At 61.1% G+C, this 54,642-nt stretch carries 69 protein-coding genes (2 of these 69 only partly in view); 53 read left to right on the top strand and 16 right to left on the bottom strand.

Going from position 1 to position 54,642, the window contains the following annotated elements; all coding sequences use genetic code 11:
• Positions 1-73: the 5' portion of an NUDIX domain-containing protein gene (locus F0M17_RS16950; RefSeq protein WP_149597672.1), read on the bottom strand. The gene continues 467 nt to the left of window position 1, outside the view; 73 of the gene's 540 nt are visible here — the first part of the coding sequence; the start codon lies at positions 71-73; its stop codon lies beyond the left edge, outside the window.
• A gap of 124 nt (positions 74-197) precedes the next feature.
• Between F0M17_RS16950 and F0M17_RS16945 the strand changes: the two genes are divergently transcribed.
• Complete coding sequence (locus F0M17_RS16945) at positions 198-1,649, top strand: CCA tRNA nucleotidyltransferase (protein ID WP_149597671.1); 1,452 nt, start codon at positions 198-200, stop codon at positions 1,647-1,649.
• 583 nt (positions 1,650-2,232) lie between these two features.
• Positions 2,233-2,355 (top strand): hypothetical protein, encoded by a 123-nt coding sequence (locus tag F0M17_RS17785; protein WP_255209577.1) that lies wholly within the window; start codon positions 2,233-2,235, stop codon positions 2,353-2,355.
• Positions 2,356-2,541: 186 nt separating this feature from the next.
• On the opposite strand, the gene F0M17_RS16940 is transcribed toward F0M17_RS17785, so the two are convergent.
• The 7 genes from F0M17_RS16940 to F0M17_RS16910 form a co-directional block, all read right to left on the bottom strand.
• Positions 2,542-3,627, bottom strand: a complete 1,086-nt coding sequence (locus F0M17_RS16940) for an inositol-3-phosphate synthase (protein ID WP_073707176.1) — start codon at positions 3,625-3,627, stop codon at positions 2,542-2,544.
• Positions 3,628-3,923: 296 nt separating this feature from the next.
• The gene (locus F0M17_RS16935) at positions 3,924-5,156 is read right to left on the bottom strand and encodes a DUF6716 putative glycosyltransferase (RefSeq protein WP_073707277.1); all 1,233 of its coding nucleotides are present in this window, start codon (positions 5,154-5,156) and stop codon (positions 3,924-3,926) included.
• Between the two features lie 8 nt (positions 5,157-5,164).
• The gene (locus F0M17_RS16930; protein WP_223308842.1) at positions 5,165-6,178 is read right to left on the bottom strand and encodes a hypothetical protein; all 1,014 of its coding nucleotides are present in this window, start codon (positions 6,176-6,178) and stop codon (positions 5,165-5,167) included.
• An 8-nt stretch (positions 6,179-6,186) separates the two neighbouring features.
• On the bottom strand, positions 6,187-7,530 hold the full coding sequence (locus F0M17_RS16925; protein ID WP_149597670.1) for a polysialyltransferase family glycosyltransferase: 1,344 nt from the start codon (positions 7,528-7,530) through the stop codon (positions 6,187-6,189).
• Complete coding sequence (locus F0M17_RS16920; RefSeq protein ID WP_083586748.1) at positions 7,527-8,522, bottom strand: glycosyltransferase family 2 protein; 996 nt, start codon at positions 8,520-8,522, stop codon at positions 7,527-7,529. The genes F0M17_RS16925 and F0M17_RS16920 overlap by 4 nt, the downstream gene beginning before the upstream one ends.
• Positions 8,523-8,609: 87 nt before the next feature.
• The gene (locus F0M17_RS16915; RefSeq protein ID WP_149597669.1) at positions 8,610-9,503 is read right to left on the bottom strand and encodes an N-acetylneuraminate synthase family protein; all 894 of its coding nucleotides are present in this window, start codon (positions 9,501-9,503) and stop codon (positions 8,610-8,612) included.
• A 12-nt stretch (positions 9,504-9,515) separates the two neighbouring features.
• Positions 9,516-10,700 carry an acylneuraminate cytidylyltransferase gene (locus F0M17_RS16910; protein WP_073707173.1) on the bottom strand — a complete coding sequence of 395 codons (1,185 nt, stop codon included), beginning with the start codon at positions 10,698-10,700 and terminating at the stop codon, positions 9,516-9,518.
• A 241-nt stretch (positions 10,701-10,941) separates the two neighbouring features.
• On the opposite strand from F0M17_RS16910, the gene F0M17_RS16905 reads away from it, so the two are divergent.
• From F0M17_RS16905 to F0M17_RS16875, 7 genes are all read left to right on the top strand, one after another.
• On the top strand, positions 10,942-12,405 hold the full coding sequence (locus F0M17_RS16905; RefSeq protein WP_149597668.1) for a glycosyltransferase family 87 protein: 1,464 nt from the start codon (positions 10,942-10,944) through the stop codon (positions 12,403-12,405).
• On the top strand, positions 12,402-13,835 hold the full coding sequence (locus tag F0M17_RS16900; RefSeq protein ID WP_149597667.1) for an NAD(P)/FAD-dependent oxidoreductase: 1,434 nt from the start codon (positions 12,402-12,404) through the stop codon (positions 13,833-13,835). The genes F0M17_RS16905 and F0M17_RS16900 overlap by 4 nt, the downstream gene beginning before the upstream one ends.
• Before the next feature lie 3 nt (positions 13,836-13,838).
• Entirely contained in the window at positions 13,839-14,870 is a 1,032-nt protein-coding gene (locus F0M17_RS16895; RefSeq protein WP_121867711.1) for a YdcF family protein, read from the top strand.
• Positions 14,871-15,019: 149 nt separating this feature from the next.
• Positions 15,020-15,946 (top strand): ABC transporter ATP-binding protein, encoded by a 927-nt coding sequence (locus F0M17_RS16890; RefSeq protein WP_141357867.1) that lies wholly within the window; start codon positions 15,020-15,022, stop codon positions 15,944-15,946.
• 4 nt (positions 15,947-15,950) lie between these two features.
• Complete coding sequence (locus F0M17_RS16885; protein WP_052253942.1) at positions 15,951-16,793, top strand: ABC transporter permease; 843 nt, start codon at positions 15,951-15,953, stop codon at positions 16,791-16,793.
• Between the two features lie 34 nt (positions 16,794-16,827).
• Positions 16,828-18,123, top strand: coding sequence for a sensor histidine kinase (locus F0M17_RS16880; RefSeq protein ID WP_073707169.1), 1,296 nt, complete (start codon positions 16,828-16,830; stop codon positions 18,121-18,123).
• Complete coding sequence (locus F0M17_RS16875; RefSeq protein WP_149597666.1) at positions 18,081-18,824, top strand: response regulator transcription factor; 744 nt, start codon at positions 18,081-18,083, stop codon at positions 18,822-18,824. Before F0M17_RS16880 ends, F0M17_RS16875 begins: the two co-directional genes overlap by 43 nt.
• Positions 18,825-18,893: 69 nt before the next feature.
• Here the strand turns inward: F0M17_RS16875 and F0M17_RS16870 are convergent, their stop codons facing one another.
• Complete coding sequence (locus F0M17_RS16870; protein WP_149597665.1) at positions 18,894-19,280, bottom strand: lipopolysaccharide assembly LapA domain-containing protein; 387 nt, start codon at positions 19,278-19,280, stop codon at positions 18,894-18,896.
• 241 nt (positions 19,281-19,521) lie between these two features.
• Here F0M17_RS16870 and F0M17_RS16865 point away from each other — a divergent pair, with 241 nt between their 5' ends.
• From F0M17_RS16865 to rplI, 8 genes are all read left to right on the top strand, one after another.
• Positions 19,522-20,802, top strand: a complete 1,281-nt coding sequence (locus F0M17_RS16865) for a M18 family aminopeptidase (protein WP_149597664.1) — start codon at positions 19,522-19,524, stop codon at positions 20,800-20,802.
• A gap of 95 nt (positions 20,803-20,897) precedes the next feature.
• Complete coding sequence (locus F0M17_RS16860; protein WP_038992773.1) at positions 20,898-21,449, top strand: LURP-one-related/scramblase family protein; 552 nt, start codon at positions 20,898-20,900, stop codon at positions 21,447-21,449.
• A gap of 140 nt (positions 21,450-21,589) precedes the next feature.
• On the top strand, positions 21,590-22,081 hold the full coding sequence (locus F0M17_RS16855) for a helix-turn-helix domain-containing protein (protein ID WP_038992774.1): 492 nt from the start codon (positions 21,590-21,592) through the stop codon (positions 22,079-22,081).
• Positions 22,082-22,190: 109 nt separating this feature from the next.
• A complete protein-coding gene (locus F0M17_RS16850) occupies positions 22,191-24,287 on the top strand; it encodes an acyltransferase family protein (RefSeq protein WP_246857097.1) in 2,097 nt (698 codons plus the stop codon).
• Between the two features lie 170 nt (positions 24,288-24,457).
• Entirely contained in the window at positions 24,458-24,754 is a 297-nt protein-coding gene (rpsF, locus tag F0M17_RS16845) for a 30S ribosomal protein S6 (RefSeq protein ID WP_038992775.1), read from the top strand.
• Between the two features lie 55 nt (positions 24,755-24,809).
• Complete coding sequence (locus F0M17_RS16840) at positions 24,810-25,379, top strand: single-stranded DNA-binding protein (protein WP_013350684.1); 570 nt, start codon at positions 24,810-24,812, stop codon at positions 25,377-25,379.
• Between the two features lie 62 nt (positions 25,380-25,441).
• A complete protein-coding gene (rpsR, locus tag F0M17_RS16835; protein ID WP_013350683.1) occupies positions 25,442-25,681 on the top strand; it encodes a 30S ribosomal protein S18 in 240 nt (79 codons plus the stop codon).
• 17 nt (positions 25,682-25,698) lie between these two features.
• The gene (gene rplI, locus F0M17_RS16830; protein WP_038992777.1) at positions 25,699-26,157 is read left to right on the top strand and encodes a 50S ribosomal protein L9; all 459 of its coding nucleotides are present in this window, start codon (positions 25,699-25,701) and stop codon (positions 26,155-26,157) included.
• A gap of 180 nt (positions 26,158-26,337) precedes the next feature.
• Here rplI and F0M17_RS16825 read toward each other — a convergent pair whose 3' ends face one another.
• On the bottom strand, positions 26,338-26,703 hold the full coding sequence (locus F0M17_RS16825; RefSeq protein ID WP_038992779.1) for an SPW repeat protein: 366 nt from the start codon (positions 26,701-26,703) through the stop codon (positions 26,338-26,340).
• 307 nt (positions 26,704-27,010) lie between these two features.
• Between F0M17_RS16825 and F0M17_RS16820 the strand changes: the two genes are divergently transcribed.
• Positions 27,011-27,316, top strand: a complete 306-nt coding sequence (locus tag F0M17_RS16820) for a helix-turn-helix transcriptional regulator (RefSeq protein WP_066142843.1) — start codon at positions 27,011-27,013, stop codon at positions 27,314-27,316.
• Positions 27,317-27,583: 267 nt separating this feature from the next.
• On the opposite strand, the gene F0M17_RS16815 is transcribed toward F0M17_RS16820, so the two are convergent.
• Positions 27,584-28,942, bottom strand: a complete 1,359-nt coding sequence (locus F0M17_RS16815; RefSeq protein WP_256370215.1) for a recombinase family protein — start codon at positions 28,940-28,942, stop codon at positions 27,584-27,586.
• 147 nt (positions 28,943-29,089) lie between these two features.
• Here F0M17_RS16815 and F0M17_RS17535 point away from each other — a divergent pair, with 147 nt between their 5' ends.
• The gene (locus F0M17_RS17535; RefSeq protein WP_168202060.1) at positions 29,090-29,530 is read left to right on the top strand and encodes a hypothetical protein; all 441 of its coding nucleotides are present in this window, start codon (positions 29,090-29,092) and stop codon (positions 29,528-29,530) included.
• Between the two features lie 63 nt (positions 29,531-29,593).
• Here the strand turns inward: F0M17_RS17535 and F0M17_RS16805 are convergent, their stop codons facing one another.
• The 5 genes from F0M17_RS16805 to F0M17_RS16785 all read right to left on the bottom strand — a co-directional run bounded on the left by F0M17_RS16805 (position 29,594) and on the right by F0M17_RS16785 (position 33,543).
• Entirely contained in the window at positions 29,594-30,133 is a 540-nt protein-coding gene (locus tag F0M17_RS16805; protein WP_149597660.1) for a hypothetical protein, read from the bottom strand.
• A gap of 23 nt (positions 30,134-30,156) precedes the next feature.
• The gene (locus tag F0M17_RS16800; protein ID WP_149597659.1) at positions 30,157-31,119 is read right to left on the bottom strand and encodes a hypothetical protein; all 963 of its coding nucleotides are present in this window, start codon (positions 31,117-31,119) and stop codon (positions 30,157-30,159) included.
• A gap of 65 nt (positions 31,120-31,184) precedes the next feature.
• Positions 31,185-31,373 carry a hypothetical protein gene (locus F0M17_RS16795; RefSeq protein WP_149597658.1) on the bottom strand — a complete coding sequence of 63 codons (189 nt, stop codon included), beginning with the start codon at positions 31,371-31,373 and terminating at the stop codon, positions 31,185-31,187.
• Positions 31,374-31,398: 25 nt separating this feature from the next.
• Positions 31,399-32,880: an exonuclease domain-containing protein gene (locus F0M17_RS16790; protein WP_168202059.1), complete on the bottom strand. Its 1,482-nt coding sequence runs from the start codon at positions 32,878-32,880 to the stop codon at positions 31,399-31,401.
• A 30-nt stretch (positions 32,881-32,910) separates the two neighbouring features.
• Complete coding sequence (locus tag F0M17_RS16785) at positions 32,911-33,543, bottom strand: hypothetical protein (RefSeq protein WP_149597656.1); 633 nt, start codon at positions 33,541-33,543, stop codon at positions 32,911-32,913.
• Between the two features lie 248 nt (positions 33,544-33,791).
• On the opposite strand from F0M17_RS16785, the gene F0M17_RS16780 reads away from it, so the two are divergent.
• The 34 genes from F0M17_RS16780 to F0M17_RS16620 all read left to right on the top strand — a co-directional run.
• Positions 33,792-34,055, top strand: a complete 264-nt coding sequence (locus F0M17_RS16780) for a helix-turn-helix transcriptional regulator (protein WP_210416672.1) — start codon at positions 33,792-33,794, stop codon at positions 34,053-34,055.
• The gene (locus tag F0M17_RS16775) at positions 34,052-34,588 is read left to right on the top strand and encodes a hypothetical protein (RefSeq protein ID WP_149597654.1); all 537 of its coding nucleotides are present in this window, start codon (positions 34,052-34,054) and stop codon (positions 34,586-34,588) included. Before F0M17_RS16780 ends, F0M17_RS16775 begins: the two co-directional genes overlap by 4 nt.
• Positions 34,581-35,294 (top strand): hypothetical protein, encoded by a 714-nt coding sequence (locus F0M17_RS16770; RefSeq protein WP_149597653.1) that lies wholly within the window; start codon positions 34,581-34,583, stop codon positions 35,292-35,294. Before F0M17_RS16775 ends, F0M17_RS16770 begins: the two co-directional genes overlap by 8 nt.
• A gap of 20 nt (positions 35,295-35,314) precedes the next feature.
• Positions 35,315-35,464 carry a hypothetical protein gene (locus F0M17_RS17530; protein WP_168202058.1) on the top strand — a complete coding sequence of 50 codons (150 nt, stop codon included), beginning with the start codon at positions 35,315-35,317 and terminating at the stop codon, positions 35,462-35,464.
• Positions 35,461-35,766, top strand: a complete 306-nt coding sequence (locus F0M17_RS16765) for a hypothetical protein (protein ID WP_149597652.1) — start codon at positions 35,461-35,463, stop codon at positions 35,764-35,766. Before F0M17_RS17530 ends, F0M17_RS16765 begins: the two co-directional genes overlap by 4 nt.
• 5 nt (positions 35,767-35,771) lie before the next feature.
• Complete coding sequence (locus F0M17_RS16760) at positions 35,772-35,999, top strand: hypothetical protein (RefSeq protein ID WP_149597651.1); 228 nt, start codon at positions 35,772-35,774, stop codon at positions 35,997-35,999.
• Positions 36,000-36,056: 57 nt separating this feature from the next.
• Positions 36,057-37,559, top strand: coding sequence for a ParB N-terminal domain-containing protein (locus F0M17_RS16755; protein ID WP_149597650.1), 1,503 nt, complete (start codon positions 36,057-36,059; stop codon positions 37,557-37,559).
• A 43-nt stretch (positions 37,560-37,602) separates the two neighbouring features.
• Positions 37,603-37,962: a WhiB family transcriptional regulator gene (locus tag F0M17_RS16750; protein ID WP_210416671.1), complete on the top strand. Its 360-nt coding sequence runs from the start codon at positions 37,603-37,605 to the stop codon at positions 37,960-37,962.
• Positions 37,959-38,690 carry a hypothetical protein gene (locus tag F0M17_RS16745; RefSeq protein WP_149597648.1) on the top strand — a complete coding sequence of 244 codons (732 nt, stop codon included), beginning with the start codon at positions 37,959-37,961 and terminating at the stop codon, positions 38,688-38,690. The genes F0M17_RS16750 and F0M17_RS16745 overlap by 4 nt, the downstream gene beginning before the upstream one ends.
• Before the next feature lie 48 nt (positions 38,691-38,738).
• Positions 38,739-39,590: a phage antirepressor KilAC domain-containing protein gene (locus F0M17_RS16740; RefSeq protein WP_149597647.1), complete on the top strand. Its 852-nt coding sequence runs from the start codon at positions 38,739-38,741 to the stop codon at positions 39,588-39,590.
• Entirely contained in the window at positions 39,587-39,925 is a 339-nt protein-coding gene (locus F0M17_RS16735; protein ID WP_149597646.1) for a hypothetical protein, read from the top strand. Before F0M17_RS16740 ends, F0M17_RS16735 begins: the two co-directional genes overlap by 4 nt.
• Positions 39,922-40,248, top strand: a complete 327-nt coding sequence (locus tag F0M17_RS16730) for a hypothetical protein (protein WP_149597645.1) — start codon at positions 39,922-39,924, stop codon at positions 40,246-40,248. Before F0M17_RS16735 ends, F0M17_RS16730 begins: the two co-directional genes overlap by 4 nt.
• Positions 40,245-40,490, top strand: a complete 246-nt coding sequence (locus tag F0M17_RS16725; RefSeq protein ID WP_149597644.1) for a hypothetical protein — start codon at positions 40,245-40,247, stop codon at positions 40,488-40,490. The genes F0M17_RS16730 and F0M17_RS16725 overlap by 4 nt, the downstream gene beginning before the upstream one ends.
• A gap of 117 nt (positions 40,491-40,607) precedes the next feature.
• Positions 40,608-40,919 carry a hypothetical protein gene (locus F0M17_RS16720; RefSeq protein ID WP_149597643.1) on the top strand — a complete coding sequence of 104 codons (312 nt, stop codon included), beginning with the start codon at positions 40,608-40,610 and terminating at the stop codon, positions 40,917-40,919.
• 6 nt (positions 40,920-40,925) lie between these two features.
• The gene (locus tag F0M17_RS16715) at positions 40,926-41,558 is read left to right on the top strand and encodes an HAD domain-containing protein (protein WP_149597642.1); all 633 of its coding nucleotides are present in this window, start codon (positions 40,926-40,928) and stop codon (positions 41,556-41,558) included.
• Between the two features lie 12 nt (positions 41,559-41,570).
• The gene (locus F0M17_RS16710) at positions 41,571-41,792 is read left to right on the top strand and encodes a hypothetical protein (protein ID WP_149597641.1); all 222 of its coding nucleotides are present in this window, start codon (positions 41,571-41,573) and stop codon (positions 41,790-41,792) included.
• The gene (locus F0M17_RS16705; RefSeq protein ID WP_149597640.1) at positions 41,789-42,073 is read left to right on the top strand and encodes a hypothetical protein; all 285 of its coding nucleotides are present in this window, start codon (positions 41,789-41,791) and stop codon (positions 42,071-42,073) included. The genes F0M17_RS16710 and F0M17_RS16705 overlap by 4 nt, the downstream gene beginning before the upstream one ends.
• Before the next feature lie 198 nt (positions 42,074-42,271).
• On the top strand, positions 42,272-43,564 hold the full coding sequence (locus F0M17_RS16700; protein ID WP_149597639.1) for an HNH endonuclease: 1,293 nt from the start codon (positions 42,272-42,274) through the stop codon (positions 43,562-43,564).
• Positions 43,564-43,920, top strand: a complete 357-nt coding sequence (locus F0M17_RS16695) for a VRR-NUC domain-containing protein (RefSeq protein WP_149597638.1) — start codon at positions 43,564-43,566, stop codon at positions 43,918-43,920. The genes F0M17_RS16700 and F0M17_RS16695 overlap by 1 nt, the downstream gene beginning before the upstream one ends.
• 55 nt (positions 43,921-43,975) lie before the next feature.
• The gene (locus F0M17_RS16690; RefSeq protein WP_149597637.1) at positions 43,976-44,641 is read left to right on the top strand and encodes a hypothetical protein; all 666 of its coding nucleotides are present in this window, start codon (positions 43,976-43,978) and stop codon (positions 44,639-44,641) included.
• A 181-nt stretch (positions 44,642-44,822) separates the two neighbouring features.
• The gene (locus F0M17_RS16685) at positions 44,823-45,122 is read left to right on the top strand and encodes an HNH endonuclease (RefSeq protein WP_149597636.1); all 300 of its coding nucleotides are present in this window, start codon (positions 44,823-44,825) and stop codon (positions 45,120-45,122) included.
• 428 nt (positions 45,123-45,550) lie between these two features.
• On the top strand, positions 45,551-46,102 hold the full coding sequence (locus F0M17_RS17875; protein WP_371737270.1) for an HNH endonuclease: 552 nt from the start codon (positions 45,551-45,553) through the stop codon (positions 46,100-46,102).
• 8 nt (positions 46,103-46,110) lie between these two features.
• Complete coding sequence (locus F0M17_RS17525; protein WP_168202056.1) at positions 46,111-46,578, top strand: hypothetical protein; 468 nt, start codon at positions 46,111-46,113, stop codon at positions 46,576-46,578.
• Entirely contained in the window at positions 46,545-47,198 is a 654-nt protein-coding gene (locus tag F0M17_RS17520) for a P27 family phage terminase small subunit (RefSeq protein WP_168202055.1), read from the top strand. Before F0M17_RS17525 ends, F0M17_RS17520 begins: the two co-directional genes overlap by 34 nt.
• Entirely contained in the window at positions 47,140-48,975 is a 1,836-nt protein-coding gene (locus F0M17_RS16670) for a hypothetical protein (RefSeq protein ID WP_149597633.1), read from the top strand. The genes F0M17_RS17520 and F0M17_RS16670 overlap by 59 nt, the downstream gene beginning before the upstream one ends.
• Positions 48,976-48,986: 11 nt before the next feature.
• The gene (locus F0M17_RS16660) at positions 48,987-50,297 is read left to right on the top strand and encodes a hypothetical protein (RefSeq protein ID WP_168202054.1); all 1,311 of its coding nucleotides are present in this window, start codon (positions 48,987-48,989) and stop codon (positions 50,295-50,297) included.
• Positions 50,254-51,552, top strand: coding sequence for a head maturation protease, ClpP-related (locus F0M17_RS16655; protein ID WP_149597630.1), 1,299 nt, complete (start codon positions 50,254-50,256; stop codon positions 51,550-51,552). Before F0M17_RS16660 ends, F0M17_RS16655 begins: the two co-directional genes overlap by 44 nt.
• Positions 51,553-51,554: 2 nt before the next feature.
• Complete coding sequence (locus tag F0M17_RS16650; protein WP_149597629.1) at positions 51,555-51,914, top strand: capsid cement protein; 360 nt, start codon at positions 51,555-51,557, stop codon at positions 51,912-51,914.
• 20 nt (positions 51,915-51,934) lie between these two features.
• The gene (locus F0M17_RS16645) at positions 51,935-52,843 is read left to right on the top strand and encodes a hypothetical protein (protein ID WP_149597628.1); all 909 of its coding nucleotides are present in this window, start codon (positions 51,935-51,937) and stop codon (positions 52,841-52,843) included.
• A gap of 3 nt (positions 52,844-52,846) precedes the next feature.
• Positions 52,847-53,224 carry a hypothetical protein gene (locus tag F0M17_RS16640; protein WP_149597627.1) on the top strand — a complete coding sequence of 126 codons (378 nt, stop codon included), beginning with the start codon at positions 52,847-52,849 and terminating at the stop codon, positions 53,222-53,224.
• 14 nt (positions 53,225-53,238) lie between these two features.
• Positions 53,239-53,673, top strand: coding sequence for a Gp19/Gp15/Gp42 family protein (locus tag F0M17_RS16635; RefSeq protein ID WP_149597626.1), 435 nt, complete (start codon positions 53,239-53,241; stop codon positions 53,671-53,673).
• Complete coding sequence (locus F0M17_RS16630) at positions 53,670-53,999, top strand: hypothetical protein (RefSeq protein WP_149597625.1); 330 nt, start codon at positions 53,670-53,672, stop codon at positions 53,997-53,999. The genes F0M17_RS16635 and F0M17_RS16630 overlap by 4 nt, the downstream gene beginning before the upstream one ends.
• Positions 54,000-54,119: 120 nt before the next feature.
• A complete protein-coding gene (locus F0M17_RS16625; protein WP_149597624.1) occupies positions 54,120-54,440 on the top strand; it encodes a hypothetical protein in 321 nt (106 codons plus the stop codon).
• Positions 54,433-54,642, top strand: the 5' portion of a protein-coding gene (locus F0M17_RS16620) for a hypothetical protein (RefSeq protein ID WP_149597623.1). Its footprint extends 174 nt past the window's final position; the window shows 210 of its 384 coding nt (coding positions 1-210); it begins with the start codon at positions 54,433-54,435; the stop codon falls past the right edge of the window. Before F0M17_RS16625 ends, F0M17_RS16620 begins: the two co-directional genes overlap by 8 nt.

Here is a 54,642-nt window from a genome sequence, read left to right as displayed (position 1 = left end):
CAGTTGCCTGCGCGCGAGCCATTGACGCAGTCAATGGAGTGCGCTTCGGGGCAGACGGGATCGGTCGGTTCATAGAACCACTCTATCGAGAAAGTGCCGCTAGCCGCCTGATCGACGTGGACAAGTAAGTTATCTCGCAGGCAAATTCGCCGAAATCTCAAGCATTCTTCCCGGATTTCTGGCACGCTTAAGTAACTATGCATGCACTTCCCTCGCCTGACGCGCTGCGTCAGATCCTGCCCTCGGTCATTTTCGATTTGGCCGACCGTTTCGTTCGGGCCGGCCATGAATTGTCGTTGGTAGGTGGGCCGGTTCGCGATCTGTACCTGGGACGCGTCTCCCCGGACCTGGACTTCACCACGAGCGCACGACCGGAAGAAACCATCAAGGCAATTTCCGGTTGGGCCGATAACATCTGGGATGTAGGACGCGAGTTCGGAACGATCGCCTTCAAGAAGGGCGAATACACGCTGGAGGTCACGACCTACCGCGCTGACGCCTATGACAAGGAGTCGCGCAAGCCGATCGTCGCCTTTGGCGATAATTTGCACGATGACCTCTTCCGCCGCGACTTCACCATGAACTCGATGGCGCTGCGATTGCCCCATCTCGAGCTGGTGGATCCGTTCGACGGCGTGAGCTCCCTGGAAGACGGTTCCATTCGCACCCCCGGTGCGCCTGATATCTCGTTCTCAGATGATCCGCTGCGCATGATGCGTGCTGCCCGATTCGCTTCGCAACTGGAGATTGAAGTCAGCCCCGAGGTTCGCCGCGCCATGAGCGAAATGACCGATCGAATCGAGATCATTTCCGCTGAACGGGTCCGCGATGAGCTGGTCAAGCTAATCAACGGCGCCGACCCAAGCGCGGGCATCGACCTGCTGGTGGAAACCGGCCTGGCCGACAAGGTGCTGCCCGAAGTGTCTGCCCTGCGTCTGGAGATCGACGAGCACCACCGGCACAAGGACGTCTACCAGCACTCGCTGACCGTACTGAAGCAGGCGATGGCGTTGGAAACCGATGAAGCGGGACCGGTGCCCGGACCGAACTTCGTGCTGCGCTTCGCGGCGCTGATGCACGATATCGGCAAGCCTGCGACCCGCAAGTTCGAACCCAGCGGTGCCGTCTCCTTCCGCCACCACGACATGGTGGGTTCAAAGCTCGTGAAGGCGCGGATGCGCGCCTTGCGTTTCGACAAGGACACCACCAAGGCCGTGGCCCGCCTGGTCGAGCTGCATATGCGCTTCTATGGGTACGGCGAAGCGGGCTGGACCGACTCGGCGGTACGCCGCTATGTCACCGATGCCGGCGACTTGCTGGAGCATCTGCATCGCCTGACCCGTTCGGACGTCACCACGCGCAATCGCAAGAAGGCTGACCGCCTGGCGTTTGCCTACGATGACCTCGAGGCGCGTATCGCGAAGATTGCCGAGCAGGAAGAGCTGCAGGCGATCCGTCCTGATCTGGATGGCGAACAGATCATGCGGTTGCTGGGGATCAAGCCGGGCAAGGTGGTTGGCCGGGCCTACAAGTTCCTCCTGGAACTGCGCATGGACGAAGGTCCGTTGGGTGAAGAGGTCGCCACGGAGCGCTTGCGTGCGTGGTGGAAAGAGCAGCCCGAAGCCCAGGAAACGCCTACTGAGGGGTAACTTCTGGCCTGGTTGCTGTTGGAGGAGCACCTGGAATCCGCATGGATCCAGGTGCTTTCGCCATTCCCGGGAAAGTGCTTAAAGTTTTTGCTCTGGCTTGTAGCGCATTGGGCATAATCCATGTATGCTGAATACTGTGATTGGGAAGTCTCAATGAGACTTGCGGATCGAGACAAATTTTCAGACAGGCCGCATGGCATCCATGGCCGGCCGAGAGCAGATTTTAGGAGGTGGCGAAATGATTAATACGACTTGGTACACAGAGACTCATCGCGGAGCGCGATTTAATGGCGGCTCTCCAATGACTCGTCTGCGCAAGCGCATTTCCCCAACCTCCGGACAAGCGGATTCCTAGCTCACGGTAAATCCCGCTCAAGTTCCTGAGGTTGCAGGTCAGTAATCGACTCTCACCCTTAGGAACTTTTTTCATGTCCAGTCCACTGTTCTCCTCATCCGCTCAACGGGCAGTTCGCACCTCGGAATTAATCTTCGCAGGACCAGAAAGCCTGAAAGCTCGCGCAATTTCAACCACGCGACAAGATCTTCCCTCCCCTTCGACTTTGACCGAAGGGAGGGACAGCAAATGAAAAAGCGTCAAGACAAGCGCAAGTTCACCAACCTTGACAGCACCGAGTTCAATCGCCGCATGCGTCAGCGCGAGCTGAAGAACCATGTGCCACCAGAAATGTACCTGCGAATTCGCTAGGCCCGGCAACGCCATTACCGTTGCCAGCTAACTAGAATCCGAGGTACCAGTGATGAACTCGCAATGCATCGCCCAGAGGCCCGCCGGCCTGCAAGCCGGCGGGCTTCTCCGCATCCAAAGCAATTTTGAATACAGCAATGGCCAGGACATCAGTCCTGGCCATTGCTTTCCCGCCGCAGCGGAAGATTAGCGTTCGATGTCGCCGCTGATGAAGGCTTCCACCTTGTTGCGTGCGGTCTCATCGTCGTACTGCTCTGGTGGCGACTTCATGAAGTAGCTCGAGGCGGACAGGATCGGGCCGCCGATGCCGCGGTCCAGGGCGATTTTCGCTGCGCGAACGGCGTCGATGATCACGCCGGCCGAGTTTGGCGAGTCCCAAACTTCCAGCTTGTACTCCAGATTTACCGGAGCGTCGCCGAAGTTGCGGCCCTCGAGGCGGACGAACGCCCACTTGCGGTCGTCAAGCCATGAAACATAATCGCTCGGGCCGATGTGGACATCGTCGTCACCCAGGGCGGCGGAGGTGTTCGAGGTGACTGCCTGGGTCTTGGAGATCTTCTTGGATTCCAGGCGATCGCGCTCGAGCATGTTCTTGAAGTCCATGTTGCCGCCAACGTTCAGCTGGTAGGTGCGGTCCAGGACCACGCCGCGGTCTTCGAACAGCTTGGCCATCACGCGGTGGGTGATGGTTGCGCCGATCTGGCTCTTGATGTCGTCGCCAACGATTGGCACGCCGGCGTCGGTGAACTTCTGCGCCCACTCCGGGGTGCCGGCGATGAATACTGGCAGGGCGTTGACGAACGCAACGCCTGCATCGATGGCGCACTGCGCGTAGAACTTGGCGGCTTGCTCGGAACCCACTGGCAGGTAGCAAACCAGGACGTCGACCTGGTTGTCCTTCAAGGACTGCACCACGTCGACTGGCTCTGCTGCGGACTCTTCAATGGTCTCGCGGTAGTACTTGCCGAGGCCGTCAAGGGTGTGGCCGCGCTGGACGGTTACGCCGGTGGCTGGAACGTCGGCAATCTTGATGGTGTTGTTCTCGCTGGCCAGGATGGCTTCCGAGAGGTCGAGGCCGACCTTCTTGGCATCGACATCGTAGGCTGCAACGAACTGGACGTCGCCAACGTGGTACTGGCCGAACTGCACGTGCATGAGACCAGGAATGGTGGAATCCGCATCGGCGTTTCGGTAGTACTCAACACCTTGGATAAGGGAAGTGGCGCAGTTGCCTACGCCTACGATGGCAACGCGAATCGGGTTCGCCGACACATGAACTCCTTATAGAAATGTATAAAACCTTTGGGCAATTGGGCGCGCAGAAGCGCATCGCGCAAATTAGCCCATAATGATCTTAAGTCTTAATGGCTCGCAAACATTCCCAATCGTGCCCCGTATCACCGATTAACTCTTGTGCAGTGGCTCCCGGGCCAGTGCCGCCGAGGGCCAGAGATGCGATTGCCGTGCAGGATTGCCAAGAATCGGTACATGAGCAAAATGCAGAATGATACTGAGGTAACCTATGTTTGCAGGCATAAAATGGTAGTCATGAGCAAACTGCTATTAGCTCATGACAAAGAGTTAGCCCCATTCTTGCGGGAATGCCGGTAATGATGGCGTAACTTGACCAAAACCCTGACCAGCGGGGCAGGCAACGTGGTGCGGAGCCGATGGCGCAAAGGCTGGCGTCGAATATGCGCCAGTACTTCCGGATCGGTGAACAGCTTGCCGGCTCGAGCCCGATGCGCGAGGATCTCGAGGGATTGGGCGAAGCTGTGGTCGACCCGGTGGAAGTAGTTTTCCCGCAACCAGGCTTTGGTCGGCTCCCCGAAGCTCAAGCCGATGACATCATCCAAGGTGCCAATCACACCGGAGGCCACGAAGACCGTATTGATCATCTGGGCGCTGACACCGAAGTCGGAGAGGATCAGCGTGGGCAATCCGCGATCAAGGGATTCCAAGGCAGCTGTCGATGAGACCGTCACCAGGGCGCTGCCATCGGTCAACGCCTCGCTCATCGATCCGGTATCGAAGCGCAACCGAGAATCCGCGCCGATCCGCTGTTCAGCCTGCAGCTTCTGGAACAGCGAGTCATAAGGGAACGCCTCGAGATGCGTCTGCGGCTCCCCAGCCTTGGCACGGAGCTTGATGAGCACCTCAAGTTCGGGATTCATCCTGCTGGCCTGCTCGAGCGCCAGCAGGATCGACTCGCGTTCGTGCTCTTGGGCCGGAACCTTCGCCTGCGGTGCGAACACCAGCCGTTCGACGACCTGCTTTTGCTCCGGCGGGAAACCCGCCGAGCGCAAGAAGGGCAGTTTGCTGACCATGATGGTCGGTTGATGCCCCTCTTGTCCTTCGATCATGAACGAGAAATCACGCGCTTCGGCATGCGAATGGCAGATGAACGCATCGCCGGCCCGGCGATAGTTCCATCCCTTCTGCGTTGCGGGGAAGGCAACGCCGGGCAAGGCTGAAATCAGTGCGGTGCAGCGGCCGCCAACCGGCTCGGTGCGCAGGATCCGGGAGTAGATTTCGGCAACGACCGGACCGGTCGCCGACGCGAAGACAATGTCTTCGTCCACGGTGTCGGCTTCCAGCTGGGATACCGAGATCACCTGCAGGGCATCGGGATCCAGATCCGTGCCTTCGAAGGCGGCGGCGATCTGCTCGGCCGTCGGCATCACCGGGGTTCGCGCCAAATACACCTTGCGATCCCATGCGGGACCCAGGCGGGTCAGGAAACTTGTCGCGAGCTTCAGGTAGGAATCGGAATCTGCAATGGCAAGAATTGATGGCTTCATCAGCTGCTTCACACCTTCAACGAACTGGATAGGTGCTCACGCAACTCGAGGGGAGTACCAGGGGTCCACCAGCTGTCAAGCACGGCTTGCGGATACAGGAAGCGGGCATCGGGACCCAGCAGCAAGCGCAGGGATGGAATCACCGTGGACGGCAGGGCCCGGATTTCCTGGCCCGGCCGCAGGGCGCGCAAACGCATTTCGATGGGAACAGTGTGCTCCTTGAGCACTACCTGGTCAATCTTGGAAATCTTCGCCAGCAATTCCGGCGTCTCACGGCGATGCGGGAAGTAGGCGACCGGACCTTCGGATGCGATCTCTTCGATCCAGCGCAAGTACGGCTGCTCATGGATCAGCTCATCGGCGACCATGGCCGAACCGATCAGCAGGGTAGGCTCGATGAACCGCTCGGCCACCGGCTGGGTAGCAAGCCACTCGAACTTGTGCTGCGCGAACTTGATCCCCAGATCAGCCATCTTCTGGCGGGATTCCGGGTCGACAAACAGCGCCGAGACAATCAGCAGGCGATCCTCGCGGGCCAGCTGGCGCAAGCGATGCCAGGTCGCCAGCCCCATGGCGACACGGGCCGCCGAATTCTTCGTCCGGGCGCGCACCAAGGGGGTGGGCTCGTCGGAGATCAGCTGCTTGATCAGGGCCAGCGTTGCCATGCCGTCGTCGATGATGACGATTTCCTTGGCCCGCACGCCGGCAAGGAGCGTGCGCTGGATCTTGCCCGAATAGGCATCCCCGGTGACGTATCGGTCGGCAGCGCCTTTGGGCTGCGGAGGCTTGCGCGCCGCCGGTTCGAAATGAACCCCATCGGGGGCATGATCCAGCATGGCCTGGGTCGTGGCCTCCAGTGGCATTCCCTGGCGCGGAATGATCCGGATGTCGGTGCCCAGCAGTCCTGCGGCATGCGTTTCCACTGCGGAGAGCAGTTGCAGGGGCGACTCGACCCACACGTGCGCCGTGCCGAAACGGGGGCGTGGCACCTCGTGGGTGTCATGCTGGGTCAGTTTCATCATCGTGAGTGTCATTTTGCCAGTCGGCTCAGGGACTTGGAAAGCGTTTCGAACTGCTTGGAACCATGGCGCAGCACTCGGCGCGAAGCCCCGCGGACCTTCGAGGGCAACGAGCGGCGCGAGCTGATGTGCGCCCAGTGCGGAGGCAGGTCCAGCTTGGTGATGCGGCGGCGCTTGAAGTGGGCCGAGAACTCAGGGTAGTGCGCGGTCAGGAAGGACTCGGCCTGCTCGCGCAGGTGCGGCAGCTGGGCGGCCTGCATGCAGTAGGCCACGGCGACCAGCAGTTCGGTGAGCCGGTCGTCATCGCCAGCGTGCGCCGGAACCGGCAGGTCCTGGACGAACAGCGCGTGGATGATGGACAGCGGGATGCGGTTGGAATTCTCGTACGGAGCCAGCGCCTGCAGCATCCTGCCGGTGCCCACGGCATGGACTTCCGTGCCCAGGATGTACTTTGCGGTGGCCAAGCCGGTGGAGAAGCAGGAGATCACCACGGCTGGGTTCACCGCCGAGATTACGGTCTCCGCCAGATGATCCGTGTTGACCAGCCGGAAATCCAGGCCCATGTCCTTGGCTGCCGCAGCCAAGCGGGCCGCCGAGGTGGCGCTGGCCGAGGGGTGCGCCTTGAACAGGACGGTGGAAAGCTCCCGGCGGGCCACCTCGTTGAGCATCTCGAGGTGCAGCTCGAATTCTTCCTCGGCGTCCATCAGTCCCAGGGAACCCAGGTACTGCCCGAGGACGAGCGCGCCACCGGAGGGCAGGTCGAATTCGGCGTCCTGGGCCAATTCGTCGAAGATGCCAGCCAACCCGCCGGCCTCCAGGATCTCGCGCCGCGGCTCGAGCTCTGCGAGCAGATGCGGCTGAAGTCCGGGTACCAGATCCACGTGGATGGTGCCGATGACCCGCTGGCGCAACGGCATGGGCAACCGGTTGCGGGTGGGTCCATAGGACATCAGGCCGTCGGAATGGATCCACAGCTGGGAATCGAAGAAGATGCGCGCCAGGGCGCGGGCGGGATTGACCTGGATGGATTCCAGCACCAAGGTCAGCGGTTCATTGCCCAGATCCCAGGCGCTGCGCAGCAGGCGCTCGAAAATCAGCAGTTCGTCCTCACGCGGGTTGAACTGCGCCGGGCGGCGCGGTGCGGTCAGCGCGGCGAAATCCACCACCCGGTCAAAGCGGGCGGCCAGTTGCTCAAAGCCCGGAACCTCATCCAGCGGTGTGGTCAGTTCCGGAACCTGCGAGCCGTTGGCCAGGACGAGAATGCGTTCATCTGCTTCGGGGAGCAGTCCTGCATCGGCCATCGCGGCCAGAGAAGCAAGCTGGAAGTAGCTGCTGGCTTCAATCAGTGCGATCACTTGGCGGCCCCGATCTGACCTGGCTGGAGGAAGGAGAGGATATGGCGGCGGCGCGCAACATCCATCTCGAGGGCGACCTGGCGGGCCATTGGCGCGTCAACGGTGGTGAATACCTGGCGCAGCTTCTGCTTCATCTCCAAGCGGACTTCTGGCGGGTAGTTCTTCGCGCGCTTCTCGTGATGGCACACGATGGCGAAGAACTGGCGCATCGCCTTGGGCAGGTGGCGATCCGCATCCGGGTGCAGGCGCACCTCGGTGAGGATCTGCGAGTAGGCGGGGATGAAGCCGAGCTGGCGATGGTCGAAGACCTGTGTCAGCGAGCCAGGCAGGCCGCGGCGGTAGAACACCCCGGGGGAGGAGACGACGGAGTAGCGCTCGGTATTCAGGTGCAGCTTCCACAGCCACAGCCGGTCTTCGGCGCTGTGCAGCTGCGCGTCGAAGTACATCAGCTCGCGGGTGCGCATCAGCTCGGTGCGGTACAGGCCTGCCCACACGAAGGCGTAGTCCACCATGGACGGGGAATCGATCGGCTCGATGTCGTCGGCCGGGTTCAGCGGCATGCCGCGCAGGGCCTGCGGGGCGCGGTGGATGACCCGGTTGGTGCCGGTGACGCGCACATGGTCGCAGCGCACGAAGTCCACATGCAGTTCGGTCAAGGATTCCGCCAGGGCTTCCAAATGCTCGGGGGAGTACCAGTCGTCGGGGTCGAGGAAGGTGAAGTATTCGCCGGTGACCTGTTCCAGCCCGGCATTGCGGGCGGCAGAAACCCCTGAATTCTCCGGCAGCGAGATCAGCTTCAGGCCAGGCAGCTGGTCTTCGTAGCCGCGCACCAGATCGGCAGTCTGGTCATCGGAAGCGTCATCAACCACGAGCACTTCCAGTTCCCAGCGTCCCAGCTTCTGCCGGACCAGGGATGAGAGGGCATCGCAAATATAAGCTTCTTGGTTATAGGCGGGGATCACCACTGAAATGCGCCCGGGGATCAAACTCATTTGTGCTTCAAGGCCTTCCTCATGCAGACAAAAATAAACGGCGGTTGGACCCGTCGGTGAGTCCAACCGCCGGATACGCTGGCGTGCTTAGGCGTCGACGCGGCGCAGGCGCGAGAGCGGAGCCAGCTCGCCTGGGAAGACCTTCTTCACGCCGTCGCCCATGGCCTGCTCCAGGATGCGGATGTCGCGGATCAGCGACTCGAAGCCCTTCGGCTCCAGCGACGAAGCCTGGTCAGAGCCCCACATGGTGCGGTCCAGGGTGATGTGGCGCTCGACGGTCACGGCGCCCAGGGCGACTGCTGCCAGCGAGATCTGCAGGCCGCGCTCGTGGCCCGAGTAGCCCACTGGGACCTGGTAGCGGTCGCGCAGGGTCTCGATCATGAGCAGGTTGGCCTCTTCAGGAGGCAGCGGGTAGGTGGAGGTCGCGTGCATCATGACCAGCTTGCTGGTGCCCAGGGTTTCCACTGCCTTGTCGATCTGCTCGATGGTGGACATGCCGGTGGACAGGATGATCGGCTTGCCGGTTTCCGCCAGGGCCTTGAGCAGCTCGATGTCCGTGACCGATGCGGACGCTACCTTGTGGGTGACTGCACCCTGCTCTTCCATGAACTCGACCGAAGGAACGTCCCATGGCGATGCGAAGGCGTGCAGGCCCTTGGTTGCGGCGTAGGAGATGAGCTCCTTGTACTGGGCCTGGTCGAACTCGACGCGGTAGCGGTAGTCCAGGTAGGTCATGTCGCCCCATGGGGTGGAGCGGATCTTGTCGCGCATGTCCATCGGGGTGGAGATGTCCGGGGTGCGCTTCTGGAACTTCACCGCGTTGGCGCCGGCCTCGGCCGAGATGTCGATCAGCTGCTTGGCGATCTCGATGTCGCCGTTGTGGTTGATGCCGATCTCGCCGATGACGTAGACCTGCTGGCCTGCGCCAACCTGGACGTCGCCGATGGCAACTGGCTTGATGTCGGTAGTCATGGAGGTCATGGGTATTGCCTTTCAGTGGGTGAAACTTGGAGAACTCTTGGTGGCGGTGCGTGCGGCGAGAACCAGTTCGGCCAGTTCCCGTACCGCTCCGTGCCCGCCCTTGCGGGTCAGCGTGTGCCGTGCTGCCAGGTGCACGTCGTGGTGGGCATCGGCCACGGTGATCGGCCAGCCGACCAGCGCCATCGCGCCCAGGTCGTTGATGTCGTTGCCGAGGTAGGCGACGCGGGCCGGGTTGATGGATTCGTCAGCCAGCCAGCGGGCCACGTATTCGGCCTTGTTTTCGATGCCGTGGGCCACTTCGACCTTCAGCTTGGCGGCGCGGGCGGCGACCACCGGGTTGGTTTCCTTGGAGAGAATCAGGAACTTCACTCCGGCGGCCCGCAGCCGGGCCACTCCCATTCCATCGGAGCGGGAGACGCGCACGGTTTCGGTCCCGTGCTCATCGACATATGCGGTGTCCGGGGTGTGCACCCCGTCGAAATCCGTGATGACCGCATCGACTTCGATCGGTTCCCGGTTGGCCGGAACTGCCAGCCCGGCGAGCAGCAGGTCTGCCTCGGTATCGATGTCGATGCCGTGCTCTGCTGGAACCTCATGGACCCGGACCTTTCCGAAGAAGCGGTGGCCGGCTTCGAGGAATCCGCGGGTATCCATCACGTAGAAGGCCCCGGTCTCGCGGAAGCGCGGTTCGCGATCCTGGCGGCGCGGACGGTGCAGCTTGTCGTGCCCCACGGCGACCGCTTCGCCCTGCGGATCCAGTCCCCAATGGAAACCGTGATCCGCAACAGCCGCGAAGCTGACGTCGGCGCGTTGCGAGGCCACTGCCGCAATGGCTGCGTCCAGATCCGCCGGATCGATGAACGGGCTGGTGCACTGGATGAACACGGTGATCTCTGGCTGGGATTCCGCATTCGCCAGTGCGTGGAGCAGAACTGACTCGCTGCTGGCCGTGTCGCCGGCGATATCTGCCGGTCGATCGATGACCCTCGCCCCGTAGCGGAGCGCTTCGGCCTTGATCTGCTCATGGTCGGTGCTCACCACGACGTCGCTGACTGCCGCCGCGGATCTGGCTGATTCGATTGCGCGGCCGAGCAGCGATTTGCCGCCGATCTCACGCAGGTTCTTAAGCCGGATGCCCTTGGATCCTCCCCGGGCGGGGATGATCGCCATGACGTTTCGCTGGTTGGTTTTGCTCACGAATAAGACGCTATGGGCACAAGTTAACCGGGAGGGGGCATCTGGGTTAACGCACGGTGAAGTGCCGGTGTAATCACCTGTCTGTTTGCTGAATGCTAGGTCAGCAAGCGTTTTACGTTTCCGGGAGCGGGTTGCGGCAGGGGCGGGAAGAGCACTGCGCTTCGCGTAGAAGATCAAGGCGTCTGATGAAATCCGAGTGTGCACGCCGGTGCTGGGGCGCAGAACATCTAGGCTGGATGGTATGCACGAGCCTAACCAGTCACAGCCCACGCGTGGCCCGCTGCGCATTACCGTGCCTTCACGCGCTGACGGGTTCCTCCGGCAATTCACCGCAATGATCGGCGGCCCGCTAGGACGGCACAGCGACCCGGGCCGAGTCGATCCCGGGTTCTTCAGCGTGGAACGGGTCATCATCCTGATGACCACCGTGGGCGCGCTGCTGATGCTCCTTGCCAAGAACCCGTGCCGGGTCAACGGGTGGACCGGCAACAACCCCTATGTCTATGCGTGCTACAGCGACTGGGTCCCGCTGTTCTCCGCCCGCGGCTTCGCCGAGAACCCCTGGGCGCCGTTCAGCGCCGCCGCCGAATTCGAGTACCCGGTGCTGATGAGCTCGGTGGCCTCGGCAGTCGCCTCGATCATCCCCACGGGGATCGAGAACCGTTCGCTGCTGTACTTCGACATCAACCTGCTGCTCGTCGCGATCCTGTGGATGGCAACCGTGGTCGCCACCCTGCGGATGACCGGGCGCCGTCCGTGGGATGCCGCCATGGTGGCGATCGCCCCGGGCATCATCCTGGCCGGCAGCATCAACTGGGACATGTGGGCTGTGGCCTTGCTGGCCCTGGGCATGCTGGCCTTCGCCCGGAAGCATACGGTGCTGGCGGGGGTGCTGATCGGCCTCGGTGCGGCGATGAAGATCTATCCGTTCTTCGTCCTCGGCGCGGTGCTGGTGCTGGCCATCCGCACCGGCAAGCTCAAGACCTTCTGGGTGACCGGCGGAACCGCCGCGGCGACCTGGGTGCTGGTGAATCTTCCCTATGCGCTGGCGTTCCCCGACTCGTTCATGCACTTCTTCAATTTCTCCTCCGAACGCGGGGCAGGCTTCTCCAGCTTCTGGCACGCGTGGAATGTCATCGCCGATAACCGTGAAGGGGTTCCGCTCTTCGAAGCGGAGCAGATTTCCCGCTACGGGCTGATCCTCTTCTTCCTGTGCTGTGCGGGTGTGGCGGTGCTGGGGCTGGCGGCCAAGCGCACTCCGCGCCTGGCTTCCATGGCCTTCTTGATCATCGCCTCCTTTGTCATGGTCAACAAGGTGTATTCGCCGCAGTTCGTCGTCTGGCTGATTCCGCTGTTCGCACTGGCCCTGCCGCGCTGGCGCGAGTTCGTGATCTGGATGCTGGTGGAAATCGCCCACTTCTACGGGGTCTGGTACTACCTCGATTCCCTCTCTGCCGAAGAAGTGCAGAAGGCCTTCCCGGAGACCGGCTATGCGGTACTGGTGCTGGCCCATATGGTGATGCTCGGATACCTGATGTTCCTGGTGGTGCGTTCGATGCTCGATCCGCGCCACGACCCGGTGCGCGCCGTGGGACAGGACGATCCGCTGGCCGGTCCGTTTGCCGGGCTGGAAGACCGCTGGACCCTGCGCGGGCTGCTGTCCCAGGCCAAGCCGGAGAAAGAAGCGGCGGGCAAGAAGCCATGAGCGATGTTGCAGTAGTCGGCGCCGGCCCCAACGGGCTGGCCGCCGCGGCAGTTGCCGCCCGGGCCGGATTGAGCGTCACGGTCTATGAAGCCAACGGCACCATCGGCGGGGCCGCCAGAACGCAGCCGCTCAATGGCTCAGCGGCGAAATTCGATCTGGGCAGCGCCGTGCATCCGATGGCCATGCAATCCCAGGCGATGCATGAACTCGGTGTCCATGACCGGGTGGACTTCATCGTCCCCGAGCTGTCCTTCGCCCATGTGCTGGATCGGCGGACCGCCTACGCGTACAGGGATCTGGAACGCACCGGGCAGGAACTTGGCGGTGCGGATGGCCAGATGTACACCCGGCTGCTGGGGCCGCTGGTAAAGCAGATCGACGCAGTCAGCAACACCCTGCTCAACCCGCTGTTCAAGGTGCCCTCGAATCCGGCGGCATTGGCAACCTTCGCCATCAGCACGGTGGCCGGCATGGCCGTGAAGGACCTCTTCTCCGGGAAATTCGAGCGAGCCGCAGCGCTCTATGCAGGCTGCGCGGCCCACGTCGCCGGCGGTTCGCGCGGGCCGGCCAATGCCGGGGCCGGGCTGTTCCTGGCGGCGGCGGCGCACGCCAAGGGGTGGGCCATCCCGCGCGGCGGCTCCCAAGCCATCAGCGATGCGCTGGCCGCAGAGGCGATGGAGCACGGAGCAAAAATCCTCACCGGAACCCGCATCGAGCATGTCGATGAGCTTTCTGCACGCAACGTCCTGTTCGATACCTCCGCCGAAAGCGCTGCCAAGCTGTCAGCCGGGCACCTGCCCGAACGGCTTTCGCACGCGTTGAGCGGCACTCGGCGCTCGCCGGGAAGCTGCCTGGTGCACTACGTGCTTTCGGAGCCGATTCCGTGGCGCGATCCGACGCTGGCCCAGGCTGGCACCGTGCACCTGGGCGGCACCGCCGTGCAGGTCGGGAAGGCCGAGCGCACCGCGGTGCGCAGGGGAGCGGCGAAGCCGTTCATGATCGTGGCCCAGCCCTCGCAATTCGATGACTCGCGGGCGCCGCAGGGCCAGCACGTGATCTGGGCCTACTGCCATGTGCCGCTGGATTCCCCGGTGGACATGAGCCGTGAACTGGAGGACATGATCGAACAGGCAGCCCCGGGATTCGCCGAGACCATCATCGAATCGCATGTGGTGACCGCGAAGGACCTGGAAGCGCAGAACTCTGCGCTGGTCGGTGGCGATCTTTCAGGGGGAACCATGGACCTGCTGGGCAGCATCAAGCGGCCGCGGATCTCCCCGGACCCGTGGTACCTGCAATCCAAGGGCCTGTACCTGGTGTCCTCGGCCGCGCCCCCGGGCCCGTCGGTGCACGGCATGGGTGGATTCCTCGGAGCCCAATCGATGCTCAAGCGGGAATACGGAATCGAGAACTGGAAAGCGGAGAACTGACACATGATGGACGCGGCATTCGAGCAACTCCCCGGATTGGTTTTCCTGGCAGTGCTCTGGTGGCTGTTCATCTGGCAGTACCGCAAGGACCCGCGCCGCCTGGGACTCGCCGTCCTGCTCTTGCCGCTGGTGCTCTTCAGCATTTCGGCGGCGGCTGGCCTGCTCTCCAGCGTGCTTCCCGGATTCGGGCTCCTGTTCTCCATCGTCCTGGTGCTGACCCCGCTGATGGTCGTGGTCTTCGGCGCGGCCCTGATCTACAACGGGATCTTGATGTGCCGGCGCGAAGGTGCCAAGCCCGCGAACCTGCTGTCCTTGGCGGCCGGGCTCGCGGTCTTCATCCTGCCGGTCATTGCGGTGCTGCTGATCCGGATCCAGTCATGGTGGACCTATTCGCTCGCTTTCGTCCTGTTCATGGCCTCTGTCTTCACCGCGAGCCTGTTCACCATGCTGCTGCTGTATGCCTGGGTTCACGCGAAATTCCCTGCCAAGGGCAAGGGCGCCGCCGTGGTGGTGCTCGGCGCCCGCGCCATCGATGGCAAGGTCACCCCGCTGCTGCGCGGCCGACTGGACAAAGGCATCGAACTGCATGAGCGGCAGGCGGATCCCCGCCCGTTGATGGTTCCTACCGGTGGCCAGGGCCGTGATGAGGTCGAGCCAGAAGGCGTGAGCATGGCCCGCTACCTGCGCGAGCAGGGCATCGCCGATGAGCAGATTCTGGTGGAAGACCGGGCCAGGGACACCATCGAGAACCTGCGGTATTCCGATGCCATGGTTCGCGCCCAGCGTCCGGAAGGCCAGCTGTGGCTGGTCACCAGCGACTATCACGCACTGCGGGCCGCGATGGCCTCACGCCAGCTCGGCCTGGATGCCCGTGCGTTCGGCGGGAAGACGGCGGCCTACTACCGTCCAAGCGCCTTCCTCAGGGAATGCGTAGCGATCGTGCGGGATCAGAAGAAGCTGATGGTCTTGCTGGCCCTGCCCTTCGCGTTGGCCATCGCAGGAATGATGTACGTCCTCACGACGAGCTACCTATGACCGTCCTCCAACTGCCGTGGAAATGTGGGTCCATGCACCATATGGTGCATGGACACACGATTGGCCCAGCTGCCCTCACCCTTTCGGGTGAGCCCTAAATCAGCATTGCGGGCGGTGATAGCTGGGCGCCAAGTCCCTAGGCTGGAAGCATGATCCAGGCTCAGCAGTTGACGAAGAAATACGGTGGAAAAACCGTGGTCGATAATGCATCGTTCACGGTGCAGCAGGGAATGGTGACCGGGTTCCTCGGCCCCAACGGCGCCGGCAAATCCACCACCATGCGCATGATCGTGGGATTGGCAGCGCCTACCAGCGGAGAAGTGCTGGTCAACGGGCGCGATTTCAAGAAGTCCAGGCATCCGCTGACCGAAGTCGGCACCTTGCTGGAAGCCAAATCGGTCCACAAGTCCCTGACGCCGCTGGCGCATTTGCGTGCCATGGCGGCTACTGCAGGATTGCCGGTTTCCCGAGTGCACGAAGTGCTGGAAGTGACCGGATTGTCCAGCGTCCAGCGCAAGAAAGTCGGCGGCTTCTCATTGGGCATGGGCCAGCGGCTTGGCATTGCCACCGCCCTGCTGGGAGACCCGCAGGTCCTGATCCTCGATGAGCCGGTCAACGGGCTGGATCCCGAAGGCGTGGCGTGGGTCCGCAATTTGGCCCGTCAACAGGCTGCCGAAGGCAAAACCGTGTTCATTTCCTCCCACCTGATGAGCGAAATGGCCCAGACCGCCGATCACCTGATTGTGATTGGCCGTGGCCGGATCATGGCCGATGCGCCGATCAGTGAATTCATCGATAACGGCCTTGACCAGACAATTGTGCGTTCAGCAGACATTGAGGTGCTGATGAACGCGCTGAACGGAGACGGCGTCCAGCTGCGCCGGATCGACGAGCATGGCGTGGAAGTCACCGGTCCCGATTCAGTGACCATTGGCCGTCGCGCACTGGAATACGGTGTGGTGCTCAGCGAACTGCGTCCGCTGCAGCGCACCCTGGAAGACGCCTACATGGAATTGACCCGTGATGCCGTCGAATACCACTCGAGTAATGTTGCCGAGACTGGCGGCGGGAAGTAAAGACATGTCTGAGAAATTAGCAACCGCACCGCGCGGCAAGGTCTCCCTCTTCGGCGTGCTGCGCAGCGAATCCATCCGTTTCTTCTCCCTGAATTCCACCCGCATCCTGATTCTGCTGGCCATCGTGCTCTATGCGGCCATTGCGGCCATCGGCACCTGGGGCATCGGATCGCTGCGGGCCAGCATGGGCGGCATGGAGCAGATGCCGGGCATGGAGGACCTGGCGGCTCCGGGATTCGCCTCCGAGCTCATGGGTTCGGGCCTGGTCTTCAGCCAACTGATCCTCGGCGTGCTCGGTGTCCTGCTTTTCAGCGGGGAATTCACCACCGGTTCAGCGGTGAGCACCTTCCTCGCCAGCCCGCAGCGCCTGCGCGTGCTGGCTGCCAAGACCATCCTGATCACCGTCGTGACCGCCGGCGTCCAGATCGTCAGCTCGCTTCTGGCCTTCGCCATCAGCAAGCCGATTGCCGACAACTACCAGATGGACCTGGATTTCGGCAGCGACGCCTTCCAGCGGGTTCTCTGGTACGGGGCGCTTGCGGTGGCCATGGCGGCGCTGATCGGTTTGGCGCTCGGGATGATGCTGCGCAATTCGGCTGGAGGCATCACCAGCCTCGCTGCCCTGTTCTTCGTCTTGCCGATCATCCTTTCCATCCTGACCAGCATCACCGACTGGGCACAGCACATCGCGAAGTTCACCCCCGACCAGCTGGGCATGGCGTTGGCGACGCCTTCGAGCGTCGTCACCGACTTGGAAAGCTGGCAGCAGCTGCTGGGCGTCGCAGGCTGGATTGTGCTTCCGCTGGCGCTGGGTGCGGTCCTGCTGGCCAAGCGGGACATCAAATAGTCCAGAGCGTGACCGAGAAAACTAGACTGGAAGCATGAGCCAACCGACGCTGCAGGAAACTGTGGTCACCTTCGATGAACTGGCCGCCAAGCGGATGGGCCGGATACGCCGCTATTTGCGTACCCACCCGCGCTTGGTGGTCATCGGTGCGGTAGTCATCTACCTGCTGCTCACGCTGCCAGGCGTCTTGGTGGTGGCGGCAATGCCCGAATCCAATGCGACCGGCCTGCTGGTCGTCACCCTCGCCGTCAGCGCCGCCCTGCTCTACCGGCGCAGGGCGCCGATGACGGTGATCATCCTGGTGTTCCTCTTCGAGTGCCTGGCCCTGGTGATTGCTGGACCGCAGGGCGGTCTGGGCGGGGTAGGCATGATCATCGCCCTGTATACCGTCGCCACCAGCTATTCGGCGAAGCGGACCATCCCGCTGTCCATCCTGGCCGGAAGCTTCCAAACCGTCCTGATGGTGCTGATGGGCTTCCCGGACATGACCGGCATGGAATTCGACCCGCAGGATGGAATCGATGAAACGATCTTCACCCGCGTCATCATCGCGGTCTCGGGCAGCTTCATCATCGGCTTCTACATCGCCGCCGCAGCGGTAGGTATGAACGTGCGCAACGCGCGCATCCACGAAGCTGAGCTGAATCACTGGGCTTCGCAGGTCTCCGTACTGGCCCAGGTGCAAGAGCGCAACCGCATTGCCCGCGAAATGCATGACGTGGTTGCCCATTCGCTGTCGGTGATGATTGCCCTGTCCGAGGGGGCGCGGGTGGTGGCCAAACGGGATCAAGCCCGCGCCGATGAAGTGCTCAACGAGCTTTCCGGAACCGGCCGCGCCGCCCTGGCAGATATGCGCCGCATGCTCGGCGTGCTGCGCCAAGAAGAATCCGGGGAGCTCGCGCCGCAGCCTACCGGCGGCAATGTGGAGCAATTGCTCGAAGGATTCCGTACCGCAGGCCTGCCGGTCACCTATACGCATGCGGGCGATCCGCTGCCGGAAGACACCACCTTCCAGCTGACGGTCTTCCGCATCATCCAGGAGTCCTTGACCAATTCCTTGCGCTATGCCCGTAACGTAAGTGATGTGCAGGTGCGTCTGGAACAGCGCCGCGGGGAACTGCGCATGGAAATCATGGACAATGGCGATGCAACGCGAGTTCCGAGCATCGGCAGCGGGCGCGGGCTGCGCGGCATGCGCGAACGCGCGGCGCTCTTTGGCGGAACGGTAGATGCCGGACCGGTAGCCAGCGGCGGATGGATCGTCAAAGCGGTCCTGCAGCTGCCCGAATGCAGCTTGCAGAACGAGAGCCGGAAGGCAGTGAAGGAATAAGCGTGGAAGAGAAAATCAAGGTCCTGCTGGTCGATGACCAGCCCCTGCTTCGCATGGGATTCCGCCTCATCCTCGAAGGCGAGGAGGATATCGCCATCGCCGGTGAGGCTGTCGACGGTCTCGATGCCCTGGCCCAGACCGCGGCGCTGAAACCCGATGTGGTCCTGATGGACGTGCGCATGCCCAACATGGATGGCCTGGAAGCTACCGAACGCATCGCCAAGGACTACCCGGAAACGAAGATCATCATCCTGACGACCTTCGACCTGGACGAATACGCCTTCTCGGGCCTGCAGGCAGGAGCCAGCGCGTTCCTGCTCAAGGATGTCGCCCCGGAAGAACTGGTCCAAGCGGTGCGCCTGGTGGCGTCCGGCGACGCAGTCGTGGCACCGCGGGTGACCGCACGCCTGCTGGAAACCTACGTCCGCAACGGTGGCTCCGGCAACCGCAGCCAGCCGGCCGAGACTCCGCACGACCCGCTGCTTGATGACCTCACCCCGCGTGAGCAGGAAGTGCTGCGTGCGCTCGCCGAGGGGCTGTCCAACGCCGAGATTGCCCACCGGTTCTTCCTGTCCGAAGCGACGGTGAAAACCCACGTGCGGCGCATCTTGACCAAACTGCACCTTCGCGACCGCGTCCAAGCGGTCGTGTACGCCTATGAGACCGGTCTGGTCATTCCATCCCAGGGCCTGGATTACTAGGCGGCGCCGAGGCAGCAAAATGGCCGCCGGTGGAACCCGAAGGGGTTCCGCCGTCGGCCGTGAAGTTTACTAGCGCTTTTTGGCCTTGCTCCGCTTCTTCGCGGTGGCGCGCAGCTGGATCACGCGGGCCACTCCGGCGATTGCCACCACGAGGGCGCCGCCAATTGCGGCGAAGAATAATGCCAGACCGAGGTTGACCTGTCCCTGGTACGCGAAGTAGTTGAGGGTCACCTGCTCCTGGTTCTGCGCAATGAAGATGATCAGCAGGATCAGCACGATCAACCCGAAGATCGTGGCAGTCCAGATGCGGCCCAACTTGGTCACCGGGAGCTTATCTGCGCCGGCAGGTTTTGCCGGCTGGACCCTGGAAGTCGCCGGTGCGGTGGGCTCCACGTCGTCCTCGCGTGCTGCTGCTGGAATATTCTTCTGCTCTGGTGTTCGATCAGCCGTAGCCATGATGAACTCGCTTTCCTTGTCTGGCGGGACTGCTTTCAGCTTCGTCGACAGCTAGCCGCCAAGTCAAGGACTGGATCGGGGTGTCCGGCAGGTTGCCAGCGAGGCCGGAGGTCCAGCCGGACACCAGCAAATGTGGTTCAGGCTACTAAGCTGGGAGGCAACTCGACTTTTCAGGCGGGAACCAAAACCTGAAGAACCGTCTGACAAACATCTCTTGACAGAAAGAAGTGAGCAACCAGCCATGGCACAAGCCGCAGCAATGGCCCACATTGCAGATCTGGCCGAATACGTCGCAACCTCGCCATCGAGCTACCACGCCGCCGCCTCGGCAGCGAAGCGCCTGGACGCTGTTGGATTCACGGCGCTGGACGAGAAGCAGGCGTGGAACCTTGGCCCGGGCTCCTACTACGTGGTCCGCGACGGTGCGATCATCGCGTGGGTGCAGCCAGAAGCTGCCACCGCAACGAGCGGTTTCCATATCCTCGGTGCCCACACCGACTCACCGGGCTTCAAGCTCAAGCCGAAGCCGACCACCGGCTCCAACGGCTGGTGGCAGGCAGGCGTTGAAGTCTACGGCGGACCGCTGCTGAACTCCTGGCTGGACCGCGAATTGGTGCTTGCCGGCCGGCTGGTGCTCAAGGATGGTTCCGAGCACCTGGCCCAGACCGAACCGATCCTGCGCATCCCGCAGCTGGCCATCCACCTGGACCGCCAGGTCAATGAGGGCCTCACCCTGGACAAGCAGACCCACACCAATCCGATCTTCGGCGCCGGTGACCTTGCGGATGCCGACATCCTGGCGATCCTGGCGAAGTCTGCAGGTGTCGACCCGGCACAGGTCGCCGGCTACGACATCCTGACCGCACCAGCGCAGCGCGGCGAGGTCTTCGGAGAAGGCAAGAACTTCTTCGCCGGCTCCCGCCTGGATAACCTCTCCTCGGTGCATGCAGGCCTGATCGCATTGATTGGACATTCGCGCAAACCAGCAGGCAACCGCATTGCCATGCTTGCCGCCTTCGACCACGAGGAACTGGGTTCCTCCTCGCGCTCGGGCGCCTGCGGCCCCTTCCTGGAAGAACTGATCAACCGCATCCAGGCATCCATGGGCGCAGGGGTTGAAGACACCGCCCGTGCGCTGTCGAATTCGGTATGCCTGTCTGCGGATGCCGGCCACGCGGTTCACCCGAACTACCCGGAGCGGCACGATCCGGCCAACCGCCCGCAGCTGAATGCCGGTCCGCTGCTGAAGATCAACGCCAACCAGCGCTATGCCACCGATGCGGTGGGTGCTGCCGCATTCGCCAACTGGTGCGAGGCCGCTGGAGTTCCCTACCAGGAGTTCGTATCCAACAACCGCGTACCATGCGGTTCGACCATCGGCCCGCTGACCGCAACCCGGCTGGGCATCCGCACCCTTGACGTGGGTGTGGCGCTGCTGTCCATGCACTCGGCCCGCGAGATGTGCGGCGTCGACGACCCATGGTACCTGTCCAAGGTCTCTGGCGAGTTCTTCGGAGCCTAGGGCATGGCATTGCGGAATGCCGGCCTTCGGGCCGGCTTTCCGTGTCCCGGCTCGAACCTCGTCCGCCGCGCCTGATCGGTGGCATAATCGGCACCATGACGATCTTCAGCCAGAACACGTTGATCTTCCAGCAGACGAAGAACTTCTCGAAGAACGACTTCGCGATTCTGGATTCCTCCGGGACGCAAATTGCCCACGTGGATACCGGCGGAAGCACGCTGGGGCGCATGTTCGTCGGGGCTCGCGAACTTACTGTCTTCGATGGTCCGGATAATCCGGTGATCGTCGTCAAGGACACGATGACCATGGGCCGCGATCGGTTCGAAATCCTTGACGGCAATGGTTCCCCGCTGGCCAGCTTGGTCAAGAGGATTACCTTCTTCAAGACGAAGGTTTCCATCTCGATGCTGGGAGAAGAGCTCGAGCTGCTGGGCAGCATCTGGGACTTCGACTTCCAGATCACCGGTCCCGGGGGAGTCCTCGGAACCGTGACCCGGGAATGGTCCGGAATGGGCAACGCGTTGATGGGGAAGTCAACCTACGCCGTGCGCCTGGCCGAAAACCTCACAAGGCAGCAACGCCAAGCAGTGATCGGTTCGGTGCTGGCGCTGGATTTGATCCGTGAAAAGCAACAGCGCAATTCCTGACTGAATCGAAATAGTCGCCGGCAGGAATACTTCCTTTTAGCAGGCCAATAACGGTTCTGAGGCGCTGTCGTGTTGCAGTCGGGTAACTTTCGCGTTGATGTCGTGGTGCTTTCGCAAAGCCATTGGCTAGCGTGAGTCCCATGAATGAATCACGCATCGCACAGCTTCGCCGCATCAAGGGCTGGACGCAAGAACGCCTAGCCGCAGAAAGCGGCATTACTGTCAGGACGGTCCAACGGCTCGAAGCCGGAAACGACGCGAGCCTGGAAACCATCTCCCAGGTTGCCAAGGCACTGGATGTGCCGGTTGGAGACCTCTTCACGAGCGTCCAAACCCCAAAGTTCTCTGAGGCCGTGGACGGGCTCGAAGCGCGAACCCAAGCGGATCAAGAACGCCGGGATTCGGTCACCAAGGGGATCCTGCTTGTGTTCCGCGGCGTGGGCATCCTGGTCACTTTCGGCACGGTCATCTTGGCAACCACCGGCAACTTCGGCTGGTACATCTGGTTGCTGATCCCGGTGTACTGGGGCGTCGGGAAGCTCCTGCTTGAAGCCGTCTTCCGGTTGAGCCTCGATCCCAAGCTTGATGCCAAGTACCCGCTATCCAGGGCGAATCGGAAACTACTGAGCTAGGGGCGGGCTCTGAAGCGGGAACCTCGGGCCGCTCATGAGGTTCCCACGGGTCGTTAGAGTGCCTGTTGCCCGTTGATAACCTGCCGTTTACCCCCTGCTGGTCTGATCAATGACTATGAGTTCGATTTCCCCGCAGGTCAAGAATTTCCGTCCGGAGATCCAAGCGCTACGCGCCTTGGCGGTTCTGCTGGTCGTGGCCTATCACCTTGAGCCATCCGTGGTTCCGGGCGGCTATATCGGCGTCGACATTTTCTTCGTCATCTCGGGCTTCTTGATTACCTCGCACCTGCTGCGCGAGGCCGAACGCACCGGCCGGGTCAGCCTCCCGAACTTCTTTGCCGGTCGAGCGCGGAGAATCCTCCCGGCGGCCATGCTGGTGATCCTGGCAGTGGTCGCGGCAAGTTTCCTGATCCTGCCCAAGACCCTGTGGGGCGAGTTGGGCACCCAAGCCATCGCCTCAGCCTTCTCGGTGCAGAACTGGGTGCTCGCCGCCGACTCCGTCGATTACCTGGCCGCGGACCAGGCTCCCGGGCCGTTGCAGCATTTCTGGTCCTTGGGTGTCGAGGAGCAGTTCTACCTGTTCTGGCCGCTGCTGGTTTTGTCCGCCTGCCTGATGGTCAAGCCGGGGCCGGACGCTAGCGGCGCGGATGCTTTCGCTCCGCGGCGCCGCATGCTCTGGATCTTGTTCGGGGCCGCCACACTTTTGTCTTTGGGGTACTCGGCCTTTGCCGGCTACTCAGGCAATAGCGCCGGATACTTCATCACCACCACGCGCATTTGGGAACTTGCCGTCGGTGGACTGCTGGCCTTGGCAGTGCAGGCGCACGCCAACGGCGCCTTGAAGCTCCCAGCCTGGGTCACCAGCTGGCAGGCCAGGAACCTTGCCGTGCTCGCGGCCTTGGCAGCGATCTGCTTCGCTGCTTTCAGCTACGACGCACTGACGGTCTTCCCGGGTATCGCGGCCTCCATCCCGGTTCTTGGCTGCGCCGTGGTGATCGCCGCGGGCAGCACGCGAGGCCCTGGATCCTTGCATCCCTTGGTGAACTGGGCTCCCGTCCAGTGGGTAGGCCTCGCTTCGTATTCGCTGTACCTGTGGCACTGGCCGCTAATCGTGTTCTACATCGAACTGGCGGGCAGCGAGCCCGGTCCGGTGCAGTCGCTGGCGTTGCTGGCAGGTTCCCTGCTGCTGGCCTGGGCCAGCTTGAAGTGGGTCGAGACGCCTGCGCGCCACTTCCGCCCGATTGCAAGTTCGCCCACCCGCTCCCTGCTTGCCGGGGCTGTGATGGTCGGGTTGGCCGCGTCCATCGCGCTCTTGCCAGGTGCCATGCAGCAGCAACTTGTGGCAAAGGAGCAGCGCGAGCTGGGTGCGATGATGCAAGACCCGCCAACCGGTTTCGGCGCGGCCTCCGTCGACCAGGGGGCACCGGCGTTCCTTGCCGGCCACCGGCAGGTAGTCCCGCTGCCCGCGACGGCCGCCGAAGACCAGCCCGAGCTGGGGGATTGCGTTCAGGAGCCGAAGTCCACGCAAATCAAGGAGTGCGAATTCGGCAGCGAGGATGCCAGCTACACCGTGGCGCTGGTCGGGGATTCCCACGCCGCCCACTGGTTCGAGGCAGTCAGTGGCTACGCCCAGAGCAAGGGCTGGAAGGTCGTGACCTACCTGAAGAATTCCTGCCCGTTCTCCGACGCCCAGCGCAAGGCGGACCGGGATGGCAGCATCAACTGCGAAGAAGCCATCGACCAGACCATGGATGCGTTGACCTCGCGCGATGACATCAACGCGGTGATCACCGCGAACTGGGGAGGTGCCGCATTTACTACCGACGCGGCACAGGGCTTGGCCTCGACGTGGTCCGCGTTGGAAGATGCGGGCCTGCCGGTCTATGCCATTGTCGATACCCCGCGTCCACCGCAGGATTCCTATGCGCGGGACTGCGTAGAGGAAAACGTGCAGAATCCAGGCAAGTGCTCCTTCCCTGAAGCGGGAGCCTACGAAAAGGGCGATGCCACCAAGCAGGCCGCCGAACTGGAACCGCGCGTCGAGGTGCTCGACTTCAGCGACTACTTCTGCGTGGACGGAACGTGCCCGGCAGTGGTGGGGAATGTCTTGGTCTACCGGGACAAGCACCACATCAGCGATACCTATATGCGCACCTTGGCCCCGATCTTCGGGGAAAGGATCGAGGCTGCCCTGGATTCCAAGTAGCCGGGCATGATCTAGGACACCAAGCCTTATGCAAGTTCGGGTCTCTCGGGTAGGATTGGAAGGTCTGTGCCACTGCATGCCCGAAAGTTGGGTGTCTGGTGCGCAGATAACGCAAGAACCTCCTGTTGCGGAAATACCGCGACCGTTTAGCCCAAAGGAGGTGGGTTCACATGCGTGCTTATGAACTTATGGTCCTCATTGATCCAGAGGTCGATGACCGCACCGTAGAGCCAACCATCGAGAAGTACCTCGAGGTTGTTCGCTCCAACGGTGGCACCATCGAAAAGGTTGATGTCTGGGGTCGTCGCAAGATGGCTTACGAGATCAAGAAGAAGGCAGAAGCCACTTACGTAGTGGTGAACTACACCGCAGAACCAGCCGCTTCCGCTGAGCTTGAGCGCCAGCTGAAGATCAACGAGCTGATCCTGCGCCACAAGGTCACCCGTCCGGAAGAGGCACGCGTTTAATTACGCGCAACCTTCCGTCGTAGGAATTAACGTTCAATCTTTCTAAGGAGAGTCAATGGCAGGCGAGACTGTTATTACCGTTATCGGAAACCTGACTGCCGATCCGGAGCTGCGTTTCACGCCGTCCGGCTCAGCCGTAGCGAACTTCACGATCGCTTCGACTCCTCGCACGTTTGACCGCCAGTCCAATGAGTGGAAGGACGGGGAAGCCCTGTTCTTGCGCGCATCGGTGTGGCGCGAAGCTGCAGAGAACGTTGCCGAGACGCTGACCAAGGGCATGCGCGTCATCGCCCAGGGTCGCCTGCGTTCACGTTCTTACGACACCAAGGAAGGCGAACGTCGCACCGTCATGGAGCTTGAAGTCGATGAAATCGGCCCATCGCTCCGTTTCGCGTCGGCCAAGGTCACCCGTACCCAGCGCTCCGGCGGTGGCAACGGCGGCTTCGGCAACGGTGGTGGAGGCTTCTCCAACGCACCGCAGCAAAGTGCCCCAGCGCAGGCTCCGCGTCAGCAGCAGCCGCAGCAGGGTGGCGGATGGAATGCTCCAGCCGCTGACCCATGGAGCACCGGCGGAAACAACGGTGGCGGCTGGGGCAACCCGGGCGCAGACGAACCACCTTTCTAAAAAATATTTATTCACCATCCCGCAGATCACTCTGCGGGCTCCAAAGCTAAAGGAGCTCCACGATGGCTAAGGCTGAAATCCGTAAGCCCAAACCAAAGTCCAACCCATTGAAGGCCGCTGACATCACCGTCATCGACTACAAGGACACCGCACTGCTGCGCAAGTTCATCTCCGACCGCGGTAAGATCCGCGCTCGTCGTGTAACTGGCGTTTCCGTCCAGGAACAGCGCAAGATCGCACAGGCAATCAAGAACGCACGTGAAGTTGCCCTGTTGCCTTACTCCGGCGCTGGCCGCGGCTAAGGAAGAGGGATAGCAAAATGGCAAAGATCATTCTGACTCACGAAGTATCCGGTCTCGGTGCTGCTGGCGATATTGTCGAGGTAAAGAACGGCTACGCCCGTAACTACCTGCTGCCACGCGGCTTCGCAATCGTCTGGACCCAGGGCGGTGAGAAGCAGGTGGAGTCGATCAAGGCTGCACGTGCTGCTCGCGCTGTTGCAAACCTTGAGGAAGCTCAGGAACTTGCAGCCAAGCTGAAGTCCCAGCCGGTGAAGATCACCATCAAGGCTGGCTCGAACGGTCGCCTGTTCGGCACCGTCAAGACCACCGACATTGCTGCTGCCGTCGAGGCTGCCGGTCTGGGCAAGATCGACAAGCGCAACATCGAGGTCAACGACCACATCAAGTCGACTGGCAACTACACCGCAACCGTTCGCGTACACGAGGACGTTGTTGCAAACCTGCGCCTGCAGGTTGTAGCTGCTGCCAAGAAGTAAGTCTTCCAGACTCCGCTTCTGATCAAGAGGTGGCGTGCGCTCCGCAAGGAGAGCACGCCACCTCTTGGCGTTAACCCTCCGGGTCCAGCCAAGGTCGAGTCGCATCCGCCGAGTGCCGGGATTAACGCCAGATGGCCGCGATGCTTCGGCATCGCGGCCATCGACCGGGATTCCAGTTTCTCAGTGCGCCATCCGGGATCCGCCAGCTGCATGGTGCATATCCATGGCAGGGGAAATCGCGAGCAGACCGGAGACGATGCCGACACCACCGCAGATCCACGACATCCATGCGGCGCCGGCGAAATCGGTGAACGATCCCATCCACGGCGAGGCGAACAGCAGTGCGCTGGCGATGGCCAGTGCCCATTCCATGGAAACCAGGCGCGGCATCATGACGCTCCAAACACCGGTGACCACCATGAGCAAGCCGAAGACCAGCATCAGCGTCATCGAGGTGCTGGTTCCGTCTAGCCAGGTGGTTGAAACTGCGGCAACAATACCTGCCGCGACGCCGACCCAGTCTTGCCACCGAGTCCATTTCTTCATTGCTAATACCTCCAACATCCATTGCAGAGGGCTCCTTGGCGGGAGTCGATTTAAATGTAGGTTCGAGGTTGCCGAGGCACAATCCGATTTCGGGAGCATTTTGGTAAAGGCTTGGCCATCATCGCCGCATTTCCCTCTGGCCGCCAGGCAATGCCAGCCTGTATCCGGTCCACCGCGGGTTTGCACATAATTCACCAGATCGCCTTGTGAAAGGCGCGTCTTAAACGTTGGCATTGAATCTCCGGGCTCGTAGCCTCGAAGATGAATGCGTCCTAAGTCAGCATGATCGAGAGAAACGGTGGAAGAAATGGGTTTTGCGTATGCCGATCCTGAAGTCTTGACCGAGGCCCAGCGCGAAGCTGTGGCTGAGCATCAGCGCCGTGTCCAGGTCGAATCCCGGCGCCTGTCGTTGCGTGCACTGCGGGAAGAAGCAGAGCTGAGCCAGGTTGAGCTGGCCGGCGCGCTGAAGCTGAGTGTCGACCGCATTGCCCGCATAGAGACCGGCGACCTGGATCGGGTCCAGTTGGCGACCCTGCGCCGCTACGCAGAGGCCATGGGCGCCCGCCTGCAAGTGCGGGCGATCCTCAAGGACATGCACGCCGAAATCGGCTAGCGATCCCAGCTGCCCGCAACAATTGCCACGCGGCTTTTACCGGCCGACCGGTCAGCGCAAATTGAGCCCTGCTCGTCGATAAATATGCCACCCGTCGCGCAGAAGCGCCCGGTGAGGTCTGAGTCACTGCGCCAAACCCGCTAAAGTATTCCGGTGAGATGCAGGTTATAGACCTGCATCACAAGGAAGTTCTAAAGGGGTTATTTTGCACGAACGTGTAAACATCTAAACCCACCAACTAAAATCCGCGGAATCATGCGGTTTGAACTATTCAGCAGCAGCGGTCGCCCATTTTGGAACGATGATGACATGGCCGGCATCATGGCCAGGGGTCACTTCTATCCGATCAATCAAGAGTCCGAGGATCTGCTGCTTCTCGACTGCCTGCATCTGTGGCCAGGCCTCCAGCAGTTTCGGGTCAACCTTCGGCCGCGCCTGATGCTGCTGCACGCGAACCTCACGCAGCTTGGTCTCGAAGGTCTCGATCTTTTTCAGTGACTCATCGCGAAGCTTCTCGTAAGATACCCGGGGAATGACTTCGTCAACATACTTGGCGGTGAGCGAGTCCAGCCGAGATTGTTCTTTGATGAGCGCTCGCCGTAGGGTGGCCGTGGTGTTCGCGGCTGGTAGGGCTGGAGTCTTCTGGGTGGCCTTCCTGGCTGCCGCGTCGGCTTCGTCTGCGATGCGTTCTTTGAACCATGCGAGTACGGCGCGGTCGATCTTGCTTTGGTGGATGGATCCGCCCTTGTGCAGCTTCTTGGTTTGGGCTCCGGAGCACATGTAGCGGGTGGCCCGGTCGTGCTTGTCGTGCTGGTACATCTTGTGTTCGCACCTGGTGCAGACGAGAAGGCCGGTATATGGGTTGTGTGGTGTCCGTGGCTTGCGGGTGCCTTTCCGGGCATCTCGGTTAACCAGGTAGCTTTCCCACTCTTCAATCGTTATCAACGGCTCATGGTTCCCCTGGTAGGTTTGGCCGTTGTAGGTGAAGAAGCCGGCCGCGAAGGGCGACTTCAGCAATTGGCTGATTCGGCTGGTGTTCCAGTTATTCGCGTCTGTACGAGTGCTTGAAGGCACACCGGTGCTGAGTACGTAGTCGAGGAGCTGCGAGAGGCTTTCGCCTCGGTTGTAGCGGCGGTAGCATTCGGTGAGGATCGGCCCCGCTAAGGGGTCTGGCGTGTAGCCGGTTGCCTTGTCGTAGATGTAGCCGAACCGGTAGATGCCCGAGTGCGGCCGGCCTTGTGAGACGCGGCGTGCTTGGGACTCTTTCCAGGTATCGCCGATGCGTTCGGATTCGAAGACAGCGAATTCTGCGAGCATGCCTCGGGCGAAGCGGCCGGTGCTGGTGCTGACATCTACTTGCTCGGTGGCCGACTCAATGCGGCCGCCGGCAGCTTCGACCTTGTCGATGGCGATAGCCCAGTCCAGCCGCGCACGAGATAGGCGGGACCACTTCCAAAGGACGATGATGTCGGCCTCGCCATTCTCGACCATGGCCATGACTTCCTTGACCGCCTTGCGATTCCACGTGCGTCCGCTGATTCCTTCGTCAGCTTTGACAGCCACCACAGTGTAGCCCTGCTGCTCTGCATAGCGGCGACCGGCCTCCTCCTGCAGATCCAAGCTGATGGATTCTTCCTTGGCAAATCGACTGGCGCAGGTAGAGAATAGCCCTAGGACGTGCTTTCGGGTTCATTGTGGATACTCCTGTGAATATCGAATCTTTATTCCATGATGAGGGCGCAGGGTGGCCAGAGATTATGGGAGAAGCGAGGTGTGGATAAGTGGCTAGGCGATGTGTTCGGAAGCTGGCCAGAGTGCTTGGATCTGGTCGCCGTTCAGAGTTGCGAGTCGGTCGATGATGACCTGTTCGGTCACGTCGAGCTCTTCGGCCATCTCGGCTGCGTTGCACGACCAGCAGGCTACCCGCTGAAGGTCTTCAAAGGGCACCAGGAAGCGGGCCACCTCAAGATCGACTTGCCGTTCTACGGCTGGCGACTGGCAACCTCGGTGCCCGTGCTTGATGTGGAACGCCTCGTGCGCCAAGAAGCATCGGCGTTCCGCTACAGTGAGCGCCGGGTCGATCCAGATCCGCCGTCCGTCCGTGGCCGCAACCATATCCGGGTGCGGCCTATTCCAAATGATTACTACGTGCGCGAGCGAGCGCAGCATGCCCCATACATTCTGCATAAACAGAACATATGTACGAATCAATAATCAACCAAATATGACCAATGAATGCTCTATACCGTCAGAGGCAGATGCTAAGGGCTCTGAAACTTATCTTTTCAAACTTGCGATTCGCGAAAAAGCCGCGTTGATCCGCTTGAAACACATCATCAGCACCACCACCAGGTGGGAAATCAATGCCACAATAAGGTAATCGCACCAGACAGGTAAGTTAATCCCGTCTACGACACCTGTCCAAAGAACCGCGATGCCGCTAATTAGAACCGCATAAAGGCAGTTGCTGAACAGCTCGTTTACCAAAATCGGCGCAGACGTATCAATCTGAGGTGCGATTTCAGCGACCGGAGACTTCTTAGAAGAAATCTGCAGCTCTGCCATTTGCATTCGGAGCTGAAAAATGAAGATCACAGCAGCGAAGGCAAAGCCAAAGATGATCGCGAGAGCAGCCAGAATATTACTGTATTTGCCTTCTAGATCAACGCGCAGAGGCCACGCACATGTAATAAGCGTAAACACGGGCACCAATAAGTGGATTGAAACGTCCCACTTGGAAAGCTTGCCAGTTCGGTTATTTCTGAGCGTCTTGAAGTGAGCCGTAACAAGGGGCGCGATATTAATCTTTCTCGACATTCCTGCACCCCCTAACCGGTTCGTTACTGGCCGTCAGTGGTTCTTGTCCACTTGTAGGACCAGTCGAGCTCTTGACTGGAATAGTACTCCTGGGCATCTTGATCGAACGAATGAATCAACATCTGTGCGTCCAGAGCTGGCTGCCCATCGTCATTCAACAATTTGCGAATCGCGGGAGACTTCTCTTTGCCAATGACCATCGTCTTGGTTTGCTCACCGTCGCTTAAGGTCGCAACAATCTCGTCAAACTCTTCATCTGTTGGGAAGCCTATCTGACTCGACCCACTAATTGAGGTATCGAAGAGTATGTCCTTCATCCACTTGGGCAACCAACGAACACCTTTGGGTGGCAATAAAGTCCTTGAATATGTCAGTGGGACACTCACAGGACTGTCAGAAACATCGATCGGCTTCTCATACTTCATGACGGAAACCTTTTCGAGAGATGCACGTTCAAGCCAGGCGGAACCAGAAACCAGTGTCTGCTTGTCTATAACAAGTTTGAGTGGATTTCCCTTCCGTCCCACCAACGTGCGCCCAGCTTTATCCTTCAGATGCGCTTCAAAAGAAGAAAATATTCGAGATCCGCAAGCGTTATGCCCCTGATGCTCCATAAAGAACAAACCAATCTTCGAATTAGGCGGAACGAGTAAACCACACCTAGTCTCCACGGTGGACGAGTCATTCTGCAGCGTTTCGTAACTGGTGCCATGGCTTGATACGTCAATAACGAGGTCTCCTGCAGTGCCGAAATGACCAGTGCGCATGGAAAGGAGGGTGAACCTCGAATAGCGATCCACCGTTGGCTTTGTTCCGTAGCGTTGTCTAGCCAAATCCTTGAAGTGATCAATCGGTAAACCTGATGCCCACGATGAAAACTCTTCAAGCAGATCCAGCCCCTGAATGTCATCAAGTTCAAATTCCGAATCGGTGATGCGAGATTCCTTGACAGTAATTCTGCCAAACGTCATTGTCCTGCGTGGCATGAGCCGTCCTCCTGGTCGTGAGCAATCAAATAAAACGTCGTACTTTATTGCTTGTTTGTAACTGCCTAGTCGTTTGTGCCGCGCTCGCCGGTTTCTTCGTCGAGTTGTTCGCGCCTGGTCTTCACGCCGCGCTTGGCAGCAAGCTGATCAGGCTCAGGTACTGGGATCGCCGTGGCTTCGTCGCCGTGGAGTTCTGTGATGCCGTAGTCCGGCTCGGTCTTCTGTCCAGGGCGAGGGTTACCCTCGGGCGCCACGGCCCACCGAACCCTTGAGGCTATCTCACCTAGCATTCCTTCCTGCTCTCAGGATGAAATACGCGATGGTTCCGGCGATGAGGCCCATGATGAGACCGCCGATGCCGCCGGCCGCATCACCGTCGCTCCAAAGCGAAATGCCGGCAATGACGAAAAGAACACCGAAAACTATCACGGCCCAAGCCACAATTTTGAGGACAACCTTCGCTGTGGTCTTCCCTGCATTCAAGGCAGACTTGGCCTGAGCTGCCCGGCGTTCTTGTTTAGCTGGCGCGGCAGCTGCTTTAGCTTCTGCCTTGGCGTGAAGCCTCTGCTCTCGTAGCAGGGCAGCCTCGGCTCGCTTGACTTCTATCTCAGCGCGTTTCTCCGCCTGCACGCGTTCAACCTCAGAACGGTCAGTCGACGAGTCAGCAAGTTCGTTCAAGCGAACGGGCTCCGAATATTCCAGTTCATCACCAGCAACTTCGGTCGGGGCACCTGCTGGACTTGCTGGAAGGACTGCCAGCTCTGGCTGAGGTATCGAACTTTGAGGCGTGGAATGCGGCTCAGGCTCAGTGTGCCGGCGAATCGCTTGCACCATCGAAGCGGGTGCCATTCCCACGGCAGCATAGAACTCGGTCTCACTCATGATGCGAATCTGTTGACCCTTATCGGTCATATACTCGTGAGCCTTCTTAGATTTCGTGGTCCCCTTGCTCAAATCGAACCCTGGCGCGTGAGGATTCTCGTCGCAAACCACAAGAATTGAAGTTTTGCGCGTTGTTCCCAGCTGCGCGATCGCACCAAAACTGGCAGCAAGGTTGAAGGCTTCAAGTCGGCCGAGAAGCTGGAAGCCGCCGGTGATGGTGAGCCCTTGTCCATACAGTTCATGGTCCGGGTCAGCATCCAAGTTCGGTTCAGGTAGATCGCCCTTCTTGATCGAGGGTTCCGATGCGTACGGTCTGCCTGAACGTGACAAGGCGGTTTTCTGCGGAGTGACGGTGTGCAAATCGGTCCAGGAAGATACTCCTGCCCGATCGGCTATGGCCAAGATGATCTGAGCGCAAACAGAAGCGTCCGACGCAGCATTATGATGATCCAGGCCTGTGATTCCCAGCGTGTCTGCAACAGAAGGCAAAGTGCAATCGTCGAGCCCTAGATGCGCCTTAGCGAGGTCGCGAGAGCACACCCAATCAAAATCTCCAAAGTCTACGCCTGACCACTCGCACGCTTGATGCCACACCGATTTATCGAACGCCGCATAATGCGCAACTGCAACATCCTCCGCAACGAATTCTCGAATCCGACGCGCCGATTCCGCCCAAGAAGGTGCCCCTACGATATCTGCTTCAGTAATGCCATGCTTTTTGACATTATGCTCCGCAAACGTAGTGAAACCAGGAGGAGGCGTGATCAACCATGAATCACGATCCACGATCTCGCCATTCCGTACTTTCACCAAGCCAACAGCGCAAACCGACGCACGCTTCCCGTTCGCGGTCTCGAAATCGATCGCAGTAAAATTCATCCCCATAGCAAGTCCTAAACTGTCAGCCGGCTACAAGTCGTATCCGGGATCCTGATTTTCAACATGGTGTTCGCTGGTTTCTTCGTCGAGCTGCTCGCGCCTGGTCTTCACCTTCGGGTGCGCTGCTAATTGCTCGCGTGGTGGTACTGAGATGTTCCTGGCTTCGTCACCGTGGAGTTCTGTGATGCCGTAGTCCGTTTCGGTCTTCTGTCCAGGGCGAGTGTTACTCGTGGGCGCCACCGCTCGCAGTCGTGGCGGGGTGTCGTTATCAGGCCTGGGGCTGTCGTCTTGTCCAATGCTTCCGCTTCCGGTGTCGCGCATCGCGGCCGCAAGGCTCAAAATAAGCCGCTGGTCGCGATTGCTTAGGTCGGTCGTGTTGCGGAGCGAATCTTCCAGCGAGGCGGAGGTGGAATCCAGTTGGACCCCCATGCTTTCAATGGCAGCCATGGCAACGGCCTGCTCGGATACGCCAAGCACCGATGCGAGCACTTGGATCTGACTCGCCTTGATCGCAATAACAGGTTCGATCTTTAGGCGGGAAAAATTCGAGTGCTTCATCGAATGGCCCTTGCGTTCGGCGGCGCGTTCCAGGTCGCGGGTTGACCAACCTTCACGGTCCTGTGCGGCCTGGATCAGCTTGCCTAGCGGGTGCAATTCGTTCACGGCATCAGTCTTTCTAGATCACTCGGACACTGGCAAACCGCGCGGACACTCGCTGTAAGCACTTCGTGGACACTAAGAACTCTAGCTTTTTCTTGACGAATATGCCCGATTCCACGCGGAATAAGGGGGAAAGTGGAAAAGGGGGTGGACACTAGGCGGGACTTAATGTAATGATTTACTGGACACTTGGAAGAAAGGCGATTACAGTGAAGGTTGTAAAGTTCCCGAGTCCGTTAGGAGATCTCTGGATGAAACTCAAGGACAGGAAGAAGCTCCTGACCATCATGGAGATTCAGGAGGTATCGCGCAGAGAACTGGCCCGGGTAGCCGGGTGGCACTCGCATAGCTATATGAACCGCCTCTGCAATGGCGATGTGGATACTCTGCAGCCAGAGCCAGCCCTTCGAATCGCCAAATTCCTCGGCGTCGGGGTGGACGATCTTTTCTTGACCAAAGTGGAAGAAAAGATCGAACACTCGGACATGAAAACCGGACGAAAGAAAGTAGCATGACCACCACCGAAGCCAGGAACAACCTCCAGACCCAGCTCGATACCCAAGCGCTCGCCGGTCAGGGCAAGAAGAAGCCCCCAGCAGGCGCATCTGCTGAGGGCAAGATCCTCGGACAATCCGAAGAGTCGAATCTTCAGGAGCAATTGATCATCGGGATTGTTGACGCTCGTTTGAGGGAACTGCAACGTAACGCTCGCACCGTGGTTCGGAGTGGATCATTCCCGGTCAAAGAAATCTTCGAAGAAGGTGTCGGCGTCGAGCAAGGGGATGTCAATCCCGGCTCTCTCCAAGGCGGTCGCCAGGGACGTGATGGCCAAGGCGTTCTTGACTGCAAGTCGGTACGCGATGACAGAGTTGTCACCGAGGAAGGGGTTCGGGTCGTTGTCGAAGGCCCCGACCACACTCCTTGCATCAGCAACAGCGTCCTCCATGAATTCACGGACGTTCATGATTCTTCCCTCTCGGTAGATGGTGCGCCGGGTGGCGCGGTTGGTGGAACTTCCGAGTCTAACGAGGGGAGCAGCGATGAGTGAGTTCAAGTGCGCGGAGCCGGGCTGTGATTACCACGTCGGAATCTCCAACGGCCCGAACCTCACCCCAGAGGACTGGGAATCAGAGGACTACTACTTCCAAGAGATCGAGGTGCACCAACAGATGCATGTGGAGCAGAAAGATAAGGATGCCGCCCCACGAGTAGAGCGGCATCCAATCAGATACAGGGCGATCGATTTGGACAAGACACACCTGGTCTCGACCATCAATCAGCCTTTTGAGCAGCTGTACCTGCTAAAGCCCAAGACGGCCGTATCGGGAGAGTTGGAACTCAAGTTCCATGACATTAGAAGCCAAAACATCAGTTTCTACCGGGTTGTCGTAACAGAACTGGAGATCTGTGTTTGGCGTTATCCAAATGGATACAGCCGCGAACTTCCCGTTGCTGGACTCGATCGGGTTCGACTCGATCAAGAACGGTTCATTTTCCCCAAGTCGTTTAGCGATGAAATCTTGCAGGGCCGCGAGGGCTTCGTCCTCAACGTCGATCGTATGGGCGTACTTCCCAGGGCTAACTACGAGCTCTCCCATGAAACTTCCTTCTCGGTAGGTGGTGCGTCCAAGGACGCGGTTGGTGGAACTTCTGAGTCTACCGAGAGGGATCAAACTCCGGTTGTCCCGGAAATGAAAGAGCCCTCAGCAGTTGCAGCTGCTGAGGGCGGCGAAACCAAATATCCACAGCGGTAAACAAGGAGATAGTGATTTCGATGTCCACTCTATCGAACAACCAGGGAGCGGCTGAAGTGCTCAGCCCGGAAGCCCGGGCAATTAAGGACAAGTGCATCAACCAGGTTGGGATCGTCCTGGCTGAGGTTTGCGCTCGCATCGCAGCTGAAGAGACGACGGTCGCGGCGTGAGCAAGGTTGAAGGCAGAGTGCTGATCATCCCTCGTGGGCAGCACGAACACTCGGCGAAGTTGACCGCTTTCTGGGATGCAGATTCGAAGGCGGACCGTGCCCGTCAGGTCAAGAAGGCCGCGATGGCTTGGGGACGCGACAAGTACCGGGGCAACAGCGTGTATGTCGATACGTCGTCCATCGCCAAAGAAGGCGACGATGGCGCCGGCGCGCTGTTCGTAAACGGCATCGAGTACGCAAAGGTCACCAGCTTCGTGTACGTCCCGAAGCCGGTGGACGTCGCCTCGCTGTTCGAGGGGTGAGCCTGATGACTGCTGAAACCATTCTTCTCTTCGCGTTGCGCCGCATGTTCTGGGTGCATATGCCGGTGGTGGGGCTCCTGCTGCTGGTGTCGTGGCTATCGGCCCAGTGGCCGACCGGAGTATCAGCGCTGGCCGCATTGGTGGCGTTCGCGTGGGTTGTCCTGGCCTTGGGGGACTGGATAACCGCCGAACTGCGCGCCGACCGCCTCGCCCCGGCCGACACCGCCGCCTAACTCGCGGGCCTTCTCGGCCCAATCACATTCTTTTCCAATACATCTTTGGAGGACTTCGTGTCTCAGAAACCAGGACAGCTGAAGATGCTGCCGACTACTGCGATCCATCCAGATCCGGACAATCCTCGCACCGATCTGGGTGATATTGACCAGCTTGCCCACGAGCTGAAGTCCGTGGGCCAGATGGAACCGATCAAGGTCTACCCTCACCCGGAGCGGGAAGGCGACTGGAAGATCCTGGGCGGCCACCGCCGCCATGCGGCCGCGCTGCGCGCAGGCCTGACCGAACTGAATTGCCAGGTCGTCGAGGCTCCGCAGAATCCGAGACTGGCCTTGTACCTCGACGCCATGTCCACGGGCACCAACCACTTGACCCTCGACCACCTGGGGCAGTCGCAGGCGATCCAGGGCATGCTCACCGAGGGCAAGACCGAGGCATGGATCTCGAAGAACTTCCAGATCGACAAGGCCGAGGTGAAGCCGCGCGCTCGCCTGGCCAGCCAGCCGAAGGTCGCCAAGCTGCACGAACGCGGAACCATTGACCTGCTCACGGCCGCGGACATCCTCGATGTGGAGAGCGAGACCGGCGACGGTTCACTGTTCGACAGTGTCGTGGAGGAATTGGAAGACACCCGGTGGAAGCAGCGCCAGCAGGACGTCACCCGACTGATCGAGCAGAAGAAGGCGAACGCAAAGCGCGATGTGCTCCGCACCGAGCTGACCGGCCAAGGCGCTGTGGAAATCGATTCCGAGAACCGGTACAGCGGCCGCTGGTCTAAGACCGACGCGGTGCTGTCCGTCGATGAGCACATCGCTGCAGGCCACCAGTTCGACGTGAGCACCCCGGAGTCGGTCAACTGGTGGGCCAAGACCAGGGCAAAGACCAAGCAGGTCTCTCCGGAGCGCAAGGCAGAACTGGAATTGGTCCGCCGGCTGAATGGCACGTTGCCAACTTCGAAGGCTGCTCGCCAGCAGTTCGTGGTCTCGAAGATCCGGGACAAGAAGGCGCTCACGGATGCCGATGATCGTGAGTTGTTCGCTGACGTCGTATTCGCCAATGACTCGCTGACTGAAGCGCGTAAACGGTTAATCGCGCAGGCCATTAATTTGCCGTACCCAGAGCCAGAGGCTGACGAGAGCGAGTACTCGGAACCGGTGAGAAGGCGTCGCTCGGTCTGGGAAGAGCAAGCCTTTGAACTCGTATACAAGATGACCTTGGGCCAGCAAGTGCGCCTGTACGCGTGGCTGCAGGCTGCAGATGCCGAGGACATGTCTCACAAATTCAACCTGTATCAGCGGGATTCTTGGGAGAAAGCTGCTCGGTGGAAGCCGATGGCTACCTGGTATCGGAGGCTGATCAACCTCTTCGGGTACATCCCGGACCGCGACGAGGTCGACGCGATGCGTCTGGCTGCAAGCCAAGACCAGCAGGGCAACCAAGGATTGGACGTTGAACTACCGGTGGGAGCCGAGGTGACTTGCGCGGGCTGTGGCCAGCACCAGGTGATCGCGGCTGACGCGTCCACCCCGTGCCCGACCTGCGATGGCGGTGACAAGTAATGCCGTGGTTCATGGCGAGCGACTGGCTGAGGTGGGTACCGCAATGGTGACCCGGCGCATCCCGTCGATGATCCAGCAGGCTCCGGACAAGTCCACTGATCCGAATGCCTGGATGGATCAGGCCGCGTGCGCGGACATGGCCAAGACGTGGGACTTCCGCAAGAACGGGGATCCGTTCTATCCGATCAGCTCGGCACCGTTCGCCGCGCAGCCGGGCAAGACGATCTGCGCGGGATGCCCGGTCGTCAGCATCTGCTACGAGCACGGGCAGAGCAACCCGAACAGTCGGCAGTACGGCACTTTCGGCGGACTCAGCCAGGAAGAGCGACGCACCCGGTACAAGCTCAAGCAGCGCGTCGAAGCGAAACAGAGAAGAAAAGAGAGAAGGAGGGCAGCATCATGAAATTCATTGTTGATATGTACTACTTCCGGGCAGCCTTGGCCTCGGTCAAGACCCACGCATCCAAGGACAAGAAAGACACCGTCGGCAATTCACTGACGTTGTCTCTCCGTGACAACGGGGATCTGCTGGTCTTCGCCGAGAACGGCCTCACCACCGGAATGGCCCGCGTAGAAGTAGACCAGGACGAGTGGGACGGCGAACTGGGCGAGTTCAGCATGACTCCGGACATCGCCTCAACCGTCATTGCCGCGTTCACGCCGTCCAAGACGGACTGGGAAGTGCAGCTGGAAATCACCGTGACCTTCACCGTTGAACGGCAACCCGAGGAAAAGGACATCCAGCTCGCGACGATCAACATCCGCCGCCTGGGCCAGCTATTCGGAGGGGACTCGTACCGTGTGACCACGCCGGTGCAGGAACGCAAAGACCTGCAAAAGTCGTGGCACATGCTAGCGACCTACGTGCAAGCGAAATCTTCCAAGCTTCCGCCGATCGAATTCGACAGCAAAACTCTCGCCGCGTTCAAGGCTGCAGAAACCGTGTACGGCGTCGGATGCGTGCTTGCGTCTGCCGGTGGCGGGCAAATCCTGGTCATGGTCGGCTCGCGGTTCATCGGCCTGATGCACGTATCGAAGTTGGAACTCGACAATACGGCCGACAAAAACTTCCGAACCACCAAACGAGCATGGATCGCTCACGTGCCGATGCACCTTGCCGTCGTCAGCTGAAACCTTGTCAAGAAATTAACAAGCCACCCACCTTGTAAGGAGGAACCAGTGAACGACCTACTCAACTACGCAGCACAACAAGACACCGCGCGCTCGCCGTTTGAACAGATCAAGCTCACGACCGAAGCCGGTACAGAGTATTGGTCGGCCCGCGATCTGATGCCGCTGCTCGGATATGAGACTTGGCGCCGGTTCGAGGAATCGATCACCCGGGCAAAGTTCACCGCAGCGAACCAAAACCAGCCAATCGAGTCACTTTTTGTCGGCACCGTCAAAAAGTCCGAGGGCGGCCGCCCGGCAGAGGATATCCACCTTGCCCGCTACGCCTGTTACTTGGTTGCCATGAACGGGGATCCGCGCAAGCCGGAGGTCGCGGCCGCGCAGTCGTACTTCGCGATCCAGACCCGCGCCGCGGAAGTGCAGGCGCCGCCGGCCAAGCCGTCCGGCGTTGAGCTGCTGGCCATGGCCGTGATCGAGGCACAGGCAATGATCGCGGCGAAAGATCAGCAGATCGCAGAGCTGGAACCGAAAGCAGATTACGTCGATACTTTCGTGGCCGACGAGGACCTGATCACCTTCCGCACGCTGGCATCAGACCTGAAGATCGGCGAGAACGAACTGCGCGCGATCCTGCTGGACCGCAAATGGATCTACAAGCAGGAGTCCTCCCGCTGGTCGGAGAAGGAGCAGCGCAAGAAGGTGATCTACCGGTACAGCGCTATGGCGGACAAGAAGAAGTACTTCCATGCGGTCCTCGTGCACGACGCGCCACGATTCCGCGGGGAAGTAATGCACACACTCAAGCTCACCCCTGAGGGCGCGGTCGCCGTGAACCGACTCATCACCCAGATGAGAAGATCGGCGGCAACTCTCCAAGGTCCGAAGGGGTCAGCATCATGAGCGACTTCGACCAGGTACCAGGCGAGGAACCGCAGGTGGACGAGCGGCCACGCGTCACCGTGTACGTCAAGCCGTCGGGGAAGGGCCTGCCTGTGTGCCAGGGATGCAAGGCCACGCTGCGAAAGCTAGACGAGGCCGGCATCCCGCATAACAAGATCATCGTCCATGACGACCACCTCGAACTCATCGATGAGCTGAAGCGCGAGGCCACAGCCCTCGGCGTGGCCTGCGAGATGCCGTTCGTGCACGTCTACTATCCGGCCACGACCGACGAAACCACCTGGTTCGGCTACCAGCCAGACAAGATCAACAAGTTGAAAGAGGACCACTCATGAGCACCGAAAAGATCACCGTCCAGGAAATGGGCGAAGACAGCGACATGTGGCTGATCACCGGCACCACGGACGCGCACAGCGCAGACGAAGCCGTCCGCGACTGGTTCGAGAACGCGACCGGGGAGACCATCGAGGCCTTCCAGGATGCCGACGACCTCGTGGAATTCACCATCCGATTCCGCAAGGACTGGCACTGGTTGCCCGGCAACGACCCGCTGAACCCAATGGACGAAGCCGCCCTCGTCTACCCAAACGAGGAGCCATGGGCACTGAGCAACATCCCTTCCATCGGCCCGTTCTCTGGATTCCTGGTGCAAGCATGAGCGTCACGATCGAGGCCCGACGTCTCAACGGAACAGACCTCGGCCGAACCCTCGGCAACCTTGGAGTACTGGAACAGGTCACGCACGGAACCATGAAAGGCGAAATCCGTGAGGACAACGGAGATCTCACCCTCACCGAATTCAAAGCGGTACAGATCAAGACAAACACAGGCCAATACGCACTCACCCCCAGCACCAAAATCACCATCACCGGCAAGCGTTCGTCGACGGAGAAACAGTGAGCGCGTGGTCCTGGCTGGTGCTGGGCATCGGACTGCTAGTTTTCCAGTCCCCATTCACAGCTTGGGTTCTCGCCAGATTCCTCCGAACATCCATCAACAACGAAAGGAAAGCCGACCATGAGCAGCCCGAGCATCGCTAGAGCAATCGACCTGGCCAAACGCGCCGAGCACTGCCGACAAACCGGACAACCACGCATGGCAGCCCTGTACGAAAAGAACCTTCGCCAGACGCTCCACCAAGTCAAGCAGGAGATCCGCGCTGCACGTATCCAGGCCAACCCATTTCGGGCGTTTCAGTACCTCGGCGAGGATCTCGCCGACGCTGGTGAATTCATCAGGGGCGCCGTTCTCGCTGCCGTGAATGAGATCTTCGGAGCCGTTGCCGCTGCGCAGAACATCCGCCAGTCAGATGTAGCAAAGGTGGCCTGAGACGAGATGACGAATTACCTTTTCCTCGACATCGACGGCGTACTCAACGCATGGCGCGCCTACACCGTCCCACTGCACAAACAGGCCTGGGCTGACTTCACTCGCGTGGACGGCAAGCAATGGGGCGAGATCATCTCGCCGCGGATGATCGCCGGACTAAACCAGCTCATCCACGACTACGAAGTTCAGGTCGTCTGGTCCAGCTCCTGGCAACGCCAAGCGCCGGCCTTCGGGCAGAAGATCGGTCTGCAGGGCGCGGACCGGTGGCTGTGGCTCCAACTGGGACGAAACGACACCGTCCACAAGTCCCTGGCCATCGGCAAGTACCTGGCTGAACTTGGTGGCGCGGGGGACCGGATCATCTGGGCCGAGGACGAATACAAGCCCGAGTCACTGAACCCATGGATGGACGAGTTCGGCGCCCGGGCTATCGTCCCGAGCGTCTGGACCGGACTCACCCCGACCATGCTGTTCCAGATGCGGCACTTCTACGCCGACTACACCGAACCGGCCCCGACAGCACCAGCCCTGCGAATGCCGGAAATGGAACCAGATGCACCGACCTCACCAGCGGCACCGGCCACCCGACAGCCCAAACCAAACAACATCGCAATACCACTCATCGCCGGAACTAACTAGGAGGACCCCGCCATGAAGTCAGGAACACCCAACAACGCCTACACCGTGGAAGAACTCGCGACCACGCGGGCAGGTCTTGCACTGGCAAACGCGGCATTCAAAGAGGGATTGAGCGCTGGCATTCGAGCCTGCAATGCATCGGGCCCAGACAGGCCATTCAAGAAGCCTGTGAGTCCCTACAGCGCTCCATTGCTGGCCATGATCAAAGCTGACCGCCCGGAGGTGGACGAGTGACCGAGCCAGCGAAGCCGAAGCGCCCCAGGAACGATGGCCCAGTGCCCCGTCTCGACTCGCTGCGCGACATGGAAGCGATCCAAACCGGCCGACTCAACAACCTGGAACACATGGGGCTGCACGCCTGCGTCAACATTCCAGGAGAACCACGACTCTACGGACGCATCACCTACATCACCCACCAGCTCCACGCCACCGTCGTAGAGCTCACCTGGAACGGGATCCAGATCAAGCACCGCAGTGACCCCGAACAAGTCATCAGAATCGAGGCCCACCAATGATGCTCATGAGAGCCCTCACCGATGAGTCCGACAAGATCTACGTCTGCCGAAACCCGTACACTCTCCGCTGGTTCACCCTCAAGCGGGGCCACACCATCGCAGACACCAAGCACCCAAAAGACGCGCTCGCCGTAGCCAGGGCAGAAGTCCAGAAGCTACCAAAAGCAAGAGAGAAGAACGGAATCGAGAATGTCGTGGTTGAAGCAGTCGGACATCGCCGCGACACATCCTCTCGTCCTTCGGATCCTGGAGTGGAAGGACTACGATGATCGTCTCCTGAATGAGATGTATGGCTGGGTGAATCGTTGCGCGACGATGTCTGCCGCTCACGATATGGACTACATCGTGGAGATTGGCCAGGCTCGCCTGTTTGCAGGTTCGCGTTACGAAGCTCTCCGGGACGCGGCGGTATTCTGCGGGATCTTCTTCGAGAAGGAGATCATCGAGGAGGTAAAGGACGACGAAGGAAACGTCGTCACAACCAGACCGCGCCAGGTGCTGAAGCTCGTGGAAGAAAAAGACCTCTTCCACATGATTCTCCGTTCCGAAAAGGAATGGGAAGCTCAGCGCCAGTACGACAACCGCAACCCGGAACGCTCCGGCCCTGTCCGCAAGCGTGACGGCGACGAATGCCGCTGGTGCGGCAGGATCACCAGATGGGACTCAGATCGCAGGTCAGCGCGAATGGGAACCATCGACCATTTGAAGCCAGGCGAAAAGAACGCGAAGGAAGAAGACCGGGTCGTAGCCTGCAAATCGTGCAACTCGTCAAGACAGGAAGGTGACAACTGGGATAAGGAACTCCGGCCCGTGCCGACGAACCCGTACTACAGTGCGGCGACGGCAAAGTGGCTGATGGAAAAATGTGGTTTCGACGTCAAGCCGACCGAGGAACGCAAGGAAACGAAGACTCCCGCAAAGTCTCCGGCAGGACAGAAGCAGGCTGTTGAACCTCCCACTCGTGGTGAGGATCCGGCCAAGGTGAGCGCAACGGACACCTCCGGCGCCACCAATGCACCTGTTACCGCAACGGAAAAGACGATCGCGGTCGAGTCACCTGGTGCAACGGAAACACCGGCCCAGGGATTCAGGTCGCACTCAGATCTGGCCTCGTACCCGAGCGTTGAAGCGATCGAAGCCGAAGCCGCCGCTGTTGAACCTCCCGCCATGGTTGAGGATCCAGCTGCAGATCAGGAAACCCAGGCTCCCGAACCAGAGCAGGCAACGGACACCTCCGGCCACTCAGGCGCACGGTCGAACCAGGGCACCGATCAAACGCCGATCAAACGGCGACCAACTGATAACCAAAACCAGACCACAGGTGAAAGCTATGTCAGATCTGGATTTGCCGGGTCGGGTCGGGTCGGGTTGGGCCGGGCTGGGCTGGGTCTGGACGGGCACGCTGGTGCCGTCCACGGCGCTCCTCCTAAGCCTGTGGCTGGCTCTCGGCCTCGTCGAAGACGCAATAGACCTCGTAGGAGGAAGAGCTAATGAAGTACAACCAGCAGTTCAATAACCCGGTCCTCCAGTGGAGTGAAGCCGTGTTCCAGTCCAACGTGATTCGCCTGGCGAAGTCCTTGGGCTACATGAGGATCTATCACACCAAGGACTCTCGTGGTTCCGAGGCAGGGTTCCCGGATCTGGTGATGATTCATGGAAAGACGAAGCAGGTCTTGTTCGTTGAGTTGAAGTCCCAGGGTGGGCGGGTCAGCGCAGCGCAGGAGTTGTGGCTGGATGATCTTCGTCTTGGTGGCCAGTTTGCTGAGGTGTGGCGTCCGTCGGATTGGGTGAGTCGTCGTGTTGAGAAGGTCCTGCGAGGAGGTGCGTCCGTTGCCCGAGCACGTTGATTCGCCATATTGCGGTTGTTGGGGTTGCATCCAGCTAGCGAGGCAGGCTGCGGGGGTGTGCGTAGTTCATCTGCTGGACAATCCGGACAGCTGGGCGCCGGCCTCGTTGCAAGGCCTGAACTTGTGCGGTGAGTGCAATGACCAGATGATTGCCGACCTGAGGCTCGTGGCCGCTCGATGGGATGACGCGCAGGAAGCGTTGCATGCCGGGGCCGGTGGCGGTGGCAGTGAGCGCCATGCCCAGCGGATCGAGGCCCCGGTGCCAATCAACGTATCGGTGTCAGATGCACTGCTTGTGGCGAGGGACAACATCTGGTCCGTGGTGCTGAGACTGGTCGATGACCATGCTGTGCAGTTGCCCGTGTACCAGGACACCGGCAGTTTGGCGGAGTGGCTGTCTCGGAGCCAGGCAGTGAAGATCGCGGGATCCGCAGATAAGACGTTCACGAAGAATGCCTACTGGTGGATCCGGGACGCGGCGGGCTGGACGGTCACAGCAACGCACGGAGCTGAGACCAAGGTCGATCTACCTGACCAGTTCTGCAAGCGCCCGGGATGCAATGCTCAACTGGTCGTGGTGGAGAACCGTGCAGGTGCCCACATCGTGCAGTGCTCCGCCGATGCCGGGCATACTGTGCAGTGGGACACGTGGACGAACATGCTCAAGTCCTTGGGAGCTCAGAAGCGCAGAGGGCCACGGCTTTCCAAGAAGCGGGCCTGACTTGACGGACTTGACATAGCACCGTAAATTTACTGATTGAATGGCCTTAGTGGCTAAATCGAACCCCCGAATCTCTGTGAGACTCGGGGGTTCGTGATTTAACCCACCGACTCGAAGCCCCGGACAGACCCCAAGATGTCCGGGGCTTCGTCATTCCCGAGTGCAGCGAGGTGATCAACTCATGAGCCTGAACCAGATGCCGGTCAAGCCGTGGCGCGGCCGCGCAGCATCCGACGCGCTCCGACAGGTCAAGGCCAGGGGGCGACGAGCGAAGACACCATGCGTGATCTGCCACCTGTCCATCGACTACATGCTGGAGTATCCGCATCCGCAGTCTTGCAGTGTGCAGCACGTCAAACCGCGCAAGATGTTCCCGCAACTCACCTGGGATCCGTCGAACTGGGCGCCGGCTCATCTGGACTGCAACAAGTCCGCCGGTTCGAACCTTCAGGAAGGGTTGGGGATGAAGGATGACTGGTAGCGAGGCCGAGGCCAATAAAATCCAGACCCCCGAGCTACGGGGGAGTCGCGCCGGTTACCTCCCTCCCTCCCCCGGATTTTCCAGATTGAATTTGGTTATTGACAAGGCGTTATGGCGGTGAAAGTGAACCCGCCTCCTAGGAGGGAGGGCGCAGCGTGGTTGAGCGGAAATGCCCAGTTTGCAAGAAGCGGTTCGAAGCGAAATCACTCCGCCGGGTCTATTGCACGGATAAATGCCGGTACTGGGAGCGTGATCGCCGGCCGGAACGCAGAGAATACGACCGGATGCGACATCGCAAAACCTATGCCGAGGGTGCCCCGGTCTACGACCGGCCACGCGATCCCAAGGCACGGGCCAAGTTCTACGGTGTCGAATACGAGCCGATCGATCCTGCAGAAATTTTTGAGCGAGACGGTTGGGTATGCGGCATCTGCAAAAAGCCAGTCGACCGAGAGCTCAAGTACCCAGATCCACAATGCGCCAGCATTGACCACGTCATTCCTTGGGCAGAAGGCGGAAGCCATCTCAAGTCGAATGTCCAGTGCACGCATCTCGTGTGCAACCTCATTACGGGCAAGAAAGTGCCACGGCGAAGCAAGCGCCGAGCCAGCGAAAGGAACCCAGTGTCAAAAACCGCGATTCCAACCAGGGGAGCGCTGCAGGCAGTGCTTACCGAAGCCGCGCTGGGCAAGCGCGTGGCCATCGCTTTCCCCGGACCACGCAGCGCCAAGACCGCCCTGGACGCGCTGATAGATCCAGCCTTGGACATGGACCCGTCGTGCATCTCGCGCGTCAACGGCAACCGCCGCATCAACTTCGAGAACGGTGGGAGCATCCGCGTCCTGGCTGCAAACACAACTGAGGCGCATGGCGTTGTCGCTGACCTGCTCTACGTGCACGCCGAGACAACCGATGAACAGCTGCAAGTCTTGAAGCCGATCATCGCCACCTCCATCGAACCGATCGTCCGCTTCGAATAGCAGCCGTCATGCGTGACCGTCCCAAGATCATCCAGCTGCACGCCGACGGCAGAGGCATCCGCGAGATCTCCCGAGACCACGAGGTATCCCGCAACGCTGTTCGTCGGGCGCTCGCCGAGGACGCTCGCATGGAGTACTGGCGGCCGAGTGCCTCCGAGGAATTCGAGCCGGCCGTCCGGGACGTGCTGGCCGACTACCCGCACATGAGCGTCCCGGACATCGCAACCATGATCGACTGGCGAAAATCACGCCGAACGCTCTCCGACTTAGTGGCCAAGCTACGGCCCGAGTACATCGACCGCGCCGAATCAGAAGCCACCGACGGCAACGGCATCGTCGCGGCCCAGCTGGAAACTATCACGGCAGGAACCTTCCAGCCGCTCAAGCTCCTCGGCACCGCCGACATCCAAGCGCGCGAGCTGACCGTGCAGGAGGTGACCTGGTGGACGGAACTGAAGAACGCGACCCGCGTCTGAACGCACCCGACCGGCTGCCCGAGCACGTCAAGGAAGTCTGGGACGAGATTGTGGCGACCAACGACCTCGCCGGCACCGTGGACCGCCAGGCGCTGGAGGCATTCTGCTACCTGGTCGCACGGCTTCGCCAGGCACAGGCCCGCATCGAGGACGAAGGCATGGTGGTCCGCGACTCTCGCGGCAAGGTTCAGCCCCACCCGGCGCTGGAAGTCGAACGCAAACTGGCCGATCAGATCCGCGCCTGGGGAGACCGATTCGCTCCACTCGTGAAGCCAACCAGGAAACGCGGCTACATGGCCGACGCCACCGCGTCCGCCATCGCCAATTCGCCCCACCTGCAAGGAGATGCAGGCAAGAAGTACGCCGGCCTTATCGCGGCCGCCAGAACTCAAGCATGGCTGATCGACGAAGCGCAGCGCGACTCAATGGAAGCGCTCAACGATGCGGTCATCAAGATCATGCCTCAGTACATCAAGGCCTGTTCCGAACTCCAGATCACTCCTGCCGCGCTGAGCGCAGGAGCCGCACCAGAGCCTCCAAAGCAGGACAAGGGGGTAAGCGGTGGCGGCAACGTCTCAAGCTTCCAGGAACGGGCAAACAGGCGCCGCCAAGCCGGATAGGAAGAAGCGACCAAAGCTCTACGGCAAGGAAAAGCCACGCGTCTACACCCCGCCGCTGCATCAGCTTGAACCGCGCTCGCCGGAGGCGGAGGAGTGGACGCTCGGTTATGACGTGATCGACTTCGCGGAGCAGGTTCTCAAGGTGAACCTGTTTCCGTGGCAGAAGTGGTTGCTGGTGCACATGCTGGAGCTCTTGGAAGATGGCCAGCTGCGCTTCCGCACCGTCGTGGTGCTGATTGCCCGACAGAACGGCAAGTCCACGCTCTCCCAGGTGCTCGCATTGTGGATCATCTGCGTGTGGGGCTGGCCGCTGGTGCTCGGCACCGCGCAGGACTTGGAGACCGCGGAGGAAGTCTGGCAGGGCGCCGTCGACATGGTCGAGGAGTCCGAAGAGCTGGCCCCGCTGATCGACAAGGTCGTGAAGGTCAACGGCAAGAAGGCTCTGGAGATCATCCGTGACGTCGAGAATTTCAAGCAGACCAAGCGGGTCAAGACCCGGTACAAGGTCAAGGCGGCCAACCGCAAGGCGGGCCGCGGCTTCACCGGAAACCTGATCCTGCTGGACGAGCTGCGCGAGCACCAGAACTGGGATGCCTGGGGCGCGATCACCAAGACCACCATGGCCCAGCTGGAAGCGCTGATCCTCGCGCTGTCCAACGCCGGCGACGTGACCAGCATCGTGCTGCGCTACCTTCGCCAGATGGGCCACGAGGGCGCAGGGGACCCGGACGGCATCTGCAAGTCCGGTGAAGACCTGCTGCCCGACGTGATCGATCTAGGCATGGAGTCCGCTGATGACCATGATGACGAGGAGTACGAGGAAGGCGACGAGTGGGAGCAGGAGCCTGACACCCTCGGCTTGTTCGAATGGTCAGCTCCTCCCGGGTGCTCGAAGTGGGACCGCGAGGGCTGGGCGCAGGCTAACCCCTCGGTGGGCTGGAACCCAGGCTTCACCGAGCGCACGCTGGCCGCGGCCTGCAAGACCGACCCCGAATGGGTATTTCGTACCGAGTGCTTGTGCCAGTGGACGGACGGTGTGCTTGAAGGGCCGTTCCCGCCAGGTGTGTGGGAAGAAGGACAAAACAAGCCGGAGATCGGCCCGGACGGCATGCCGCAGATCGCGGAAGCGGACAGGATCGTCTCTGATGTGACAGTGGGGCTGGCCCAGTCCAGCGACCGCGAGTACGTGTACATGGCATTCGCCGGGCACCGCACCGACGGCCGCCCGCAGGTGGAGATTGTAGCCGCCAGGCACGGCACCAGCTGGACGAGCGGATACCTGATGAACTCCAAGCGTCGCGGGCGCATCAAGTCCGTCACAGGCCAGTCCAAGGGCGCGCAGGTTTCCGCATTGATCGAGGATCTGGCCGAAGCCAAGGATGACCCGGAGAACGACTTCGACGTGCCGGTGATCCCGTGGCAGGGAACCGACCTCACCAACGGCTGGTCTCGATTCATGGACGAGGTCACCGGCAAGAGCCTGCGCCACCATAAGCAGCCTCCGCTGGATCTGGCGGCGACTACCGCGGTGCTGAAGAAGTTCAGCGGCGGCGCGACGCTGCCCGATGATAAGGCTTCCCCATCCGATACGGCACCGCTCATGGCGGCCGTGGCCGCGCTGTGGTTGCTGACCCGCAAGGAAGACCGACAACTGCCACCGCCGCCGGCCCCGGCCGCGGTGAAGACCAGCGACGTTGCGACCCACGTCCAGGACAGCCACACCAGCTATGACAGCGGGCAGGGCTACACCTCGGACATTGGAAGCATCGGATTTTGAGAGGAGGGTCAATGGCCGCACCGCAAGACGAGCGAGGCTATCAAGCCTCCAGCTTTTGGGGCTATGAGCAGGACGAAGAGACCCCGGAACTGCGCTGGCCCCTCAACATTGAGGTGTACGACAAGATGCGACGGCAGGACGCGCAGGTCATGTCAGTGCTCCGGGCAGTGACCCTGCCGATCATCCGCACCGAATGGCGCATCGACCCGAACGGGGCGCGCCCCGAGGTGGTGCAGCTGGTCTCCGAGGATCTGGGCCTGCCGATCAAAGGCCAGCCGGCCGTCACCGCTCCGCGCTCCCGAGACAGGTTCTCCTGGAAAGAGCATCTGCGCCTCGCGCTGCTGATGCTTCCCTTCGGACACGCGTACTTCGAGCAGGTCTACCGCATCGACGAGCAGGGCCGCGCGCGGCTCCGCAAGCTGGGCTTCCGCCCGCAGCGCACCATCTCGCAGATCGACGTGGACGCCGACGGCGGGCTCAAGGCCCTGCACCAGCTCGGCGACCCGACCGGCAAGAAATCCAGCATGGGTGTGGAGCGTCTGGTCGCGTACGTGCTCGACCGGGAGGGCGGCAACTGGCTCGGCCAGTCGCTGCTTCGCCCGGCGTACAAGTTCTGGCTGCTCAAGGACCGCATGCTCCGGGTCCAGCTGCAGTCGGTGGACCGTAACGGCATGGGCTTCCCGGTGTACACCGCCGGAGAGCTGCCGGAGAACATGCCCGTCGCTGAGTACCAGGCGGCAATGCAGCAGCAGGTGGACGCTGGCCTGAAAATCGCCCGCGGCGTGCGCTCCGGAGAGACCGCCGGCTCATCCATCCCGCCTTCAGCCAAGCTGGAGCTGCTCGGAGTCACCGGGCAGCTGCCGGACGCGGAAGCCCCGATCCGCTACTACGACGAGCAGATCGCCCGCGCAGTACTGGCCCACTTCCTCAACCTCGGCACCGAAACCGGTTCCTGGGCGCTGGGAAGCACCTTCGCGGATTTCTTCACCCTGTCCCTGCAGACGTTCGCCGGCTATATCGCGGAGACCGCATCGCAGCACATCGTCGAAGACCTGGTCGACCTGAACTTCGGCCCGGACGAACCAGCCCCGCTGGTGACCTTCGACGAGATCGGCTCACGCCACCAGCCCACAGCCGAGGCAATCAAGGCGCTCATCGACTGCGGCGCCATCGTCGTAGACGAACCGCTCGAAATCTACCTGCGCACCGTCTACGGCCTGCCCCCGGCAGACACCACCACGGCACGCACCAAGCCAACCACGGAAGGAGCACCCGCCGATGCCGCACCAGAAGCAGAAGAACCCCCTGACACCGCGGATTGAGAACAAGACCAGCTGGTACCGCATGGAAGCCAGCACCGAATCCGACGCGGCCGAGATCTTCATCTACGACCAGATCGGCGGATGGTGGGGAGTCGAAGCATCCCAGTTCGTCCAGGACCTCTCCGGCATCACCGCGAACAAGATCAACCTCCGCGTAAACTCGCCAGGCGGCGACGTCTACGACGCGGTGGCCATCATGAACGCGCTCAAGCGGCACAAGGCCAAGGTCGTCGCCACCGTGGACGGGCTGGCCGCCTCAGCCGCCAGCTTCATCATCCAGGCGGCCGACGAGATCGTCATGGGCAAGGGCGCCGAAATCATGATCCATGACGCGCTCACCATCGCCATCGGCAACCCTGCCGACTTCCGCGACGCCGCCGACTTCCTCGACCGCATCTCCAACACCATCGCCTCGGTCTACGCAGACCGAGCCGGCGGCACCCGCGACGAATGGCGCGAACGCATGGTCGCCGAGACCTGGTACACCGCCGAGGAAGCCGTAGCCGCCGGACTCGCCGACAGCATCGTCGGCACCGCGGAAACCGAAGCCGAAGACCTGAAGAACCGCCTGGACTTCAGCGTGTTCGCCTACGCCGGCCGCCGCGCCGCACCGGCACCCACACCGACCAATGCCACGCCAGCCCGGCGCGACATCCAAGCCCACCTGGACGAGGCGCTCGCCGTCGCCGGCCAGTGGCGAAACGATCTGGCTGAAACGGAATCCCCGAACCAGCCCCACACAAAGGAAGGAGCCGACATGTCGGACTCTCTACTCCAGGGCGTGATCAAGCGTCTGGGGATCGACCCGAAGGCCACCGACGTTTCCGAGGAAGCTGTCCTGGCCGAACTGGACGAAGCGCTCGCCGAGCGTGCCGAGGAATCGCAGGATGCCGCCGCCTCCGCGGCCGCCCAGCAGCCTGCACCGGGAACGGTGGTACTCGACGAGGCTCAGTACTCGCAGCTGCTCAACGATGCCTCTGCCGGCCGCGAGGCACGCAACCAGCAGATCGAGGAGCATCGCAACCGCGTGGTGGACTCGGCTGTTGAATCGGGCCGCATCCCGCCGGCACGCCGCGAGCACTGGATCAAGGCCCTGGCTGCCGATCCGGGCGTTGAGGAAAGCTTGAACGCGCTGGCCCCCGGCCTGGTGCCGGTCGAAGCCAAGGGTTACACCGGTGGCGTTGACCAGGCTACCGATGAAGACACCGTTTACAGCAAGGTCTTCGCGACCGCTGAGACCACGAAGGAGTCCTAACCATGGGCCAGTACCTGCCAATCCATCGTCCGGGTGACACCGTCACCTTCGATGTCACCACCGCAGTAGTCGGTGGCCAGCCTGTCCAGGTCGGCGCGACCGACCGTTCCGTGGCTCCGGCCGCGGCCGCTAGCACCTCCTACGTGGGGATTGCCGGCCACGATGCTGCGATCGGTGACAAGGTCACCGTGGAAGTCGGCAAAGTGATCCACGAGCTGAAGGCCTCCGGCGAGGTGGCTCTGGGCGCAAGCCTGGAAGCCGCCGGAGCAGGAGCCGTCCGCACCGCTACGACCGGGACCGTCATCGGTCTGGCCTTGACCGCTGCCACTGACGGCAAGCTGGTCCAGGTTCTCCAGCGCTAGAAGAAAGGAATCATCCAGAAATGATTACCTACCCGTACACCCCGAGCCAGATGGAGAACGCCAGCGCAGCGGATCTTATGGCTTTCATCAAGTCCCCAGCCCTGCTTGCTCGTCGCGTCGGAGAGATCCTCAAGGCGCAGCAGTTCCTCGGCAATTTCTTGCTGCAGGGACGTTACCAGCTCAGCGGCGGCGCCATCATGGTGCCGACCAAGGAGATCATCCGCACCGACCGCAGCGCCGACGCGGTGGCTCCGGGAGCCGAGTACAAGCTCACTCCGCTGGGCGTGGAGCAGTACGAGCTGTACACCGCGATCAAGGAAGGCATCGCCACCGAGGTCACGGACGAAGAAGTGGGCCGGCTTCTGCGCCAGCCCATCGACGACGCGCTCACTCTGCTGCAGACCGAACTCGTGTTCAGCGGCAACGACGCGGCGCTGGGCGTCATCCAGTCTTCGGTGACCCAGACCATCGCAGGTGGTGCCTGGACCAACGGCAAGCAGATCCTCAAGGATGCCATGCGAGCCAAGGCCACCGTCCGAGCACTGAAGCTGGGATACGACATCGACACCGTCGTGCTCGACGGCATCCAGCACGCGGAGATCGTCCCCGAGCTGCTGGACGTCCTGCCGGACAGCGACGACACCGCCAAGACCGGGGCTTTCCCGACCATCGGCGGCATCACCTGGGTGGCAGCGGACGGCGGAGAAGTCACCGACCCGCTGTTCCTGGATCGTCGGGTGCTCGGCGGCATCGCCCGCGAATCGATCCCGTCGCCGGAGTACCGCCCGGTCGGCAACGACACCGGCGTGGAGGTCGCATCCATCCGCGAGAGCAAGGCGGACAAGACCCGACTGCAGGCCCGCAGCCCGCACGTGCCAGTGGTCACCAACCCGCTGGCTGGCATCTACATGACCGGAACGGGGGCCTAAGCCATGGCAACTCTGCACAAGGCCAAGGCCTCCGTCGTGAAGGTCGCCGTGGGCTCGCCCAACGGCAACCGTGTTGCCCGCATCGTCCGCGCCGGTGGGATTATCCCCGAAGGCGTGGACGAGGAACAGCTGAAGCACCTGGTCAGCCGCAAGCTAATCGAGAAGGTCACCGTGACCGAGCAGCCACCGGCGCAGAACCCGGTCGAAGCGCTCAAGGCCCAGCTAGAAGAAGCCAAGGCTGCCACCGAAACAGCCAAGGCAGAAGCTGCAGCAGCCAACGGCAAGCTGGCCGAAGCGAACGCACAGCTCGAAGCCGCCAACGCCGACAACAAGCCGGCCACGGTCAAGACCCCGGCGGCCAAGGCCACCGGCACGAAATAGGAAGGCGGGTAGCCATGGCTGACCTTGCGCAGGTATCCGACATCGTCAACGCATGGCGCCCGCTGAACCCGGTCGAAACCACCCGAGCCGAGTACTGGATCGGAGCAGCATCCCGAAAGATCCGACGCCGCTGGAAAGACGTAGACCAGCGAATCACCGCCGGAACACTGCAACCCGAAGACGTCACCGACGTCGTCGTGAGCATTGTGCTCTCAGTCCTTCCAAAGCTCGAAAACAACGGAGTGAAATCCGTAGCCGTCGCCGCAGGAGCCGAGTCCAGGGCCATCACCCTGGACTCCTCCGGCGGCGACGAACGTCTCAGCTTCGAAGAGTGGATGGTCGAGATCTTCGAAGGGGCCGCGGCCTCCACGCCGCTGCCCCAGATCAAAGCACCCAAGGCCTACGGCCTGAACCGGATCTTCCCGGACTGGAAAGAGGTGTACGAATGACCGACGCACTGCATCAAGTCATGGTCACCGCGCACGTGCCGACCGGGGCAACCACTCCGGCACCGGACGGCACCCCCACCAAAACCAGAACCCGGATCGACTGGGGACCCTGCAACTTCCAGCCAGCCTCATCCACCGAGGACCGCGCCGGAAAGCACACCGTCACCGGGGAGTACTTCATCAGCGGGCCCCTCGACCCACGCATCACCGCCGGGTCGATCATCACCGTGGCCGGGAACACCTACAAGGTGAAAGCCGAACCGAAGCACTTCGCCTCGGGAATCCTCGACCACACCGAGGTCAATCTGCTGCAGCAGAAAGGATAACCATGGCCAACCACGACACAGTCCACTTCGCCGGCAACACCTACCCGGCCCACGTCGCCAAGAAGCTCGGACTGCCACTGGGCATCACCACCAAACGAGCATTCGCAGGAGGTGAAACCCATGACCTCGAAGAGCCAGATCAGCCTCAGCACCAAGACGGTCAACAACCTGATGCAATCGCAGAAAGTACGCCAAGCACTCCAAGCGAAAGCACGCAGAATCCTCCCGACCGCCAAAGCAATCGCCCTCAGCGACGGGCAAACGGCCTTCGCCAACGCCCTGGAAATTAGCGAAGGCACCCGACCAGGAACGCGCTCGCCGTCCGGCGTGAAGCGTTCTTATGCGCGGGTGACGGCGCAGATCACTGACGAGCTGAAGAAGGCGGACGGCTACAACAAGCTAACCAGGCCTCAGGTGCTCCGTAGGGCTGCCGGTGCCTAGCTGGTATCCGCGGGCCGAGCAGTTGGTGCTGGACTGGCTGCGCGCAGGAACCTCGGCGCCGGTGTTCACCGAGACCGACGAGAATCTGGCCACCTTGGCCCCGGCGCTCAAGGTGCAGGTGTTCGGCGGTGGGTCCTCGGTGCAGATGACTCGCAGCCCGTCGGTGGAGGTCTGCGCGTATGCCGCGGGGCGCGGGGCGGCG

It is taken from the genome of Glutamicibacter sp. ZJUTW (assembly GCF_008370855.1).
GTDB lineage: Bacteria > Actinomycetota > Actinomycetes > Actinomycetales > Micrococcaceae > Glutamicibacter > Glutamicibacter nicotianae.
This window is presented reverse-complemented; position numbering and strand designations above follow the sequence as displayed.

Coding starts and splice junctions, on each gene's coding strand:
- F0M17_RS16945 (WP_149597671.1), top strand. CDS start 198: ATGCATGCACTTCCCTCGCCTGACGCGCTGCGTCAGATCCTGCCCTCG.
- F0M17_RS17785 (WP_255209577.1), top strand. CDS start 2,233: ATGAAAAAGCGTCAAGACAAGCGCAAGTTCACCAACCTTGACAGCACC.
- F0M17_RS16935 (WP_073707277.1), bottom strand. CDS start 5,156: ATGAAGCCATCAATTCTTGCCATTGCAGATTCCGATTCCTACCTGAAG.
- F0M17_RS16930 (WP_223308842.1), bottom strand. CDS start 6,178: ATGATGAAACTGACCCAGCATGACACCCACGAGGTGCCACGCCCCCGT.
- F0M17_RS16920 (WP_083586748.1), bottom strand. CDS start 8,522: ATGAGTTTGATCCCCGGGCGCATTTCAGTGGTGATCCCCGCCTATAAC.
- F0M17_RS16915 (WP_149597669.1), bottom strand. CDS start 9,503: ATGACCTCCATGACTACCGACATCAAGCCAGTTGCCATCGGCGACGTC.
- F0M17_RS16905 (WP_149597668.1), top strand. CDS start 10,942: ATGCACGAGCCTAACCAGTCACAGCCCACGCGTGGCCCGCTGCGCATT.
- F0M17_RS16900 (WP_149597667.1), top strand. CDS start 12,402: ATGAGCGATGTTGCAGTAGTCGGCGCCGGCCCCAACGGGCTGGCCGCC.
- F0M17_RS16895 (WP_121867711.1), top strand. CDS start 13,839: ATGATGGACGCGGCATTCGAGCAACTCCCCGGATTGGTTTTCCTGGCA.
- F0M17_RS16890 (WP_141357867.1), top strand. CDS start 15,020: ATGATCCAGGCTCAGCAGTTGACGAAGAAATACGGTGGAAAAACCGTG.
- F0M17_RS16885 (WP_052253942.1), top strand. CDS start 15,951: ATGTCTGAGAAATTAGCAACCGCACCGCGCGGCAAGGTCTCCCTCTTC.
- F0M17_RS16880 (WP_073707169.1), top strand. CDS start 16,828: ATGAGCCAACCGACGCTGCAGGAAACTGTGGTCACCTTCGATGAACTG.
- F0M17_RS16875 (WP_149597666.1), top strand. CDS start 18,081: ATGCAGCTTGCAGAACGAGAGCCGGAAGGCAGTGAAGGAATAAGCGTG.
- F0M17_RS16870 (WP_149597665.1), bottom strand. CDS start 19,280: ATGGCTACGGCTGATCGAACACCAGAGCAGAAGAATATTCCAGCAGCA.
- F0M17_RS16865 (WP_149597664.1), top strand. CDS start 19,522: ATGGCACAAGCCGCAGCAATGGCCCACATTGCAGATCTGGCCGAATAC.
- F0M17_RS16860 (WP_038992773.1), top strand. CDS start 20,898: ATGACGATCTTCAGCCAGAACACGTTGATCTTCCAGCAGACGAAGAAC.
- F0M17_RS16855 (WP_038992774.1), top strand. CDS start 21,590: ATGAATGAATCACGCATCGCACAGCTTCGCCGCATCAAGGGCTGGACG.
- F0M17_RS16850 (WP_246857097.1), top strand. CDS start 22,191: ATGACTATGAGTTCGATTTCCCCGCAGGTCAAGAATTTCCGTCCGGAG.
- rpsF (WP_038992775.1), top strand. CDS start 24,458: ATGCGTGCTTATGAACTTATGGTCCTCATTGATCCAGAGGTCGATGAC.
- F0M17_RS16840 (WP_013350684.1), top strand. CDS start 24,810: ATGGCAGGCGAGACTGTTATTACCGTTATCGGAAACCTGACTGCCGAT.
- rpsR (WP_013350683.1), top strand. CDS start 25,442: ATGGCTAAGGCTGAAATCCGTAAGCCCAAACCAAAGTCCAACCCATTG.
- rplI (WP_038992777.1), top strand. CDS start 25,699: ATGGCAAAGATCATTCTGACTCACGAAGTATCCGGTCTCGGTGCTGCT.
- F0M17_RS16825 (WP_038992779.1), bottom strand. CDS start 26,703: ATGAAGAAATGGACTCGGTGGCAAGACTGGGTCGGCGTCGCGGCAGGT.
- F0M17_RS16820 (WP_066142843.1), top strand. CDS start 27,011: ATGGGTTTTGCGTATGCCGATCCTGAAGTCTTGACCGAGGCCCAGCGC.
- F0M17_RS16805 (WP_149597660.1), bottom strand. CDS start 30,133: ATGTCGAGAAAGATTAATATCGCGCCCCTTGTTACGGCTCACTTCAAG.
- F0M17_RS16800 (WP_149597659.1), bottom strand. CDS start 31,119: ATGCCACGCAGGACAATGACGTTTGGCAGAATTACTGTCAAGGAATCT.
- F0M17_RS16790 (WP_168202059.1), bottom strand. CDS start 32,880: ATGAATTTTACTGCGATCGATTTCGAGACCGCGAACGGGAAGCGTGCG.
- F0M17_RS16780 (WP_210416672.1), top strand. CDS start 33,792: ATGAAACTCAAGGACAGGAAGAAGCTCCTGACCATCATGGAGATTCAG.
- F0M17_RS16775 (WP_149597654.1), top strand. CDS start 34,052: ATGACCACCACCGAAGCCAGGAACAACCTCCAGACCCAGCTCGATACC.
- F0M17_RS16770 (WP_149597653.1), top strand. CDS start 34,581: ATGAGTGAGTTCAAGTGCGCGGAGCCGGGCTGTGATTACCACGTCGGA.
- F0M17_RS17530 (WP_168202058.1), top strand. CDS start 35,315: ATGTCCACTCTATCGAACAACCAGGGAGCGGCTGAAGTGCTCAGCCCG.
- F0M17_RS16760 (WP_149597651.1), top strand. CDS start 35,772: ATGACTGCTGAAACCATTCTTCTCTTCGCGTTGCGCCGCATGTTCTGG.
- F0M17_RS16750 (WP_210416671.1), top strand. CDS start 37,603: ATGGTGACCCGGCGCATCCCGTCGATGATCCAGCAGGCTCCGGACAAG.
- F0M17_RS16745 (WP_149597648.1), top strand. CDS start 37,959: ATGAAATTCATTGTTGATATGTACTACTTCCGGGCAGCCTTGGCCTCG.
- F0M17_RS16735 (WP_149597646.1), top strand. CDS start 39,587: ATGAGCGACTTCGACCAGGTACCAGGCGAGGAACCGCAGGTGGACGAG.
- F0M17_RS16730 (WP_149597645.1), top strand. CDS start 39,922: ATGAGCACCGAAAAGATCACCGTCCAGGAAATGGGCGAAGACAGCGAC.
- F0M17_RS16725 (WP_149597644.1), top strand. CDS start 40,245: ATGAGCGTCACGATCGAGGCCCGACGTCTCAACGGAACAGACCTCGGC.
- F0M17_RS16720 (WP_149597643.1), top strand. CDS start 40,608: ATGAGCAGCCCGAGCATCGCTAGAGCAATCGACCTGGCCAAACGCGCC.
- F0M17_RS16715 (WP_149597642.1), top strand. CDS start 40,926: ATGACGAATTACCTTTTCCTCGACATCGACGGCGTACTCAACGCATGG.
- F0M17_RS16710 (WP_149597641.1), top strand. CDS start 41,571: ATGAAGTCAGGAACACCCAACAACGCCTACACCGTGGAAGAACTCGCG.
- F0M17_RS16695 (WP_149597638.1), top strand. CDS start 43,564: ATGAAGTACAACCAGCAGTTCAATAACCCGGTCCTCCAGTGGAGTGAA.
- F0M17_RS16685 (WP_149597636.1), top strand. CDS start 44,823: ATGAGCCTGAACCAGATGCCGGTCAAGCCGTGGCGCGGCCGCGCAGCA.
- F0M17_RS17525 (WP_168202056.1), top strand. CDS start 46,111: ATGCGTGACCGTCCCAAGATCATCCAGCTGCACGCCGACGGCAGAGGC.
- F0M17_RS16660 (WP_168202054.1), top strand. CDS start 48,987: ATGGCCGCACCGCAAGACGAGCGAGGCTATCAAGCCTCCAGCTTTTGG.
- F0M17_RS16655 (WP_149597630.1), top strand. CDS start 50,254: ATGCCGCACCAGAAGCAGAAGAACCCCCTGACACCGCGGATTGAGAAC.
- F0M17_RS16650 (WP_149597629.1), top strand. CDS start 51,555: ATGGGCCAGTACCTGCCAATCCATCGTCCGGGTGACACCGTCACCTTC.
- F0M17_RS16645 (WP_149597628.1), top strand. CDS start 51,935: ATGATTACCTACCCGTACACCCCGAGCCAGATGGAGAACGCCAGCGCA.
- F0M17_RS16640 (WP_149597627.1), top strand. CDS start 52,847: ATGGCAACTCTGCACAAGGCCAAGGCCTCCGTCGTGAAGGTCGCCGTG.
- F0M17_RS16635 (WP_149597626.1), top strand. CDS start 53,239: ATGGCTGACCTTGCGCAGGTATCCGACATCGTCAACGCATGGCGCCCG.
- F0M17_RS16630 (WP_149597625.1), top strand. CDS start 53,670: ATGACCGACGCACTGCATCAAGTCATGGTCACCGCGCACGTGCCGACC.
- F0M17_RS16625 (WP_149597624.1), top strand. CDS start 54,120: ATGACCTCGAAGAGCCAGATCAGCCTCAGCACCAAGACGGTCAACAAC.